Source organism: Paenibacillus sp. FSL H7-0716 (assembly GCF_038002705.1).
Classification (GTDB): domain Bacteria; phylum Bacillota; class Bacilli; order Paenibacillales; family Paenibacillaceae; genus Paenibacillus_AQ; species Paenibacillus_AQ odorifer.
Genome location: NZ_JBBODA010000034.1, coordinates 1 through 57,671 on the forward strand (window position 1 = coordinate 1; position 57,671 = coordinate 57,671).

At 45.6% G+C, this 57,671-nt stretch carries 58 protein-coding genes, 1 pseudogene and 1 riboswitch (1 of these 60 running past the window's edge); of the genes and pseudogenes, 2 read left to right on the plus strand and 57 right to left on the minus strand.

The window, feature by feature from the left end; all coding sequences use genetic code 11:
- Window positions 1-130 precede the first annotated feature (130 nt).
- The 36 genes and pseudogenes from lysS to pth form a co-directional block, all read right to left on the minus strand.
- A complete protein-coding gene (gene lysS, locus MHH60_RS27475; RefSeq protein WP_038573979.1) occupies window positions 131-1,648 on the minus strand; it encodes a lysine--tRNA ligase in 1,518 nt (505 codons plus the stop codon).
- Between the two features lie 248 nt (window positions 1,649-1,896).
- Complete coding sequence (gene greA / locus MHH60_RS27480; protein ID WP_036678719.1) at window positions 1,897-2,376, minus strand: transcription elongation factor GreA; 480 nt, start codon at window positions 2,374-2,376, stop codon at window positions 1,897-1,899.
- A gap of 201 nt (window positions 2,377-2,577) precedes the next feature.
- Window positions 2,578-3,594: a tRNA dihydrouridine synthase DusB gene (dusB, locus tag MHH60_RS27485; RefSeq protein ID WP_076130084.1), complete on the minus strand. Its 1,017-nt coding sequence runs from the start codon at window positions 3,592-3,594 to the stop codon at window positions 2,578-2,580.
- A gap of 33 nt (window positions 3,595-3,627) precedes the next feature.
- Window positions 3,628-3,837, minus strand: a complete 210-nt coding sequence (locus MHH60_RS27490) for a helix-turn-helix domain-containing protein (protein ID WP_076099929.1) — start codon at window positions 3,835-3,837, stop codon at window positions 3,628-3,630.
- Window positions 3,789-4,340, minus strand: a complete 552-nt coding sequence (gene folK / locus MHH60_RS27495) for a 2-amino-4-hydroxy-6-hydroxymethyldihydropteridine diphosphokinase (protein ID WP_036678725.1) — start codon at window positions 4,338-4,340, stop codon at window positions 3,789-3,791. Before folK ends, MHH60_RS27490 begins: the two co-directional genes overlap by 49 nt.
- A gap of 11 nt (window positions 4,341-4,351) precedes the next feature.
- On the minus strand, window positions 4,352-4,714 hold the full coding sequence (gene folB, locus MHH60_RS27500) for a dihydroneopterin aldolase (protein ID WP_076138480.1): 363 nt from the start codon (window positions 4,712-4,714) through the stop codon (window positions 4,352-4,354).
- A 30-nt stretch (window positions 4,715-4,744) separates the two neighbouring features.
- Complete coding sequence (gene folP, locus MHH60_RS27505; RefSeq protein WP_076138481.1) at window positions 4,745-5,602, minus strand: dihydropteroate synthase; 858 nt, start codon at window positions 5,600-5,602, stop codon at window positions 4,745-4,747.
- Window positions 5,599-6,480 carry an aminodeoxychorismate lyase gene (gene pabC, locus MHH60_RS27510; RefSeq protein ID WP_076138482.1) on the minus strand — a complete coding sequence of 294 codons (882 nt, stop codon included), beginning with the start codon at window positions 6,478-6,480 and terminating at the stop codon, window positions 5,599-5,601. The genes folP and pabC overlap by 4 nt, the downstream gene beginning before the upstream one ends.
- Window positions 6,477-7,058, minus strand: coding sequence for an aminodeoxychorismate/anthranilate synthase component II (gene pabA / locus MHH60_RS27515; RefSeq protein ID WP_036678733.1), 582 nt, complete (start codon window positions 7,056-7,058; stop codon window positions 6,477-6,479). Before pabA ends, pabC begins: the two co-directional genes overlap by 4 nt.
- Window positions 7,055-8,605 carry an anthranilate synthase component I family protein gene (locus MHH60_RS27520; RefSeq protein ID WP_415624290.1) on the minus strand — a complete coding sequence of 517 codons (1,551 nt, stop codon included), beginning with the start codon at window positions 8,603-8,605 and terminating at the stop codon, window positions 7,055-7,057. The genes pabA and MHH60_RS27520 overlap by 4 nt, the downstream gene beginning before the upstream one ends.
- Window positions 8,606-9,006: 401 nt before the next feature.
- The gene (gene cysK, locus MHH60_RS27525; protein WP_036678737.1) at window positions 9,007-9,945 is read right to left on the minus strand and encodes a cysteine synthase A; all 939 of its coding nucleotides are present in this window, start codon (window positions 9,943-9,945) and stop codon (window positions 9,007-9,009) included.
- Between the two features lie 141 nt (window positions 9,946-10,086).
- A complete protein-coding gene (locus MHH60_RS27530) occupies window positions 10,087-11,031 on the minus strand; it encodes a peptidylprolyl isomerase (RefSeq protein ID WP_081389179.1) in 945 nt (314 codons plus the stop codon).
- Between the two features lie 9 nt (window positions 11,032-11,040).
- Entirely contained in the window at window positions 11,041-11,925 is an 885-nt protein-coding gene (gene hslO / locus MHH60_RS27535) for an Hsp33 family molecular chaperone HslO (protein WP_036678742.1), read from the minus strand.
- 47 nt (window positions 11,926-11,972) lie between these two features.
- Entirely contained in the window at window positions 11,973-12,740 is a 768-nt protein-coding gene (locus MHH60_RS27540; RefSeq protein ID WP_036678745.1) for a type III pantothenate kinase, read from the minus strand.
- A complete protein-coding gene (gene nadC, locus MHH60_RS27545) occupies window positions 12,737-13,612 on the minus strand; it encodes a carboxylating nicotinate-nucleotide diphosphorylase (RefSeq protein WP_076138485.1) in 876 nt (291 codons plus the stop codon). Before nadC ends, MHH60_RS27540 begins: the two co-directional genes overlap by 4 nt.
- Window positions 13,602-15,218, minus strand: coding sequence for an L-aspartate oxidase (gene nadB, locus MHH60_RS27550; RefSeq protein WP_076130078.1), 1,617 nt, complete (start codon window positions 15,216-15,218; stop codon window positions 13,602-13,604). Before nadB ends, nadC begins: the two co-directional genes overlap by 11 nt.
- A 39-nt stretch (window positions 15,219-15,257) precedes the next feature.
- Window positions 15,258-16,196: a quinolinate synthase NadA gene (gene nadA / locus MHH60_RS27555; RefSeq protein ID WP_036678753.1), complete on the minus strand. Its 939-nt coding sequence runs from the start codon at window positions 16,194-16,196 to the stop codon at window positions 15,258-15,260.
- Between the two features lie 259 nt (window positions 16,197-16,455).
- Entirely contained in the window at window positions 16,456-18,510 is a 2,055-nt protein-coding gene (gene ftsH / locus MHH60_RS27560; protein ID WP_076138486.1) for an ATP-dependent zinc metalloprotease FtsH, read from the minus strand.
- 109 nt (window positions 18,511-18,619) lie between these two features.
- Window positions 18,620-19,159, minus strand: a complete 540-nt coding sequence (gene hpt, locus MHH60_RS27565; protein WP_036678757.1) for a hypoxanthine phosphoribosyltransferase — start codon at window positions 19,157-19,159, stop codon at window positions 18,620-18,622.
- Between the two features lie 46 nt (window positions 19,160-19,205).
- Entirely contained in the window at window positions 19,206-20,648 is a 1,443-nt protein-coding gene (gene tilS, locus MHH60_RS27570; protein WP_076138487.1) for a tRNA lysidine(34) synthetase TilS, read from the minus strand.
- A 34-nt stretch (window positions 20,649-20,682) separates the two neighbouring features.
- Window positions 20,683-21,621: a serine/threonine protein kinase gene (locus MHH60_RS27575; protein ID WP_076138503.1), complete on the minus strand. Its 939-nt coding sequence runs from the start codon at window positions 21,619-21,621 to the stop codon at window positions 20,683-20,685.
- Entirely contained in the window at window positions 21,611-22,357 is a 747-nt protein-coding gene (locus tag MHH60_RS27580; protein WP_038568031.1) for a VWA domain-containing protein, read from the minus strand. Before MHH60_RS27580 ends, MHH60_RS27575 begins: the two co-directional genes overlap by 11 nt.
- A gap of 535 nt (window positions 22,358-22,892) precedes the next feature.
- Window positions 22,893-25,400 carry a stage II sporulation protein E gene (spoIIE, locus tag MHH60_RS27585; RefSeq protein WP_076138488.1) on the minus strand — a complete coding sequence of 836 codons (2,508 nt, stop codon included), beginning with the start codon at window positions 25,398-25,400 and terminating at the stop codon, window positions 22,893-22,895.
- 343 nt (window positions 25,401-25,743) lie between these two features.
- On the minus strand, window positions 25,744-26,244 hold the full coding sequence (locus tag MHH60_RS27590) for a S1 domain-containing RNA-binding protein (protein ID WP_036678766.1): 501 nt from the start codon (window positions 26,242-26,244) through the stop codon (window positions 25,744-25,746).
- Between the two features lie 124 nt (window positions 26,245-26,368).
- Entirely contained in the window at window positions 26,369-26,704 is a 336-nt protein-coding gene (locus MHH60_RS27595; RefSeq protein ID WP_076130075.1) for an FtsB family cell division protein, read from the minus strand.
- Between the two features lie 24 nt (window positions 26,705-26,728).
- Entirely contained in the window at window positions 26,729-27,292 is a 564-nt protein-coding gene (yabQ, locus tag MHH60_RS27600) for a spore cortex biosynthesis protein YabQ (RefSeq protein ID WP_076138489.1), read from the minus strand.
- The gene (yabP, locus tag MHH60_RS27605) at window positions 27,289-27,573 is read right to left on the minus strand and encodes a sporulation protein YabP (RefSeq protein WP_036678773.1); all 285 of its coding nucleotides are present in this window, start codon (window positions 27,571-27,573) and stop codon (window positions 27,289-27,291) included. Before yabP ends, yabQ begins: the two co-directional genes overlap by 4 nt.
- 158 nt (window positions 27,574-27,731) lie before the next feature.
- Entirely contained in the window at window positions 27,732-28,010 is a 279-nt protein-coding gene (locus MHH60_RS27610) for an RNA-binding S4 domain-containing protein (protein WP_076130073.1), read from the minus strand.
- A complete protein-coding gene (locus tag MHH60_RS27615; protein ID WP_036678778.1) occupies window positions 28,010-28,282 on the minus strand; it encodes an HU family DNA-binding protein in 273 nt (90 codons plus the stop codon). Before MHH60_RS27615 ends, MHH60_RS27610 begins: the two co-directional genes overlap by 1 nt.
- A gap of 289 nt (window positions 28,283-28,571) precedes the next feature.
- Window positions 28,572-30,071 (minus strand): nucleoside triphosphate pyrophosphohydrolase, encoded by a 1,500-nt coding sequence (mazG, locus tag MHH60_RS27620; protein WP_076138490.1) that lies wholly within the window; start codon window positions 30,069-30,071, stop codon window positions 28,572-28,574.
- A 27-nt stretch (window positions 30,072-30,098) separates the two neighbouring features.
- A pseudogene (locus MHH60_RS27625) lies at window positions 30,099-31,844 on the minus strand (putative polysaccharide biosynthesis protein).
- A gap of 148 nt (window positions 31,845-31,992) precedes the next feature.
- Window positions 31,993-32,535, minus strand: a complete 543-nt coding sequence (gene spoVT, locus MHH60_RS27630) for a stage V sporulation protein T (protein ID WP_036678783.1) — start codon at window positions 32,533-32,535, stop codon at window positions 31,993-31,995.
- A gap of 255 nt (window positions 32,536-32,790) precedes the next feature.
- Entirely contained in the window at window positions 32,791-33,843 is a 1,053-nt protein-coding gene (locus MHH60_RS27635) for a peptidylprolyl isomerase (RefSeq protein WP_076138492.1), read from the minus strand.
- Window positions 33,830-37,354 carry a transcription-repair coupling factor gene (gene mfd, locus MHH60_RS27640; RefSeq protein WP_076138493.1) on the minus strand — a complete coding sequence of 1,175 codons (3,525 nt, stop codon included), beginning with the start codon at window positions 37,352-37,354 and terminating at the stop codon, window positions 33,830-33,832. Before mfd ends, MHH60_RS27635 begins: the two co-directional genes overlap by 14 nt.
- A 131-nt stretch (window positions 37,355-37,485) precedes the next feature.
- Complete coding sequence (locus MHH60_RS27645; protein WP_076138494.1) at window positions 37,486-37,716, minus strand: anti-sigma-F factor Fin family protein; 231 nt, start codon at window positions 37,714-37,716, stop codon at window positions 37,486-37,488.
- An 84-nt stretch (window positions 37,717-37,800) separates the two neighbouring features.
- Complete coding sequence (gene pth / locus MHH60_RS27650) at window positions 37,801-38,361, minus strand: aminoacyl-tRNA hydrolase (protein WP_076138504.1); 561 nt, start codon at window positions 38,359-38,361, stop codon at window positions 37,801-37,803.
- 125 nt (window positions 38,362-38,486) lie between these two features.
- On the opposite strand from pth, the gene MHH60_RS27655 reads away from it, so the two are divergent.
- Complete coding sequence (locus tag MHH60_RS27655; RefSeq protein WP_036678792.1) at window positions 38,487-38,687, plus strand: hypothetical protein; 201 nt, start codon at window positions 38,487-38,489, stop codon at window positions 38,685-38,687.
- An 88-nt stretch (window positions 38,688-38,775) separates the two neighbouring features.
- Here the strand turns inward: MHH60_RS27655 and MHH60_RS27660 are convergent, their stop codons facing one another.
- The 13 genes from MHH60_RS27660 to MHH60_RS27720 all read right to left on the minus strand — a co-directional run bounded on the left by MHH60_RS27660 (window position 38,776) and on the right by MHH60_RS27720 (window position 51,419).
- Complete coding sequence (locus MHH60_RS27660; protein WP_036678796.1) at window positions 38,776-39,729, minus strand: ribose-phosphate diphosphokinase; 954 nt, start codon at window positions 39,727-39,729, stop codon at window positions 38,776-38,778.
- Between the two features lie 87 nt (window positions 39,730-39,816).
- Entirely contained in the window at window positions 39,817-41,217 is a 1,401-nt protein-coding gene (glmU, locus tag MHH60_RS27665) for a bifunctional UDP-N-acetylglucosamine diphosphorylase/glucosamine-1-phosphate N-acetyltransferase GlmU (RefSeq protein ID WP_076138495.1), read from the minus strand.
- 272 nt (window positions 41,218-41,489) lie between these two features.
- A complete protein-coding gene (spoVG, locus tag MHH60_RS27670) occupies window positions 41,490-41,777 on the minus strand; it encodes a septation regulator SpoVG (protein WP_020425826.1) in 288 nt (95 codons plus the stop codon).
- A 209-nt stretch (window positions 41,778-41,986) separates the two neighbouring features.
- Window positions 41,987-42,814 carry a pur operon repressor gene (gene purR / locus MHH60_RS27675; protein WP_076138496.1) on the minus strand — a complete coding sequence of 276 codons (828 nt, stop codon included), beginning with the start codon at window positions 42,812-42,814 and terminating at the stop codon, window positions 41,987-41,989.
- 75 nt (window positions 42,815-42,889) lie between these two features.
- Window positions 42,890-43,744, minus strand: a complete 855-nt coding sequence (ispE, locus tag MHH60_RS27680; RefSeq protein ID WP_076138497.1) for a 4-(cytidine 5'-diphospho)-2-C-methyl-D-erythritol kinase — start codon at window positions 43,742-43,744, stop codon at window positions 42,890-42,892.
- A 140-nt stretch (window positions 43,745-43,884) separates the two neighbouring features.
- Complete coding sequence (locus tag MHH60_RS27685) at window positions 43,885-44,061, minus strand: small, acid-soluble spore protein, alpha/beta type (RefSeq protein ID WP_036678812.1); 177 nt, start codon at window positions 44,059-44,061, stop codon at window positions 43,885-43,887.
- A gap of 143 nt (window positions 44,062-44,204) precedes the next feature.
- A complete protein-coding gene (gene veg / locus MHH60_RS27690) occupies window positions 44,205-44,480 on the minus strand; it encodes a biofilm formation stimulator Veg (protein ID WP_019914493.1) in 276 nt (91 codons plus the stop codon).
- 276 nt (window positions 44,481-44,756) lie between these two features.
- The gene (gene yabG, locus MHH60_RS27695) at window positions 44,757-45,659 is read right to left on the minus strand and encodes a sporulation peptidase YabG (protein WP_036678813.1); all 903 of its coding nucleotides are present in this window, start codon (window positions 45,657-45,659) and stop codon (window positions 44,757-44,759) included.
- Between the two features lie 165 nt (window positions 45,660-45,824).
- Complete coding sequence (rsmA, locus tag MHH60_RS27700; protein WP_076138498.1) at window positions 45,825-46,709, minus strand: 16S rRNA (adenine(1518)-N(6)/adenine(1519)-N(6))-dimethyltransferase RsmA; 885 nt, start codon at window positions 46,707-46,709, stop codon at window positions 45,825-45,827.
- Window positions 46,706-47,257: a ribonuclease M5 gene (rnmV, locus tag MHH60_RS27705; RefSeq protein WP_036678817.1), complete on the minus strand. Its 552-nt coding sequence runs from the start codon at window positions 47,255-47,257 to the stop codon at window positions 46,706-46,708. Before rnmV ends, rsmA begins: the two co-directional genes overlap by 4 nt.
- Before the next feature lie 176 nt (window positions 47,258-47,433).
- Window positions 47,434-48,600 carry a 3D domain-containing protein gene (locus MHH60_RS27710; RefSeq protein ID WP_076105834.1) on the minus strand — a complete coding sequence of 389 codons (1,167 nt, stop codon included), beginning with the start codon at window positions 48,598-48,600 and terminating at the stop codon, window positions 47,434-47,436.
- Window positions 48,601-48,885: 285 nt separating this feature from the next.
- Window positions 48,886-49,115, minus strand: a riboswitch (cyclic di-AMP (ydaO/yuaA leader).
- A gap of 198 nt (window positions 49,116-49,313) precedes the next feature.
- Window positions 49,314-50,084, minus strand: coding sequence for a TatD family hydrolase (locus MHH60_RS27715; protein ID WP_036678823.1), 771 nt, complete (start codon window positions 50,082-50,084; stop codon window positions 49,314-49,316).
- 51 nt (window positions 50,085-50,135) lie between these two features.
- On the minus strand, window positions 50,136-51,419 hold the full coding sequence (locus tag MHH60_RS27720) for an HD domain-containing protein (RefSeq protein WP_076138499.1): 1,284 nt from the start codon (window positions 51,417-51,419) through the stop codon (window positions 50,136-50,138).
- 295 nt (window positions 51,420-51,714) lie between these two features.
- Here MHH60_RS27720 and MHH60_RS27725 point away from each other — a divergent pair, with 295 nt between their 5' ends.
- Window positions 51,715-51,969 (plus strand): AbrB/MazE/SpoVT family DNA-binding domain-containing protein, encoded by a 255-nt coding sequence (locus MHH60_RS27725; protein WP_036678829.1) that lies wholly within the window; start codon window positions 51,715-51,717, stop codon window positions 51,967-51,969.
- 405 nt (window positions 51,970-52,374) lie between these two features.
- Here MHH60_RS27725 and rsmI read toward each other — a convergent pair whose 3' ends face one another.
- From rsmI to tmk, 8 genes are all read right to left on the minus strand, one after another.
- The gene (gene rsmI / locus MHH60_RS27730) at window positions 52,375-53,286 is read right to left on the minus strand and encodes a 16S rRNA (cytidine(1402)-2'-O)-methyltransferase (RefSeq protein WP_076138500.1); all 912 of its coding nucleotides are present in this window, start codon (window positions 53,284-53,286) and stop codon (window positions 52,375-52,377) included.
- On the minus strand, window positions 53,283-54,056 hold the full coding sequence (locus MHH60_RS27735) for a tRNA1(Val) (adenine(37)-N6)-methyltransferase (protein ID WP_076138501.1): 774 nt from the start codon (window positions 54,054-54,056) through the stop codon (window positions 53,283-53,285). Before MHH60_RS27735 ends, rsmI begins: the two co-directional genes overlap by 4 nt.
- A gap of 109 nt (window positions 54,057-54,165) precedes the next feature.
- Window positions 54,166-54,531, minus strand: coding sequence for a DNA replication initiation control protein YabA (gene yabA, locus MHH60_RS27740; RefSeq protein WP_036678835.1), 366 nt, complete (start codon window positions 54,529-54,531; stop codon window positions 54,166-54,168).
- A gap of 30 nt (window positions 54,532-54,561) precedes the next feature.
- On the minus strand, window positions 54,562-55,362 hold the full coding sequence (locus MHH60_RS27745; protein ID WP_036678838.1) for a PSP1 domain-containing protein: 801 nt from the start codon (window positions 55,360-55,362) through the stop codon (window positions 54,562-54,564).
- Between the two features lie 139 nt (window positions 55,363-55,501).
- Entirely contained in the window at window positions 55,502-56,476 is a 975-nt protein-coding gene (holB, locus tag MHH60_RS27750; RefSeq protein ID WP_076099912.1) for a DNA polymerase III subunit delta', read from the minus strand.
- Between the two features lie 17 nt (window positions 56,477-56,493).
- On the minus strand, window positions 56,494-56,937 hold the full coding sequence (locus MHH60_RS27755) for a YaaR family protein (RefSeq protein WP_036678842.1): 444 nt from the start codon (window positions 56,935-56,937) through the stop codon (window positions 56,494-56,496).
- Window positions 56,938-56,989: 52 nt separating this feature from the next.
- Window positions 56,990-57,319, minus strand: coding sequence for a cyclic-di-AMP receptor (locus tag MHH60_RS27760; RefSeq protein ID WP_036678844.1), 330 nt, complete (start codon window positions 57,317-57,319; stop codon window positions 56,990-56,992).
- Window positions 57,320-57,445: 126 nt separating this feature from the next.
- Window positions 57,446-57,671, minus strand: partial view of a dTMP kinase gene (gene tmk, locus MHH60_RS27765; protein WP_036678846.1) — the 3' portion only. 416 nt of this gene lie beyond the right edge of the window; only the last 226 of its 642 coding nucleotides appear in the window; its start codon lies off the right edge, out of view; the stop codon is at window positions 57,446-57,448.

Genomic DNA, 57,671 nt, shown 5'->3' on the forward strand with positions numbered 1-57,671 from the left:
AGTTTTTTTGAAACTAATATTAAATCTCTACATTCTATAGGAGCAATGAAGTAAAAGCACTGCTTCTAATCAACAGTAGCTGAGAGAACTGCCCTTAGACAGCTCCCTTAAGCCCTGTGTTGTATAGATACTATTCAGTACGGTTACGCATATGTGGAAACAGCAATACATCGCGAATTGATGCAGAATTGGTAAGCAGCATGATCAAACGGTCTACACCGATTCCCAGTCCGCCAGTAGGCGGCATACCATATTCCAGGGCGCGGATGAAATCATCATCCATCTCATGAGCTTCGTCATTACCTTGCTCTTTCTCCTGGATCTGTGCCTCAAAGCGTTGACGTTGGTCAATCGGATCATTCAATTCACTAAATGCATTAGCGTGCTCACGACCTACAATAAACAGCTCAAAACGATCGGTAAAGCGTGGATCCTCATCGTTTTTCTTCGCAAGTGGTGAAATTTCAACAGGGTGTCCCATTACAAAGGTTGGCTGAATTAGCGTTTCCTCTACAAATTGCTCGAAGAAAGCGTTAAGGATATGACCGAACGTCATATGTTTCTCAACAGGCACACGATGTTCTTTTGCCAAAGCTTGTGCTTCGTCATCTGTCATGTGAACGCTGAAATCAACACCGGTTACTTCTTTAACAGCATCAACCATAGTTACACGACGCCATCCTGGAGACAGATTTACCTCTTTGCCTTGGTAATCCAGCAGTTGTGTACCTAATACCTCTTGGGCAATATGTGCAATCATATTCTCCGTGAGATTCATGATGTCCTTGTAGTCAGCATAAGCTTCGTACAACTCAATCATAGTGAACTCTGGATTATGACGGGTCGACATTCCCTCGTTACGGTAAACACGGCCGATTTCGTACACTTTTTCCAAACCGCCAACAATAAGGCGTTTCAAGTGAAGCTCGATAGCAATCCGCATATACAGCTGCATTTCAAGTGTGTTGTGGTAAGTAATAAACGGACGCGCAGCTGCTCCGCCGGCGATCGTATGAAGTGTAGGTGTTTCAACTTCAAGATAACCAAGTGAATCCAAATAGCGACGCATCGATTGAATAATTCTTGAACGGGCAATAAAGGTCTGTTGAACTTCCGGATTAATAATCAAATCAACATAGCGCTGGCGATAACGCAGTTCTACATCTTTAAGACCATGATATTTCTCAGGAAGTGGCAGCAGGGATTTGGACAAGACTTCGAGATTATGCACTTTGATGGAGGTCTCGCCTGTTTTGGTTTTGAATACTGTTCCACGAACGCCGATAATATCTCCCAGATCGAGAACATTAAACGCCGCGTATTGAGTTTCAGGAATGCTGTCTTGACGAACATAAAGCTGAATTCTTCCGCTAAGGTCCTGGATATGCGCAAAGCTGGCTTTTCCCATAACGCGTTTTGCCATAATACGTCCAGCAATGCTCACTTCAACAGAAAGCTCGTCCAATTCCTCTTTGGAAAGTCCATCATACTTAGCTACGATATCGCCAGCGTTAGCTGTGCGCTCGTATTTTTTGCCGAAAGGATCAATACCAAGTCCTCTTAGCTCGTCCAGTTTGGCACGGCGGATCTGCAAAAGCTCACTAAGTTCGTTCTCTGCATTGTCCACATTGTTCATTTCCTCGGTCATGCGATTCATCCCCTTATAACTCAGTAATATCATATACACAAGAAGAAACGGCTCCGTCTCCATAGTTAGAGGACAGTCCCGTTCCAGCTCAAAATATAAGCAGTTTGTTTTACCTATCGTTTCTGGATGATTTGAAAAAAGCTTCCCTAAGGAAGCTTTCCCAAACATGTTCCCTTATCTACCTATGTACAGTGAAATGACTAATACATATGGCAGCACATCTATTTACAGACATTAAGGTCTGTATATTACTTCATTCTGATATCGAGAATTTTATATTGAATAACTCCTGCAGGTGTAGAAACATCAACAACCGTACCTATTTTTTTCCCGATAATAGCTTTGCCTACCGGACTTTCGTTGGAAATCTTGTTATTCAGTGGATCAGACTCTGCTGTACCTACGATCGTATACTCCATAGTGTCCCCATATTCCAAATCCTCGACACTTACAGTAACACCAATACTTACTACGTCAGTAACGATCTCGTCGCTATTGATGATACGCGCGTTGCGAAGCATCTTCTCCAAAGTGAGAACGCGTCCTTCGATAAAAGCTTGCTCATTCTTCGCGTCTTCATACTCCGAGTTCTCACTGATATCTCCGTAGCCAATCGCTACCTTAATCCGTTCAGCAACCTCACGGCGTTTTACGGATTTGAGGGTCTCCAGCTCATCTTCCAGACGTTTTAGCCCGTCCGGCGTAAGGATGACTTCTTTATCGCTCATCTCAACCGATTCTCCTGTCGTATACAATTATTGAAAACACCATACTATATGCTAATCTAGAAGGATAAGAACCCTCCCTGCTGCATTGCTCTTACTGTAACGGCGATTTTATACTGTGAAATTATATTGGAACCGCTACAAAATGTCAATGACACCACATATAAAGTCAGATGTGTTCAAATATCAGCAGAAAAAAGGCGATTATACAGCAGAAGAAGACATCTCAATGCCCTTGCTCTCTTCTTCATGCTTTAATTGAACGACAAAATCATTCAATATCCTCACCATTCCATCGCGTTTTGTTTCTGTCATGAGAACATCCTTCACTCTAGCGGCAGCCTTCAAGCCTTTTAAGTACCAAGCCATATGCTTACGCATCTCACGAACAGCTACAGCTTCTCCCTTAAGAGCTACCAGACGATCCATATGAAGAATAGCAACCTTAATCTTCTCATCCAACCCAGGTTCAGGCATAAGCTCGCCGGTGCTCAAATATTGAATGGTACGATACAACATCCAAGGATTACCGAGTGCTCCACGCCCGATCATTACACCATCGCAGCCAGTCTGATCCAACATAGCCCGAGCATCTTCTGGTGTATTAACATCCCCGTTGCCGATAACGGGAATGGAAACTGCTTCTTTTGCCATCTTGATATAGTTCCAGTCCGCATGGCCTGTGTAAAGCTGCTCCCGGGTACGACCGTGTACGCTGACAGCCTTACCGCCGGCACGTTCAACCGCACGCGCATTATCTTCGACAAAAATATGCTCGCTATCCCAGCCAATCCGCATTTTCACGGTTACCGGTTTATCGACAACATCGACAACCGCAGAGACCATTTCATAGATTTTGTCGGGATTCAAAAGCCAGCGGGCTCCCGCATCACATTTAGTCACTTTTGGGACTGGGCATCCCATATTGATATCGATAATATCAGCATTGGTTTCTTTATCAACGACTTTAGCTGCTTGCACCAGTGATGCTCTATCCCCGCCAAAAATCTGCAAACTAAGCGGTTTCTCCCGTTCATCTACAAACAACATTTCGCGAGTACGTGTATTTCCGTGAATAATGGCCTTATCGCTTACCATTTCCGCACAGACCAGACCTGTACCAAATTCCTTAGCGATCAGACGAAAAGCCGGATTGCACACGCCAGCCATAGGTGCCAGAACAACCTGATTTTTCATCTCAATATCGCCAATCTTCAGCATTCGTATCACTTCCCGCCTTCTAATTCTTGGTAATTATGAGTTGGGATCCACAAGCTCTTCTGTTGTAACCCCTAGAACATTCGCAATTTTATCTAAAATTTGATCTTCTAACCGTCTGTTACCCCTCTCGACTGCACCAAGCACAGCCAAGGAAATTCCGGCAAGATCCGCAAGATCCTGTTGAGTATACCCTTTTAGCTTACGGAATGCCCTGACCCTCCGTCCCAAACGCTTGTTGTCCACAACCGAATTCCTTCCTTCCCGTCTATGTCTTGAAGCGCTGCTGTGATCAGCTTGCGAAGTCCGGAAGATTGTTCATTCTGTGGAACGATGTCACTGAGCGGAAACAATACAAAAGCACGCTCTAACATGCGTGGATGCGGTAACGTTAAATGTGGTGTATCAAGCACCTGACCCTCAACCCACAACAAATCCAAATCTACCGTTCTCGGACCATAGCGGATATCCCGGATACGACCCAACTGCGTTTCAATCCCCAACATCACTTCCAGCAAGGACTCGGGCGCAAGTGTGGTTCGCAAAGCTGCTGCCATATTGAGAAACTGCGGCTGATCTAAATAACCTACTGGCTCTGTCTCGTAAACTTTGGAGCAGCGGACCACCGATATTTCATCATGAGCGTCCAGTCTGTTCAAAGCCTCTGACAGTGTGCCCTCGCGGTCACCCAAATTAGCCCCTAAAGCAATATAAGCCTCTGATTCTTCAGAGGTGGAATGTATATTCATGGACCTTGTTCTCACTTTCTAGTTCTGCGCAGCTCTACAGTCACTCCCTGAAAATGAATGTCGAAAGGCGGATGAGGTTTAGTTACCTTAACCGTTACTGCATTGATAACAGTATAAGTGTCCAGTACGGAGGATGCAATATATTCTGCCAAAGCTTCAATCAACTTAAAAGACTTTATTTCGACAATGTTTTTGACTAATTCATGAACTTCAGCATAATTCACAGTTTGATTCAAATCATCATTCAAGCCCGCGCCCTGCAAATCAAGCTCAAGCTCTAAATCAATGTAAAAACGTTGCCCCAGCTTACGTTCTTCCTCAAATACACCGTGGTATCCGTAATATTCCATGCGATGCATTGTCATTTTATCCATGATTAATCCGCCCTTTTTCGTAAAATATAGCTATTCACGCACCACTGGAGGTGCAGCATACAACATCGCATCACACATCTTAACCGTTCGTTTAATCAGAGATACATCATGTACACGTACGATCTGGCAACCCTGAGCAATACCAAAGGCTACTGTAGCTGCAGTGCCTTCCACAACATCATCAGACGGCAAATCAAGTACCGTGCGGATGAATTTTTTGCGGGATGTCGCCAGTAACAACGGATAGCCTAACTCAGTCAACCCGTCTAAAAGCATCATTGCCTGCAGGTTTTCATTATAATCCTTAGCAAAGCCGATACCTGGATCCAATATGATATTGGCCGGCTTAACACCTGCGGCTAACGCAAGATCAATACTTTCTTTAAGATCAGCCGACATATCCGCGCTCAGATTCGTATAATTACGGTCCTGCCGGTTATGCATCAAAATAATAGGACAGTCAGCAGCAGCGGCCACTGCCGCCATTTCCGGATCAGCCTTACAACCCCATATGTCATTAATGATATGGGCACCCGCAGCTATAGCTTGGCGGGCTACTTCAGCTTTATAGGTATCGATGGATAACGGAAGATGAGGTGCCGCCTTATGAATACTCTCGATCACAGGCAATACACGGGCTAACTCCTCTTCAAGTCCCACCGGTTGATGACCAGGACGAGTAGATTCACCGCCGATATCAATAATATCAGCACCCTCTGCAGCCATACGCAGCGCATGCTCAACGGCTTTGTCCGGATGATCCCAAAGTCCTCCATCTGAAAAAGAATCAGGGGTAACATTAAGGATGCCCATAATCAATGTTTGATTTCCTAACTCCAAGTCTGTATTTCCACAACGGTATGTCCGCTTAAAGAGGACTGGTCTCATTTCGCAATCGCCGTCCTATCTCTATATGATGAAATCAAGCCAGCAGTAATTGTTCCACACTGGCCAGTACCTATAGTAAATCTTGCATCTCCGTGCCACATCCCGGTAACAGGAACGATTTCTTGTACGGAATTGGTAAGAAACACTTCATCAGCAGCTTTCAACTGCTCCCAGTGATATGTTCCTTCTTCAACACTAAGGCCTGCACTAAGAGCCAGCTCCAGCACCATTTCCCGGGTAATTCCCGGAAGAATGCCTGTTGTGAGATCTGGGGTATAGAGCCTGTTGTTTTTTATAAAAAAGATGTTGCTGACAATGCCCTCCGCAATAAATTCTTCTGCCGTCAGCATTAGTCCTTCAGCACCATTTGCCGCAGAAGCATACCCTCTAAGCTCACGCTTAGCCAGAATGTTATTCATATAATGCAGCGACTTGAATCGCACCGTTCCCTCAGGAGTATTACGCCGCAAGGACAACAGCTGCAGCTCTTTGCCTTCACTGTAGAGTTTATCTGGTACTTTCGGCAGCGCTTTGATGTACAACAAATGATTGGGCTTTTGATAATCATCAGCAGGTAATCCGAGAATATCCTCACCGGCTGTTACGGTATAGCGTATATAAGCTTCTTTTAATTCATTTTTGTCCATAACGCGCTTAATCCAGTCAAGCAGATGTGCCGCTTCTGCCTCAAATGGAATGCCCAGTTCCTTGCACCCCTCTGCCATACGCTTCAAATGACGCTCCAGCAAAAAGGGAACTCCCTCATAGGTCCGGAAGGTTTCGAACAAGCCAATACCGTACAAAAAGCCGTGATCCAAGGCAGAAACCACGGCTTCTCGGGCGTCAATGACACCATTGTTAAATCCTATATATTTCATGCCGTTTCTCCGGCTCTCCGTTTCAAGAAATTACGCAGCATCGTATGACCATGATCCGTAATAATAGATTCCGGGTGGAACTGTACACCTTCAATAGGGTATTCTTTATGGCGCAATGCCATAATCTCCCCTTCTTCAGTCTCAGCCGTAATCTCCAAGCAATCTGGGAGACTCTCCCGCTCTACAATCAGTGAATGATATCGAGTAGCTGTAAATGGAGACTCCAGACCTTCAAAAACTGAGGTCCCGTTATGGTAAATAGGCGATGTCTTCCCATGCATCAAACGCTCAGCACGGATGACATTGCCACCAAATGCTTGTCCAATCGCTTGATGTCCAAGGCATACGCCGAAGATCGGTATGATTCCCTTGAAATGATGCAATAATTCCAGACTAATTCCCGCTTCATTTGGCGTACATGGGCCTGGTGAAATTAGAATATGGTCAGGTGCCAGCTTTTCAATCTCTTCGATGGTAATTTCATCATTGCGGTGCACTTTAACCTCTTCCCCAAGCTCACCTAAATACTGTACGAGGTTATACGTAAAGGAATCATAATTATCGATGACCAAGATCACAGTGCTACTCCCCCTTCGGCTCCGCTGGTAGCAGGCAATTCCTGCTGCAGTTCACTACAGAGTACTGCCTTCACTACCGCTTTGGCTTTATTATGGCATTCACGGTATTCACGGTAGGGATCAGAATCGATCACTATGCCGGCACCTGTCTGAATATATCCGACCCCGTCTTTTACGGCCAGCGTTCTTATAATAATATTTAATTCCATATTGCCGTTATAGTCAATAAAACCCATCGATCCTGTATAGGGCCCACGTCGAACCGGCTCCAATTCTTCAATAATCTCCATTGTCCTTACCTTGGGAGCCCCTGTAATAGTCCCCCCGGGGAATAAAGCTGCGATAACCGCATACGCGTCTTTATCCGGCGCAATCTGGCCCTCTACCTGCGAAACGAGATGCATCACATGAGAGTAGCGCTCCACCGTCATCAGCTCCGGCACGCTGACGGAACCGTATGCAGCGACACGTCCGATGTCGTTGCGTTCCAGATCGACAAGCATGATATGCTCGGCGATCTCTTTTTCGCTCCCGCGAAGCTCCGCCTCCATGGCAGCATCCTCCGCGGGAGTGAGTCCCCGGCGCCGGGTACCGGCGATTGGCCGGGCGCTCACTTTGTCCCCGTGCAGCTTGACGAGCAGCTCTGGTGAGGCGCTGGACAGCGCGAAGCCGGGCGACCGCAGGAGCCCCATGTACGGGGACGGGTTGAGCTTGCGCAGCCACTCGTAAACATCCTCCGGCGAGGACTTCAGCTGCGCCTCCTGGCGCAGCGAGAGGTTCACTTGGAAGACATCGCCTTGGCGGATGTATTCCTGAACGTCCAGCACTGCCTGCTGAAACTTCTCAGGCGAGAAAGCCGAAGCCATGCCCGGCCACTCTCCTGATGAAACTGTAAGGGCCTCAATACTGCCCACAGCCTCATCATCCAATCCTGCAGCTGAAGATATCAGCTGCCACTGCTCTACCATTTGTCCAGCCTGTTCTATACTGCCAAGATAAAGATTTTGCAGATCCTCCATCCCACAGTCTGCTGGAACTGGTACGTGAACAGCACAATACAGCACATGCTCTTCGTGATCATAAATCCATATCTCGTCAAACCTCATAAAAAGATAATCAGGAAAACCAGGATCATCTTGGGCAAGAGACGGCAATCGTTCCAAAGAACGAACCACATCAAAACCAAGGAATCCAATACATCCACCAGTGAAAGGAGGAACATCTTCATCCTTTAACTTAGGCGACGTAAAATTCGACATCCATTGCTGCAGTAGCTCCAGTGGTTGTCCATGCAGTGTTGTTGCCTCAGGTATCCTCTCCTCGTCCACTGATGCTGATTCCAAAGATTCAGTAGGGAAGATAAATACTTCGGCATTATTCTCCTTGCCCTTCAATATCGAAACAGGATTCAAGCCCAAGTACGTATAACGGCCACCCTTACCACTTTCTAAAACTACAGAATACTGGGAAGCTAACTCCCAGGCTTTCTCCCAGGACGCGGGTAATTCGTTGGTGCACCGGGGGGATTTTATAATCAAGGGAAACATGCTCCAGTCTTCAGCAGCCCATTGTTCCCACTCGTTCCAGGTTGTTATGATTTCCAAAGCCATCCTCCTAAAAGTTTTGTCTAGCATCATCTTACAGTTTAATCTTCGGGACAAAACTCGCTTCGTAAGCATATGCTTAGTTTTGTCCAATCATCAGTAGTATATTGCCTGTCAGTATACTTTACTTAAGGCATTATTGAAAAGCCCTCAGCGATAGGAAATTATTATGATTTTTGCGTTTTCTGCAAAAACCAGAGCTTTTTCCAACAATAATAAAATCACCACGTCTAGCCTACCATATATCCACAGTACCTAATGCCTTTTAAATCAACGAAAAGAGTCTCCATCACCACCAAAAAAGTGGTATGAAGACTCTTATAGATTTACGTTATTGCAAACAATTACGCTTCGAAATTGTAAAGTGGTGTGCTCAGGTAACGTTCGCCGTTACTTGGGATAATGACTACTACTTTTTTGCCAGGGCCTAAATCTTTGGCTACTTTAAGTGCGGCAAATACAGCAGCACCTGAAGAAATACCAGACAAGACGCCTTCTTCTTTAGCTACACGACGTGCAGTTTCGAAAGCTTCATCATTCTCAACGTGGATGATTTCATCATAGATATCTTGGTTCAAAATCTCAGGGATGAAGTTAGCTCCGATACCCTGGATTTTGTGAGGGCCTGGTTTGCCTCCAGCCAAGATTGGGGAAGCAGCAGGCTCCACAGCATAGATCTTAATATCAGGATATTGGCTTTTCAGCACTTCACCCGCACCAGTGATCGTTCCGCCTGTTCCGATACCTGCAATAAAAGCATCCAAAGGACCGCCGATGGATTCAATAGCGTCAATAATTTCAGGTCCAGTAGTCTCACGGTGAATCTTCACGTTCGCTTTATTCTTGAATTGCTCGGATGGGAAATAGCTTGGGTTCTCTTTCAGAATTTCGTCTGCTTTCTTAACCGCACCATTCATACCTTCCGATCCTGGGGTCAGCACCAATTCCGCTCCATATGCGCGAAGGAGATTACGGCGCTCCAAGCTCATTGTTTCCGGCATTACGATAACTGCTTTATAACCTTTAGCAGCAGCTACAAGTGCCAGGCCGATACCAGTGTTACCACTAGTAGCTTCTACAATCGTACCTCCCGGTTTCAGTAGACCTTCACGCTCAGCTTCTTCCACAATGCTGATTGCAATCCGGTCTTTCACGCTTGACCCCGGGTTCTGATATTCCAATTTCAAATAAATATCTGCGGAGCCTTCCTGTGCCAGACGATTCAAACGAACGAGCGGAGTACCTCCGATCAATTCTGTTACGTTGTTAACGACTTTAGCCATGAGCAAAAACCTCCTTAGAATGATAAATGCGATATAAGAACGTAAATTATGACTTTATGCTTCTGTGTATGGAGTTTAAATTGTTGACCACCGTCAGTTATTTCCGACTAAAACGGTAGGGTTTACGTTAATATCATATTATCAATCTTGCAGGCTGTTGTCAATATTTATTGATACCTCATATTTATTGCGTAAATCGCTTTCCACCTGCTGCAAGGGAGGGGCTTGCTCCAAAGCCAGCTCTTGACGTACAAGCGCCCGAATTTCTTTCTGATCCGGCATTTCTGGAGAGTGAATACTCTCCAAGCGGATAATGGCGAAGTCTTCCCCTGTCTCGATCGGACCGGCTATATCACCCACATCCAATCCAGCGGCAGTCTTTAACATTCCCTCTGGCCAAAAAGGGTTGTCTTCCTCTACTTTACCTAAGCTGCCTCCGTGCTGCCGACTCTCATCATCAATAGACACTTCTCTAGCCAAATCAGCAAAATTCTCACCCTGTTCCAAGCGATCCATTACCTGCTGACCTTCCTCATAGGATGAAACCTTGATCATAGAGAGCTGCATTTCCTTTTTTGGAATGAAGCGCTCGGCATTTTGATCTAAATAAGCATCTATATCAGCATCACTGATTGTAATGCCTTCCGTGGCTATCGCTTGTAAGGACAGACGATAAGCTGTCTCTGCGAACACTTCCTGACGAGATAATCCGAGCTGAGATTGCATTTGAGCATAATATTGCGCTTCTGATTCGTACCCAACTATAGTGCGTGCCAGTTCCTGCTTAACCTCATCGTCTGTCACGGTAATTCCTAAAGCCTTAGCTTCCATGTTCACGACAATATGGTTAAGCATACTGATTAACACTTCTTCTCCATGCTTTTTTTTGAGCTCATCCATCCACTGCTGATCCGTTATCGGTTGTCCGCCTGCAGTCGCTACATCCGGTGATTCATTGTCTGTTGTATCTCCTTTAAGAAGGGCCATGGCGCGCAAACTCCAGAATAATAGACCCCCGAGCATTAAAGTTGCAACAGCTAGAATAATAACCGTATTGCGAAGTGCGCGTTCCTGTCTCGTCATCATCCCAATGCCCTACGAATTCGCTTGTTCTAAAATGACCTGTAAATCGTCCTTATTGAAAACATAAGCCTCATTGCAAAAATGGCATACGACTTCAGCCTGTTCATCCTCTGCAATTAATCTCTCCAGTTCATCCCGCCCTAAGCTAACCAATGTCTGCTCTACCCGCTCACGCGAACACTGACAAGCAAAGTTAATGTCCAGTTCATCCATAACCACTGCATCCGGCAACAGGTATCGCAGCATTTCTTCTGGCTCCAGCCCCTGATCGAGAAGTGCTGTTACAGAGGGCATCGCCCCTACAGCTTTTTCAATCTCTGTGATCTCCGCATCAGTCAGACCAGGAAGAAGCTGAACAATAAACCCTCCAGCCACAATTACCGACTCATCGGTATCTACCAACACACCTAGGCCAACCGCAGCTGGAGTTTGCTCAGAAACCGCAAAATAATAAGTAAAATCATCACCAAGCTCCCCGGAAATAATAGGAATACTACCGCGGTATGGCTCTTTCATGCCTAAATCTTTTATAACATCAATGAACCCTTCAGTTCCAACCGCTCCAGCTACATCCAATTTCCCCATGCTATTGCTCGGTAAATGAATGTGCGGATTATGCACATAACCACGCACTTCTCCCAATGCATTGGATTCTGCAACGATTTGTCCGATTGGTCCATTCCCTTTAACCATAATACTCAGCTTCTCACTACCCTTGAGCATAGCGCCCATCATGGCTGCAGCGGTAACTGTACGTCCCATTGCGGCTGTAGCCGTTGGATACGTATCGTGTCTGCGTCTCAGTTCTTCAACCAATTCAGTTGTGCGGACAGCAAACGCTCTCACCTTACCATTAAGAGCCGTGCCGCGGATTAGTCGATCCTTCTTTTTTTCCATTGGGTGCATAGCCCTCCTATCTCTTCGCCTTTTAGGCTTCTTTATCTTTATTGGTTACGATCGTAAATAATTCTTAATCCTTCTAGCGTTAACATAGGATTTACTTCATCGATACAGTCTGTTTCACCCGCAATTAGCGAGGCGAGGCCTCCGGTCGAAATAACCTTCAGTTCGGGAGCGTTCATCTCGACTTTAATTCGTTTAACAATACCCTCGACCTGACCCGCATAGCCAAAAATAATCCCGGCCTGCATCGCGTGCACCGTATTACGTCCGATGACCTTTTTAGGCTTCTCCAATTCAATTCGCGGCAGCTTAGATGCCCGCTGGTATAATGCCTCCGTTGAAATGCCTAGACCGGGCACAATTGCGCCACCAAGATAATTAGCACCTGCATCAATGCAATCAAAAGTCGTAGCCGTACCAAAATCAACAACGACAAGTGGACATTTATATTGTTCAATCGCAGCAACTGCATTAACAATCCGGTCTGCGCCAATTTCACGCGGATTCTCATAACGTAAGTTAAGCCCCGTCTTAATCCCTGGTCCAACAATCAATGGGTCTTTCCCTATATATTTAATACACATATCCTCAATAGTCTTAACCAGTGGCGGAACAACCGAAGATATAATTACACCTTCAACGTCTTTGACAGATATACCTGACATGTGAAAAAGATTGTGTATCATTACTCCATATTCATCCACGGTCGATTGGCGCGCAGTACTCAGCCGAAAATGATGCAGCAATTCGCGTTTTCTATATACACCAAGAACAATATTGGTATTACCGATATCGACAGCAAGCATCATGACAAAGGCCCTTCCTTCTTGGCATTAAGGTCTAGACTGATATCCAGACTGGAGAAGGAGTACGTAAGGCGCCCGACAGAAATCACATCCACGCCCGTTTCGGCAATCCCGCGTACGGTTTCTAACGATACATTTCCAGAAGCCTCTGTCTTAACATGCGGAGCTTTGGATTTAATCCTAGCCACGGCTTGCTTCATCATATCGTTAGACATGTTATCGAGCATTATAATATCAGCACCTGCTGCCAGCGCCTCTTCGACTTGCTCTAAATTCTCGGTCTCCACTTCGATGCTCATCGTATGCGGGATGTTCTTCCGGGCACGACCTACAGCCTGCCGAATACCACCCGCGCCTTTGATATGATTATCCTTGATCATAACTGCATCATATAAACCAAAACGGTGATTAAAGCCTCCACCAATACGAACAGCATATTTCTCCAGCATCCGGTGACCTGGTGTTGTCTTACGTGTGTCCACTAGACGAGTTGGTAATCCCTCCAACACCTGCACGAAAGAAGCTGTTCGTGATGCCACACCTGAAAGACGCTGCATCAAGTTAAGCGCAAGCCGCTCACCTGTTAGAATCGCATGGGTGCTGCCCTCAACCTCAATAATTACAGTTCCCTTGGTTACAGCTTGGCCTTCTTCGACAAGGGCTGTAAAACTAAGCGCCGGATCCACAATTTCAAAAACCAGCTCTGCAATTGGAATGCCACAAATTATCCCGTCTTCCTTGGCATGAATAATCCCTTTGGACTCATGGCCCACTGGAATCGTCATCTGCGTGGTTACATCTCCGGAACCAACATCTTCCCGCAACCAGGCCTTGATAGATTGTACTAGTTCTTCATTGTAACCATTAAACATCATCGCTTAATTCCTCCACTATTCCCAGTTCGCGAATTTGAAGCAGGTGCTTACGCCACTGATCATCATCCCGCTGCGGATAATCCTCACGGTAATGCGCCCCACGGCTCTCCTCCCGTGCCAGAGCAGACTCTGTCACAAGCAAACAGCAGGTCAGCATATTAGCAAATTCATATTCCTCACGTTTGGACAAAGCTGATCCAAAGATGGGCAGCTGTCGTTTTAATTCATCTAGTCCTTTAAGTAACATCTCTTCGTTACGACGCAGTCCGGCATATCGAACCATTACCTTCTGTAGCTTCAAACGACGTTCCACAATAGCTTGAGTTGGCGAATCTACACGGCCCTCGTTACTGTTAACCGATAAAACATCACGGTCCAGCGGAGAAAGCTCATGAATCCGATCAATAATACGCTGTCCAAATACAATGGCCTCAGATAAAGAATTACTAGCTAAACGGTTAGCGCCATGCAGACCTGTGGAGGAAACCTCTCCGCAAGCAAACAGACGCGGGATGGTGCTCTCTCCATTCAGATCGGTCTTAATCCCCCCCATCATATAATGCGCAGCAGGAGCCACTGGAATCCAATCACTTGTAATATCCAGTCCATAGCCCATACATGTCTCATATATTGTGGGAAACCGATGCTTCACCATCTCTGGAGATTCATGTGTAATATCCAAATAAACGAACGTTGATTTAGTATGTTCCATTTCACTTACAATGGCTCGTGCTACAATATCCCGCGGGGCTAGCTCAAGCAGGTCATGATAACGTTCCATGAACCGCTCTCCATTAATATTGCGCAAGACTGCTCCTTCCCCACGCACAGCTTCGGAGATTAAAAATCTAGGAGCTCCTGGGTAACTAAGTGCTGTAGGATGAAATTGAATAAATTCCATATCTCGTATATGAGCCCCAGCACGATAGGCGATCGCTACACCATCTCCTGTAGCTACCTCTGGGTTGGTAGTGTATCGATATAATTGTCCGGCTCCACCAGAGCACAAAATGGTCGCATCCCCTTGCAGGAACAATCGTCCACCACCGGGCCGCTGCAATAATGCGCCTACACATTCTCCACCTTCAGTGATGAGATCGATAACATAATGATCATCCCAGACCTCGATATTCTCATGCTCCGCTACCTGTTCAGCCAATGCACGAACAATCTCATAACCGGTAGCATCCCCATTAGCATGCAAGATACGGCGGTGGCTGTGCGCTCCTTCCTGAGTTAAAGCCAGTACCCCATCTTCCTTATCAAACAAAGTTCCTAAGCGAATTAACTCATGAACGCCTTCCGGCCCTTCATTAACAAGTGCATCGACAGCTGTTGAAGAGCAAAGACCTGCTCCGGCCATTAAGGTATCCTGCCGGTGGTATGCAGGGGAATCATCCTCAGCTATAACAGCTGCGATCCCTCCCTGTGCATAGCGAGTATTACTTTCCATCACTGATTTCTTTGTGATCATTATGACACGCCGATCTTCACTGGCTTTAATAGCCGTGAATAGTCCGGCAATCCCTGAACCAATAACAATACAATCTGTCTTTACCGTAGGAATATCCCGAAGATCAAAATCAACCAAATATTGTGGAATCATGACCGCTTTTCACCTGTTTCAACGAAAGAGTAGCGCATGCTACCGGACTTGTAGCATGCGCTCTAGGGATGTTCTGGCTTTGTCGGCGACAGCAGGCGGTACATAGATTTGTGGCTTCATCGTCTCCAGGCATTTCACCAGTTTTTTTAGATTATTAACTTTCATATTAGGACAAACAAGAAATTTGGTAGCAAAATGGAATTCTTTATCTGGACTATCCTTACGAAGCTGATATCCGGTACCATCTTCCGTTCCAACGATAAATTGCTTACGATCCGATTTCCGGCAATACTCCAGAATTGATGTAGTGCTGCCTACATAGTCACCCATGGCCACTACTTCAGGACGGCACTCTGGATGAACTACAAATTCCGCATCTGGATATTTTGCTCTCATTTCTACTACATCTTTGACGGTCAACATGTCGTGAGTGTTGCAATAGCCTTCCCAAATAATCAGCTTCTTGCCCGTCTGATCTTGTACATATTGACCAAGATTCTTATCTGGGACCCAAATAATCTCTTCGGCGTCAAGGGATTCGATTACTTTCACAGCATTAGCAGAGGTACAACAAATATCGGTTTCTGCTTTAATCTCGGCGGACGAGTTAATATAAGTGACTACTTTAGCATTTGGATGTTGAGCTTTTAGCTTACGCAAACCGTCTACATTGACCATATCTGCCATTGGACAGCCTGCACGTTCATCAGGAATAAGGACGGTTTTGTTCGGGGCTAGAATTTTTGCACTTTCCCCCATGAAATGAACACCACAGAATACAATAACTTCCGCATCTGTCTCTGCAGCCTTCTGAGCGAGTAAAAAAGAGTCGCCCCGGAAATCGGCAACCTCCTGAATTTCATCACGTTGATAATAATGAGCTAAAATGATTGCGTTTCGTTCCTTTTTAAGCTGTTCAAGACGTATACGAAGTTCTCGATTCTGTTCCTGCTTGCGCTCAAGCGCCAGAGCTTCCACCGATTGTTCTCCCCCTTAAATCCTCGCGGCTTTTCGCCGACATGATGTTATCAAATGGCATGCGCCATCATGGTGAAAAAATGAACATGCTGATATAAATAGTAAGTAATATTAATCACTAATGTACACAACGTTCCAGCCCCTGTCAATGTAACTGGACAGGCTTTAAGGCATAGAATCCCTTAAAAATTAAAATAAAAAATCCGGAGAACAGTTACGTTCTCCGGATAAATTTACATCATATGAATGGTGAACCCAATTAGGTAAGGCTAGTGCCCCCACCTTTATTGTCATCGTCAGAACCGTCATTACCCTCAGTATCAGGGTTATTCGGGATATCCTTTGACAGGTCAGGAAGTGTGGACTGTTCATCCTCAGGCTTGCCTTGAATACGAACTCGCACATCACCGATATTGTCAATGACAGGCTCGCCAACTTCATGGGCAACACCTTCGCCAACTTCTGGTTTACCATCCTCGGAAAGGAATCCTTGTTCAATCAGTTGTGTAATCTGATCAAGCTCAAGTGTTTCTTTCTCAAGTAATGTATTGGCAATCAAGTGCATTTCTTTGGAGTGTTTGATCAACAGATCTTTACAACGTTCGTAACTCGAAGTAATAAAGTTCTGCATTTCCTGATCAATCTCATAAGCAATGGAGTCACTGTAATTCTGTTCATGCCCAATATCACGACCCAAGAATACTTGACCTTGAGAAGATCCGAACTGCATAGGTCCAAGCTTATCGCTCATACCGTACTCCATAATCATGGCACGCACGATGCGCGTAGCCTGTTGGAAGTCACTGTATGCACCCGTACCGATCTCACCAATAAACAATTCTTCGGCAACACGTCCACCAAGTAATCCAGTAACCTTATCCAAAAGCTCCTGCTTGGTAACGATCATCCGATCTTCCTTCGGAAGCATAATAACATATCCGCCTGCACGTCCGCGTGGGATAATAGTAACTTTATGCACCATATCGGCGTGCTCAAGGAAGTAACCAGCAATAGTATGGCCTGCTTCATGATAAGCTACAATACGTTTCTCGCGGTCACTGATCACACGACTGCGTTTCTCAGTACCTACGATAACACGGTCAATAGCTTCATCCACTTCAATCATGGAAATATCTTTACGGTTACGACGTGCAGCTAGCAAAGCTGCCTCATTCAGCAGATTCTCCAGATCAGCACCTGTGAATCCGGTTGTGCGTTTAGCAACAACATCCAGTCTTACATCTTTCGTAAGCGGTTTGTTACGAGCGTGAACCTTAAGTACAGCTTCACGGCCTTTCACATCAGGACGGTCAACCGTAATTTGACGGTCAAAACGTCCTGGACGAAGCAATGCCGGATCAAGTATATCAGCGCGGTTAGTCGCCGCTACAATAATAATGCCTTCGTTACCACCGAATCCATCCATCTCAACCAGCAATTGGTTAAGCGTCTGTTCACGCTCGTCATGTCCGCCACCAAGACCGGCGCCACGCTGACGACCTACAGCATCAATTTCATCAATGAAGATAATACATGGAGCATTCTTCTTAGCATTCTCGAACAAATCACGTACCCGAGAAGCACCGACACCCACGAACATTTCCACAAAGTCAGAACCGGAAATACTAAAGAAAGGAACGCCAGCTTCACCTGCTACCGCACGGGCAAGCAATGTTTTACCTGTTCCCGGAGGACCTACAAGCAATACGCCCTTAGGAATACGTGCGCCGACAGCTGCAAATTTGCGTGGATCTTTCAGGAACTCAACGACTTCGACAAGCTCTTGCTTCTCTTCGTCCGCCCCTGCAACATCCTCAAAGCTGATTTTCTTCTTCTCTTCATTATATAACCGAGCTTTGCTCTTGCCGAAATTCATGACTTTACCGCCGCCACCTTGCGCCTGGTTAAACAGGAAGAAGAACAAGATGAACATAATTACCAGTGGGATAATTGAAGAAAGGAATGTCAGCCAAATGCTGGTACCTTCCATTTTCTTCTGAGTTAATTCAATCCCATTAACATCACTGGCTTGAATCAGTTCATTGATAGCGGCATCTGTAGGAGGAATATATGTGGAGAAGCTTTTCGATTTAGTATCGGCAGGCAGCTCTCTATACTCGCCTGTGACCAGAAAGGCATTACCCTCAAACTGAACCGTCAAATCCTTCACATTGTTGTTCTTGATCTCCTGCCGTAACTCGTCGTATCTAGGGAAATCGGCGGCTTCATTTCCATTGCTCACAAACTGGACAATACCCACCACGACTAAAAATAAAATCAAATAAAAACCAGAATTCCGGATGAACCGATTCATCCCCTACCTCCTCTCACAACACTCAAGTTATTGTACCATAGCCTCTTGGGACACCTCAAATAAAGGAAGTTGTGGGTATCCGATCCGTATGATCGAGGCAGTCCTTAGTTCAATTGGAATAAATCTCAGGTTTCAGTACTCCAACATATGGGAGGTTCCGATACCGCTCGGCATAATCCAATCCGTAGCCTACTACAAATTCGTCAGGTAACACGAAGCCTGTGTAGCTGGCTTCAAGATTAACAGTGCGGCCTGATGGTTTATCAAACAAGGTAACCACAGAGATAGTAGCAGCATTCCGGTTGCGGAGCAACTCAATTAAATAGCTGAGTGTAAGACCACTGTCAATAATATCTTCAACGATCAAGATATCGCGGCCTTCTACCGATACATCCAAATCCTTAATAATTTTGACTACTCCAGAGGACTTGGTGGATGCTCCATAGCTGGACACTGCCATGAAATCCATCTCAACAGGTACTGTAATGGCTTTAACCAAATCTGCCATAAATATAAACGCACCTTTTAGTACACAAATTACTAAAGGGGTACGACCTGCGTATTCTTCGCTCAGTGTTCGACCGAGCTCCTTAATTTTCTGCTGAAGTTCCTCTTCGGTGATCAATACTTCTTGAATATCGTTTTGCAACTTGCGAAACCTCCTAAGTTATACTATGAAAGACTTACTTCGACCATTACGTTTCTTCGCGGTCATCCAGCTCTGCCAGAGACAATAGAAGTACGGAGGTCGTGTGCCGCCCTACTGCGGCATGCATCGAGCGTCTTACGCCCGGAATCCAGACGATATTGCCCAAACCATCACAAACGAGGGGAATCAATGACCGTTCGGAAGCAGGTATTTTATCATCAATATAAATATCTTTTACCTTTTTGCTTCCGTTTAATCCCATGATCCTTATGGTATCTCCAGGCAATCGGGATCGTATCGTCAGTGGAAAGACCAGTTCATCACGGTCAAACCAAGCCGACATCTTCCCATAATCCTCCCCCTGTACAAAAAAGTTTTCTCTCTCCAGTACCGCCATCGACATCACCTTACCTATTTCCTCCAATTTAAGCTCAGAGTCCGGTAAAAACAGACGATATGTATAGCTTGCCTGTGGCGTCGTGGGCTTGGACGAGAACAAGATACTATCATATTGCCGCACACAAGTCAGGCCTCCACCCAAATCCAAGCTCCAGGTGGTGGGATAGCTCTGCAGCGTTCCCCGACGTACAGTTTCGATCTTGGGGAAATCAAGGGCAGATAAATCCGCCGACAGATAATTTAATATTAGTTTAATCAAACGCCGTTGTAAAGCGGAGGGTATGGCAGCAAATGAAGCTCTGTTAAAGGTGTATTTCCCATCCCCTTCCGAAACTAGCTCTTCAAAGCATTTTGCCGCAGACGTCTCCATATACTCATCTTCAGCTCCCGCAATTTCCGCAAGCTGTACGAGCGATTGCCTCACTCTGCCATTATACTTTTCCAGAAAAGGAAGAACTTCCAAACGAATGGCATTCCGCTTGTATTTCGTCAGCAGATTGGTGGCATCCTCAGCATAAGTGAAACCTTCATTTTGGCATAACCCTAAAAGTGCTGTTTTGTTAATACGTAGGAATGGGCGAATGAGTTCCACCTTTTTTTCTGTTCTTTTCCACTTGATACCCGACAGTCCAGATAAGCCACTTCCGCGTAATAGACGCATAATTACAGTTTCTGCCTGATCATCAGCATGATGAGCCAGAGCAACAGAACGCGCTCCATATCGGTGTGCCGTATCAATCAGAAATTCGTACCGCTTCTCACGTGCAGTACCCTCAGGACCAAGTCCACTCTCTTTAGCCAAGGAGGGAATATCGAATTCCGCAAACTCAAAGGGCAGTCCCAGTTCTTCAGCCATACCACGTACGAGCTCTGCCTCTTCCTTCGACTCCGGCCTAAATCCATGATTCACATGAGCACATATTAAGGTAAGCGGTATAAATTTTAAAGATATTTCATGTAAAACATGCAAAAGAGCCACAGAATCCGGGCCGCCGGAAACTGCGACTACAATGGTGTCATGGGGCGCCCACAGCTCATGCTCGGCTGCTGACTCCAATACAGACTCCACCAGTCCATTCATTTGCTCCATATGCGCCCCCCTCTCTCCAACTATATGTATGAGTTCAAAAACGGAATACCCAATAAATCGTAAAGGCGAGCAAAAACAAGGACAGTGCGAATGCATTTTTTAACCACCGGGGGGTGTCCATACTATCCGGGCGCTTTCTGCGCGAGTTATATATATGGTTTCGCCAGACCTCAGTAGCATCCGTAGAGCCTGAGAACCCCCCTTTTAACGCCATACAAATCCAGGAGGATAGTTTCTTATTGGGTAAATTTCTAGCCAGCTTAAATAATTCGTCCACACTTCTCGTCTGCGGCAGCTGTAAAGCTGCCTTTTTGAGCCCTTCTTCATTGAGCAAACGAAGACACAGCACAGCAAATGCGAAAAGATCGTAACCCTCATCGCTGATTCGACTGCCCGCATTCCAGAAACCACGATCATGCCATTCGGTAAACTGCTTCACACTACGACCAATAGGGCTTGTGCCCCCAAAGTCGATCAGTTCCACTTCACCGTATTTCGATACCATGACGTTCTCGGGCTTCAAATCACCGAACACAAATCCACATTCATGCAGTGTGCGCAGCTTTTCAAGCAGACCAAGACCTACCAGGCCTAACCAATCGGGACCGTTTTTCGATAAAAAATGATGCAGCGGTTTGCCTTCAACATACCTCATCACATAGAAGGGGATATTATCCCCATTCGCAAAATCATCCGCTTCCAAAAAATAAGAAGACAATGGATTCTCACGACGAGCCCGATGTTCATTCCGCTTTCGTCGCGATTGCAGCGAGGTCAGTACATTGATCTCCGATTGAAGTTCAAGTGTATCGTATCCGATTTTTAGCGCGTACCTTTCCCGTCTGCCTTCTCTTTGCACAAGATATACGGTTCCGTTCGCGCCCCTTCCCAGCATCCGCTCAACGACATAACGGTTACCCCGCCATTTGCCGTTAATTAAGGTACCAGTAGGATAGGACGGATTAGACGACATACCCACCAATCATCCCTTCTCTTTCGTCGTGGTCATCGCTTAGTCGGCGTCCACGATGTTCATCCAGTGTATCATAACGATAATGTTCAAGCACCTTGAAAATAGCTGGGCCAGTCGGTGTTGCACCTCTCATGTGTAATTTAGAGAATAGCGTACGAATACCTGACATGTCATGCGTCCAATCTAGATCAAGCTTGGCATCTTCACTGCTGTTATTTCCGGGAAAATGAAACACAGCGATCTCACTCTTGCCTTCCCGTGCTTCTAAACTGAGTGCCAAATCGCGGATTGCATCTTCCACAGCACCCAGTTTAGGCTTCATACTGGCACTGGCATCGATAAGAAGTGCAATGCGCAGCGGCGTTGTTTCTGTCAGTTCATCTACAACTGTAACAACCTGTGAACGTTGAACAGGAGGCAGCTGATCCAGTGAGCCGTCGCCTAGTATCTTTTTTACCTCTTTATTAACCGCCTGCTGGATCGTCTGAACCACGGTCTTGCGTGTCATCATCTGAATCGTCTGCGCCAGTTGTGGTGTTCCGACTATTCGGCTAAGGCCTCCCCCGGCCTTGGCAATGTCAGCAATCTCCCGGCTGCCGATTTCACCGATCGTACCATAATCAACTACACCGACCACATTTACGGTGATTCCCTCCTGCAGGGCATGCGCCGCTGCCAACACCGGACTTTCTCCTACATTCGAACAACCGTCAGTAATGAGCATAATTTGCTTCATAACCCTCAACTCCCCCTTTGTTTGAACCTCTGTTTCTAGCATATCCAGAAATGAGAGATTTCAAACGGTCGATGTTAAGTGGGGAGTCTAGATCAAAACAGAGGGGGTTAGTGAATAGGGGAACTGCGAGAAATGTTTGGGCTTTCGATCGCTTTTGTCCTCAGATTCCTTGATTAGAACCGCCTCTCGCAGTTGGAATCCGAGGACAAAGGCGAACGCTCCGCTTCTACAGCTCCAAACTTTCTCTCCGTTCCATACCTTCACTAGTAAACAGTTTAGATCTACAGATTCCGTCCCAAGTCAGCCGACCATTGAAACGAAAATAGTAGAGGCTGGCGAGTTACACGTCACGGACTCGCCTCGACTGCCTCCAGTAGCACGACGCCTTACGCGTGCTACAAACTCACAAGCAACACAACACTTCACGCGTACCCTCAAGCAGCACGATATCTTGCACGTGCCTTAAACTATACAAGCAGTACGACGCTTCGCGCGTACCCAACATTAAAACCTACTAAACCTAAACCTAAAATAACTAACTTACCGTACGGGGACGCTCCATACGACCGATGCCCGGCATATGCAGGCTGGACCATTCCGGATGGAAGTGATCAAGACGGCTGACGACAATAGTCATGTCATCAAGGATCTCATTGCCCTGATAACGGATCACTTTCTCCAACAGGCTGTCCGCTAAATCCTGAGGATCATCACCCTCAAGCTCTTGGATCATCCGTTTCATCCATATCTCCTTATTAACGGCATATCCAGGCGCATCATAAATACCATCGGTCATCATAATTAAAATATCGCCGGGGCGAAGCTGCATACTGATTAAGTCCACATCAATATCTTTAATGATTCCTATCGGCAGATTGCTAGAGGTTATTGGAATGACCTCACTCCCCCTCCGGATGAAGCTTGGTGCAGAAGCAATCTTCATAAATGTTGTCTGCGCAGAATATTGATCGATTAAAGCCATGTCGACAGTAGCATAGAATTCATCAGGGGAGCGTAATAAAAGAATTGAGTTGACCGACTTTACAGCCAGCTTCTCATCCATTCCGGATTGCAGCAGCTTTTCTAACATACCGAGTGCGGCACTGCTCTCCATCCTTGCCCGTTCACCATTTCCCATACCATCACTAATGGATACTGCAAAGGTGCCATTTCCAAGCTCTACGGTGCTGAAGCTATCGCCAGACAGCATATCTCCACCTTTAGAAACAACTGCCACACCCGTGTTTACCTCAAAGGCTTTGGCTGAACCAAAGGTAACCATCGAGAGTCCTTCCCGGGGATGAACCGCCGTCTCACTCATGACAGCAATATTCTCATCCAGAATGTCGGAGAGGAGTGGGGCAATCATTTTACGGCATTCATCAAAACCGCGATTATAAGCGTGCACTACTTCTATTTCTACGCGTCCTGGGTCCAGACTTAAAATTTCAATGCCATGAATAGACAGTCCCAATTTCTCAAGAGCCTCGCGAATTTGCGCTTCCTGCCGATACATGGCCTGTCCCTCACGCTTAATTTCCTTGGCCAAGTCTTCCATAACCTGTGACACGCCTGACAACTGTTCAGCAACAAATTGGCGACTATCGTATATTTGTCTTTTCCACCGCATATCATGTTGGTAGAGATCATATTGTCCCTTCATGACCTCAAGCACTTCACCGGTTTTGCCACAAATACGGCTCCATTCTGGTGGCAGCTGAGCAGCCGTAATCTCAGGGCATTCCTCAACAGTTGTCATCATATCTGTCATGTATCTATATGTCTGATAGAATTTTGCATCCCAGCAGTGGGTACGGCGAATGCAGCCAGCGCAGGCTCCTTCTGTTACCGTATTCATAAAATCTTCCATTTCACGATCCGATTTACCCACTTCTCCGGCACGTGGAATCTGTCCAAAGCTACTGGAGAGCTGTTGGAATACCTGTGAGAATTGAGTGACCCGTTCTGCAGTCAGATCCCTGACCCTGCGGGCATATTCATGTTGAGATCGGCTATGATCTGACGTGCCCGGTACATATTTTGCAATCGCTGATATCATCGTCTTAGGCGTTATTAGAAACAGCACTACTGCTGCGCATGTCTCCCATGTTGAGGCCATCATATCACCCGGACCCGTAAAATAGACGGAAAGGATCGTTGATCCCAGCAGCATGCCGATAGATACCGCACCCTTTCGTCCGCCCTGCATCATTCCCGCTAGCATTCCCGAAAAAGCAAGCAGGCTCATCTGATAGATAGCACCGATATCAGCCAGACTGAGGATCAACCCCGTCACCACCCCAACAGCTGCACCGAGCGGAGCACCTCCTGCCATAGCAAACAACAGAATTAAATAACGAGACAATATATGCTCTAATGACAAACCATTAAGAGTCCAGCCCACAAGGCCTGTCATTACGGAGGCTAACAGAATAATAAGGCATAAAACCTCCTCGTTCCTCAGCGATCTGCTCTTTTGCTTGTAAGTTAGTAGAGGAAGTGCCTGAATGAACACAAGCGTAAGTACAAACCCGAGCAAAGCATCTAAAGTAGTCATCATAAAGGGGTACCAGGAAAGAGACGGTCCGAGAACAATCTTGAACAGGCCAACCATAAACGAGGATACGAATACCATAAGAGGTGCATAGGACAAATCTATTCGTTCGAAACTCTCAAGCCCTCTGTAAACAAGAAAAAAGATAATCAGTTCAGCCGTAGTAACCAAGGCACCCGGAAACGGAGTGAAGAGACTTCCAGCTATAATAGCACCTGCTACAGGTAACATAGAGTCTCGACGCATAAACACAATGACGGCAAAATATGCGACAGCAAAAGGGGACAGCTCGTCCAAAATCATAGCTCTACCTAGCAGAAACCCCATAAAGCTTAACAGAAGCATCCACTTCTTCGCTGTAATAAGCTGAATATAACGCTGCTTCTGACCCCAAGCTATAATACGCGTGCCTAAGGCTTGTCTCTGCTTCTTATCTTCGCTTCCCACTCTTGTCCACTCTGGCAAATTCACCACATTGCTTTTACTCATTTCCCTACACCACCCGTTTAAGAATTTATGGTTCTCATTATATAGCGGGTCATTTGAGAAAGTTTGTCAGAAATGGAGGGTTAGTCATAAGAAATTTCCGACAAAAAAGCCTTTGTTCATTATTCCTAAAAAAATAGTTCGATCCCTTGCGGCGCAGTAGGTTGCTTCTCCTTAAGCTTATTTCCAGTGCAGTTTTAGGCGCAAGCCTGGCGGTCATTCGCCAGCGATTGCCCTAGAGTTATGTGAGAATGACATGGATGCTGTCGGCAAGTTTATATGACACGACAAAAAAACCGCAAGGGCGAGATGCCCTTGCGGTTATTTATGATGTACAGGTATTGGATTATACGCGTTTGGCTCCACGGCCTCCGCGCTTTCCTTCTGTGTTCTTCTTAATCGAAGATATCCGTTCTTCGCTGTCTTTCAGGAATCGCGACATTTTATCCTCGAATGAAGGTTTACCGGCTGCAGGCTTAAATGGACGCCCACCCCGTTCACGATTGAATCCACCGCCGCCTCCACCACTGCCGCCACCGCCGCCGAAACGGTCTCCGCCGCTAGGACGTTCTGGTCTTGGAGCTCTAGGCGGACGTACTTCCGATGCTGGCTTGTCAACAGCCTGCTTAATGGAAAGTCCGATCTTGCCGTCCTTATCGACGTTGATCACCTTGACGGTTACTACATCACTAATCTTCAGATGATCGTTAACATCCTTGACGTAATTATCGGCGATTTCCGAGATGTGAACGAGACCTGTGACACCTCCTGACAGATCCACAAATGCTCCGAAATGCGTGATGCCTGTCACTTTGCCTTCTAACTTGGTGCCCACTTCAATTGCCATAGAATAAAATGATCCTCCCTTAAAAATATACAGACGAATATTAAGGTCATCCTGTCTGCGGTGATTTGATTATACAGTAAAGAGCAAAGCAAGGCAACAGAGTAAAAGCCTCTTTTAGCCGGTATTATTGCTCTGATTGCTCTGTTCGAATAGGAGTTTCCCCTTGAGGATAGATATTGTACCATTTACGCGCTAATTGGCCAATATACTCATCATCATTAAGTCTGGACACTTCATATTTCAGTTGATTCAAAGATGCCGTGACGCTCTCACTAGTCTTTTGTTTCTTGGCGAGTTGCTCGCCCTTGTCCGTAATTGCCGCACTTTGATTGAAGTAAGTATAACCCGCCCAGCCAAAAAATACTGCCACAAAGAGAATCCACATGACTCTTCTTCTCTTCGCGCCTGCGGCCGAATTTTTGCTAGGATTACTTTTCTCTTCCGCAGTGAATCTGTTCATGCAGCGTACCCCCTAATTCAAAGGTCAGCGTTTCCGCCATTTGGTAATCCATCCAGAAATCTTCACGATCCAGGCGCTATGCTTAAGCCGAGATAACCATGGAGAAATCCACCTTACTGGTAATACCCAAATTGGCTTCGTTAGACGCAGCAGAAGCTTAAGGATGAATAATAGAATACGACCTAGCAGCACTAGCACCCCTATAATAAGGCGCCAAAGCCAGCGAAGAGGTTTACCTATTAGAATCTCCACAAGTCTCCATAGCAATCTGCACATATACTGAACCGATTGAATTAACATTAACACAAAACGCCGCACCGTAACACTGAAGATCAAAAAATAGATCCATATTCCTAGAAATAAACCTAAAAAGACATAAAATCGCAATTGCCCCTGATTTCCGGCATAGAGCATTCTAAAAACAAACAAGGCAGCACAAAGCCAATACAGCAGGTCAAGCATGGCATTCAGCCATTTGGGAAAATTGAACTTGAGCGACAGCACCCGGTAGCTGTCATAGGCCAGTCCCATTGTCACCCCGGCCAATATCATGTAGAACAGCGTCAGCCACTGAACTGCAGGATTCATTTAAATAGCTTACCGAGTAGACCTTTATTTTTGCCCTGCGATCCGGGATCTAGATAAATCAGGGAATGTACATTGCCCTCCAAGGACAACAGTCCATTCTCCAGACTTAAATTTTTGATATGTAAATGATTCCCGCGAATGGTGAGATGGCCGAGTTCTGTACGAAGCAAAAATTCCTCGCTATCAAAGCTCTCCACATTTTGCACGCCCGTCAACTCTAGCTGTTTACGACTGCGCATGTGCAGATCATGCTGTTTATTTACCTTTCCTGGCTCGATCATAGCATGTACCCCTCCTTCTTACCTCTAATCTATGGCAGTAGAAGAAGTTATAGAACATTCCAATCCACTAAAATAAGAGAGATAAAAAAGAAAAAAGAAGGCACAACTCTACAATATGTAAAGTTGTGCCTTCTTTTTTACTATTAACTATGTTACTCCTACCAGTCCAACCCGGTGCTTTTGGCCACAGGCTCTTCCCGAAGTAGAGTATACATACCAGCGGCTTCGTCCTTGCGTGTCGTTTCGACTAGCTTTTCGACTTTGACCGTTACAAGCTTTTGTCCAAATTGCACAGTAATCTCGTCACCGATCTTAACTGCACTACTTGGTTTAGATTCCCGCCCGTTAATCAGCACCCGGCCTTGTTCGGACACATCCTTGGCCACTGTACGGCGCTTGATTAATCGGGACACTTTCAGGAATTTGTCAAGACGCATTAGTTAACGGCTTCTTTAAGCTTGTTACCAGCTTTGAATGCCGGTACAGTTGATTCTGGAATTTCAATCGTTGTGCCCGTTTGCGGGTTGCGACCAGTACGTCCTGCACGTTTACGAGTTTCGAATGTACCGAAACCGATCAGTTGAACTTTATCGCCTTTTGCCAAAGCTTCTGTGATCTCACCCAAGAATCCGTTCAATACTGCTTCTACATCTTTTTTTGCCAATCCGTTTTTCTCGGAAATGTTGTTTACCAAATCTGTCTTGTTCATAATTTAAAGTTCCTCCTAGGATACGAAAAAATAAATGAAACGAGATTCACCGCCATATTATGGGGCAAGCCGTCATTTCGTCTTTATGATATTCTTGATGTCATCTTAAAATCCTGCCACGAATCGTCGTTTTTTAAAAAAAGAAACAGTTATTTCTCAGAAATCGTCGCAGAATCTATTCTATAGCACTATTAAACTACTCGCCATAATCTAAATCAGAGATGAATGCTACTTTCACAGCATTGCCTCATCTTAAGGTCCGTATACCGTACATAGTCTGAGAAAATTACTATACTTTTCGTTCCTCAGTCTTTGCCTCCTGCCACAACTCTTCCATCTCTTCCAAGCTGCTATCTTCTACACTCATACCCTTGGCTCGCAGACTTTGCTCGATATACTGAAACCGACGCACAAATTTGCGGTTGGTCCGGGTTAAAGCTTCTTCCGGATCTGCGCCAATAAATCGGGCAACATTGGTAACAGCAAATAATAGATCGCCCAGCTCCAGGATTTGATCCTCGGCGGCTGCATCAGTATCGATGGCTTCTTGCAGCTCTTCTATTTCTTCACGAACCTTAGCTAAGCAATCCGTAGCGTTGTCCCAATCAAAGCCTACCTTGGATGCTTTTTTCTGAAGCTTGTACGCCTTCATAAGAGCAGGCAAATCACGCGGAACCCCACTGAGGACGGATAATTCCTCTGGCTTCACGCCTTTACGCCGCTTCTCCTCTGCCTTCATGCCCTCCCAATTGATCAGAGCTTCTTCAGCGTCATTCGCATTCTTGTCACCAAATACATGGGGATGGCGGAAGATAAGCTTATCATTCAGTCCTTCTATGACGTCAAATACGTTAAACGTGCCCAGTTCCTCTTCCATTTGGGAGTGCAGCATGATCTGCAGCAAAAGATCGCCCAGCTCCTCTTTCATATGGTCTGGGTCATCCTCATCAATCGTCTCAAGCACTTCGTAGGTTTCTTCGATTAGATTTTTACGCAAAGATTCATGAGTCTGCTCCCGATCCCACGGACAGCCGTCCGGACTGCGCAAAATATCGACAATCTCATGCAAACGAGCGAAAGTACGATTTCTTAGCTTCTCCTCACGATTGGCAGGTACATAGACCAGAGACAAATTACCATAACCCTCAAGCCGGTCCAATTCGTACAGAGGAACAGTCACAATGCTTTCTTCGTTCTCCACGCCAAGGGCATGACCCACCACCACTTCATATTCGGGTGGATACAGCTCCATCAGACATAACTTTGTCTCCGAAGCTGTAAAGCTGTCATAAACCTGGCCAATCAGAGTATGCAATTCAGGCTGAAGCTGAGCGCTGCGAATGCCTGAAGCATCTAATAACTGGAAGCCTTCAATAGGGTCGAACCCCAGTCGCACAAACGCCTCATCCAGAAAACTCTCCCCGCCTAATATTTGCAGTTCTATTCCTTCTTCCGGGCAACGCTGACGCAGCTGTGAAACAGCTGACTCTGCAACCATGGGGTGCCCCGGAACCGCATAGACAATATCTGTGCCGTCTGCGGAGGAGCGAGCCTCTTCAATCAATTTTGAAGTAATTGCAGCATAGACCTCAGGAAACGAAGCTAATGTTTCATACAGTCCATCAAAGGATTGCGTAGCGATTTCAAGCTCGGTGAGAGCAGCCATAACTGGATGCTCTTGGGTACGAACGTAGACAACGGATGCTGCCTTCAGTTTTTTTATAATTCCTAGTGTCAGCCGATCGGGATTACCTGACCCGAGACCAACAACTGTTAATGTTGCACTCATATCTGTTCCTCCTTTTAAGCGAGTTAATTATGGAAATAAACGCAGCTTCTTGAACTTGTCCGCCAGAGACGGGCCGATGCCCGGAAGCTGGCGAAGCTCGCTTTCGCTGAGCAGCCGCAGCACCACCGCACCTACGGCAAACACAACGCAGCCTGCGAGTACCCCGAGCAGGCTCTGCGCCAAGCTGGCGGTGCGTCCGCCGCCGATGCCAGCGGCCGTAGCCGCGGCGCCAGTGCCCCAGCTGGCAGCTGCGGCGGCAACGCGATACCCATGCCGCCGAGTACCGCTTCGGCGGCCAGGCCGTGCCTACCGCCGCCAGACTCATGGCGGCGATCACCAGCGCCGGCTTCGCCAGGACGGCGCCAGGGGCAGGGCGCAGGGCGACAAGTCGCGCCAGCAGCGCCACATTCAGGCCAGCGCTGCTGCGAACGAATGCGCGGCCACGCCAGCAATGGCCGCGCCGGTAATACCCTGCTGCGGAACCAGCAGCAGGTTCAGGGCCGCCTTGAGCAGCGCGGCGGCCAAAAGGTGCAGGGCCGGGGCGCGCACGTAGCCGAGGCCCTGCAGGAGCGCAGCAGAGATGATGCTGACTGTACCGCCAACAGCGGTAAAAGCCAGCCAAGTCATTGTGCTGCTGCCAGCGGTATCGCCGTAAAGAGCCATATTAATCGGCTCAGCAAGCACTGCAAGGCCCGCTGAGGCCGCTAGACCTAACAGCCAGAACCAACGCAGCGACAAGCTGCAGCGGGTCTCAATCAGCTTCATATCTCCCTTGTACTTCGCTTCCGCCAAAGCTGGAATGAACACAACAGATAGTGAGGTGGCAATCATCGTTATAATCTGCACAAGTGGCAAACCCCGATTGTACACACCAAACTGGGCCATCGCAGCTACTTCACTTCCGTCAGACGACAGCAGTCGAGGCACAGTGAATACATCTACAAGACCGATAAGAGGCATAGCCAGTGCACCTAACATTACGGGAATTCCATAAGCCAGCAGTGTACCTGCTTTAATGCCCATAAACCCTTGCTTGGAACCTAGTCCATGTCCTGCATCCAGCGCTCTTACACGCTGACTTTCGACAGCAGCAGCTACTTCAGCAGCAGCTTCCTGTTTTACCCTCCGGCGGTGACGTCTCAAGTACAGCAGCATAATTACAAGCCCTGCGGCTCCCCCTCCGGCAGAACCAAGCAGCGCGCCTGCAGCGATGCTCTCAGCTCCTGCTCCCTGCGAAGTGAGATATAAAAGAAGAACAATCATCACTGTAACCCGTACAGACTGCTCTACAATCTGTGACACGGCAGTAGGAACCATATTATGCAGCCCCTGAAAATACCCGCGTATGGCCGACATGACAGGAACAACAGCCAACCCCCAGGCGCTTGTCCGCAAGGCAGCCATTACATGTGAGTTACCTACCCATTCGGCAATGATGGGTGCACCTGCATAGGTGATGGCGCCGATAACCAAGCCGCTGATGCCTGTAATTAGCGCAGATAATAATAGAATCCGCCGGCCTTCTTCATCGCGTCTCCCAGCCGAAGCTTCGGCGACAAATTTGGAGATCGCCGCAGGCAGACCTAGCATAGCTACTGTTAACAGCATCGTATACAAGGGATACACTGTGTTGTATATACCAAATACAGCATCTCCGCCTAGATTTTGCAGCGGAATTTTTTGAAGTGTACCAATAAGCTTTGAGATAATGGCCGCGGCACTAAGGATAAATGCGCCTTGCAGCAATCGTGATGTTTGTGTATTAGATTTCATATAATACCTGCTTCTACAACTTTGATGGGATGAATTTCTATATTATAACGTATGTACGCCCACAAGTAGAAACGGTTTTGTGTAAACGACAAAACCCCGTTTGCCCTTTGTATATCTTACCAAAAGGAAAGCGGGGTCTAAATTAAGATTACTGCTCCATTTGTTTGCCCAGGAAAGCGGCAGCCGTTTCGGCCATTTTTATTTCCATTTGCGCCATCTTCGCCGAATCATCCTTGCTCACCATCACTACACAACCAATAGGATCTCCACCGGAAATGATCGGTGAGGCTACATATGAGGACACCAAATCCGGATGATCTTTAGCGATTTCATAACTGCCTTCATTGGTTTCTAACACAGTCTTACGGCTGTCCATGACTTTCTCCAGCAGCACTCCCACCTGTTTCTCCAAATAATCTTTTTTGGAGCCGCCTGCAAGGGCAATGAAGGTGTCACGATCAGCAATCATCGTGATGTGCCCAGTACCTTCGAACAATGACTCTGCGTACTCTTTTGCAAAGTCACCCAACTCACCAATCGGAGAATATTTCTTGAGGATGACTTCACCGTCCCGATCGACGAATATTTCCAGTGGGTCTCCTTCTCTAATACGAAGAGTACGTCTAATTTCTTTGGGAATAACCACGCGTCCGAGGTCATCAATACGGCGAACAATTCCAGTAGCTTTCATTTCACATGTGCCCCGCTTTCTTAAGAAGTATGGTCTTACTACTGTCCATTATGGGAAAGGATAATCCCAGTGATTTATCGTAATATCTGACCATAGTATTCATCTCTTCCCAGATCCTTATACATAAGCTGACATGTATTAATATCTGCATCAAGATAAAGGTAGTTCTACAACCGTTTCTGCGAAATAAAAAGCCATCTTCACATTAAGTGAAGATGGCTTTTCTAAGGTAAGCTTGTCCATATTTACCGATGTTTATTCAGCTGCATCTGTAGCACTTGGAGATGCACTTGGGGATGCGCTTGGAGCTGTAGTGGCTTCTGTTCCGCTATTTGTTCCGGTTTCATCTGCGGCAGCAGAGCTTTTTGGCAGATTGATGTTCTCAATAATGCCTTCCAGATCCTTTTCCATGAACGTTTCGAGGTTCTTGGATACGATTGAGCTCTTAATGCCTTCTTTTTGCTCATCCGTTAACTGGTCAAAAGTCTTGTCTGTACGGGACTCCACCTTGATGATGTGGTAACCGTAAGAAGTTTCTACAGGATCACTGACGGTATTTAGAGGCAAGGTCTGAGCAGCCTTCTTAAACTCCTCCACATATGTGCCTACAGCTTTATCTTTATATTCTCCGCCTGCCTCTTTAGAGCCAGTATCGTCAGAATATTCCTTAGCGATGGCTGCGAAATCAGCCCCGCCATCCAGCTTCGCCTTAACTTCTTTCGCTATTTTAAGCGCTTCTTCGCTGGTACGCTCTTTGTTGTCTGCATCTGTCAGACCAATTAGCACATGACGTAGTGTGGCAACCGTAAAGTCGCCTTTGGTCGCTTCGAATTCTTTGACAACTTGATCATCAGTCACTTTAAGCAGCATATCCTGATAAACTGTCAGCACACGCTCCATATAAGTACGGATATCTTTCTCAGTGACGTCAGCGTCTTTCAGTGTCTTCTTATAGGTATCGCCCAATTGTTCCTTAATGCTTGCAATTTGAGTATCGGCTTCTTTCTCCGCTTGCTTTTTCGCTTCATCCGTTGCTTGGGAAGCCAAATATTCAAAGCCCACTTCTTGCTTCAGAATGGACTCCTTAAACGCATCAATCTCTAAATATTGCGCTTGTTGTGGAGAAAGAAATTTCATGATTTTTTGATCCATTGCGAATTCCTTTTGTGTAATCGTTCCACCTTTATAAGTGGCTACGGCTTGATTATCATCAGCACTATTTCCACATGCTGCTAGCATAGAAAAGGAAACTGCCGCTGCCAATGAAACGAGCAGCACTTTCCATGATTTTGTTTTATTTAACGACATTGTGTAGTTCTCCCTTCGATTTAAAAGACTGTTTAGCTTCCTTAAGAAACTGTTCAAGCAAGTCAAGCAGCTGTTTATCACTTAAATCTTTCGATTTGACCCGGATACTGGCTTTCGCATCCCTATCAAATTGTACACGTCTTTCGAAGCTATTTCCAACTTTGGCGAGTTTCGCTGTGTCTAAAGCGCCGAGACTTCCCTCATAGAAATTCAAGGTAACATCATCTCCGCGTCTAATCATGGAATCAATGCCATACATTTTTCCATACACTTTCAGACGAGCGACCGATAGTAGATTTACCACGGCTTCAGGTAACTCACCGAACCGATCCAAGAGCTCATCTTCAAGCTCGGAAGCATCATCGAAGGAGGTTACTGCCGCCACTTTTTTATAAATTTCAATTTTCTGGATACTGTCGTAAATATACTCTGACGGCAGATACGCGTCAATCGACAAATCAATGACTGTATTGCCTTCTTTAAGGGACGTATCTTCCTCCCCGAGCACAGTAACCTTACGCTTACGTATTTCCTCCGCTAACATTTGTGAGTACAGATCAAATCCCACGGATGCGATAAAGCCATGCTGCTCTGCACCCAGCAAGTTACCAGCCCCGCGAATAGACAGATCTCGCATCGCTATTTTGAAACCAGAGCCCAGCTCCGTAAATTCCTTAATAGACTGCAGACGTTTCTCTGCAACCTCTGTCAGAACCTTGTCCCGTTGATACGTGAAATAAGCGTAAGCGATCCGATTGGACCGGCCTACACGTCCACGCAGCTGATAGAGCTGAGACAAGCCCATTTTATCCGCATCATGCACAATAAGTGTATTAACGTTCGGAATATCTACGCCCGTCTCAATAATACTTGTGCTGACGAGCACATCGTATTCTCCGTCAAGGAAATCGAGAATGGTCTTCTCCAGCTCAGATTCCGACATTTGACCATGTCCGATGCCAACTCTAGCCTCAGGAACAAGCATAGAGATTTGAGCGGCCATTTCTTGAATGCCCTGCACACGATTATAGAGATAATAGACTTGACCACCGCGAGCTAATTCCCGCTCTACAGCTTCCCGTGTAAGAGTCTGGCTATGCTCTACCACATACGTCTGCACAGGGAATCTGTTCTCTGGTGGGGTCTCAATGACAGACAGATCCCGCACTCCGAGCATCGACATATGTAGCGTACGGGGTATTGGAGTTGCAGTCAGTGTAAGAACGTCTACATTTGTTTTCAGCTTTTTCAGCTTTTCTTTATGAGTCACGCCGAAACGCTGTTCTTCATCCACAATTAATAACCCCAGATCCTTGAATACAAGGTCCTGAGATAACAGACGATGTGTACCGATAACTACGTCGACAGTTCCTGCCCTAACGCCTTTAATCGTCTCGTTCTGCTCTTTACGGCTGCGAAAACGACTTAAGACCTGAATATTAAGCGGGTAATTAGCGAAACGTTCCCGGAAGGTCTCATAATGCTGCTGAGCCAAAATTGTTGTCGGTACTAGCACCGCCACCTGTTTACCTTCAATCGCTGATTTAAAAGCCGCCCGAATAGCCACTTCAGTCTTACCATACCCAACATCACCGCAAAGCAATCGGTCCATTGGCCGGTTTTGTTCCATATCCTTCTTAATCTCTTCGATAGCCCGAAGCTGATCTCGGGTCTCCTCGTAAGGGAACATTTCTTCAAATTCATGCTGTTCCTGTGTGTCCTTTTCAAAGCCATACCCTGCGGCACTTTGGCGCTCAGCATATAGTTTTATCAAATCATCAGCAATATTCTGAACGGAGGAACGAACCTTATTGGTCACTCGTGTCCATTCATTGCCGCCTAGCTTATATACTTTCGGCTCTTTATCTTCGGAACCGACATATTTCTGAATTAGATCAATCTGCTCAATCGGAACTGAGAGCTTATCGCCGCCAGCATACAAAATATGCATGTAGTCACGATGAATACCGCTGACCTCAAGCGTGCCAATTCCCATATATTTGCCGATACCATGGTTCTGATGGACGACATAATCACCGATTTTCAGCTCTGTGTAACTCTTGATCCGTTCTGCATTATCTATTCCTTTGGAGATCTTCCGTGCCTTCCGCTGCTTCTGAGAGAACATTTCTCCCTCCGTTATAACAGCTAGATGAATAGAGGGCAGCTCAAAACCAGAACCCAGATTTCCTTGTATAATCATCGGCTCGTTAATGCCGTAATCATAAAGAACTCTGCGCACTCGTTCAATCCGTTCCTCACTGCTCGCAAGCATCATTACCTTAACACCGGACTTCTGCCAACGCTCCATTTCCGATTTCAACACATTCATCTGTCCATGGAAATCCTGCATTCCACGACTGATAAATCCAAGAATGTTCTGAGGCTGAATATGCGGAACCTGACGTAAAAAGATTGACATAAACAGACTTTGGAACGGGCGCTGATACATAACAACATCCGTATCCACAGAGAGATCTAGATCCGGCAATGATTTGCCGTTTTGCAGCAAATGCAGGTTCCATTCCGATTCATCCCGTTCAAGCTGTCTCGCCGTTTCGAGCAGTCTTGTAGGCTCATCTAGAATAAGAATGGTATCCTGGGCCATGTAATCAAATAAATGAGAGCGTTCAGGATATAAAAGACTGATATATTTATAGATCTCCGGGAAATAAGTACCTTCCCGCAGCATTTCCAGCTCACGGCCAATTTCTTCCCGCAGCCTGAGCTTCGCCTGGCGATCCGCCATCTTCTCCAACTGTCGCTCCATCATAGCTGAGGCTTCAGCAGAAGCAGATTCCTGGCGCAATCTACTAGCTATAATCTCTTTAGCCGGTGTAATCTTCACACTACGTACCTTATCAATAGAACGCTGATCCACTGGATCAAAAGTTCTTATGGAATCAACCTCATCGTCAAATAACTCAACCCGATAAGCCAAAGGAGATGTCATTGGATAAAAATCAATTATTCCACCCCGTACGCTTAGTTCACCACGATTTTCAACCCGCTCTACTCTTTCATAGCCCATTTCAATCATGGACATCAAAAATTCATCCAGAGCAAGCGTTCCATCTTGGGAAACGGTGACTTGAGCCTCTGCCATAACCTCTGGGGCTGGCAGCAATCTACGCACTCCTGAGTAAGGAACTACAACAATACCACGGAAGCCCTGAGCACATTTGGTCAGCACATCTATACGCTGAGCCAGTGTCTCTGGGCTTGATACAGCCGCTTCTGCAGCCACTAGTTCATTGGCAGGATAAAGCAGAACCCGGTCAGGAGAAAGCGCTTCCTGCAAATCATCGGCCATCTTCTGGGCCGAAAACATATTATGAGTCACTACAAGTAAGGGACGAGTTGTCTCTTCATGTAATGCTGCAAGCATAATCTGTCTAGCAGAACCTGTAAGCCCCGAAATGAGCTGCTCTTTCATACCTGCAGCAACACCATGGGTGATAGACTGGAAATCGGGATCCTTGGAAAAAGCTTCTATAAGACCTTGTAACAACAGGCGCACCTCTCTTACTAAACAGGCTAACGGTGGTATAGCCACCGTCACCTATTATGATTGGAATCGAAAAGAAGCCTCAGCTGTAACGCCAAGGCTTGCGGATGACGATAGAGACAGGCGCTTCCACCTTACTGAAGCGGACTTGTCAGCAGGCTAAGCTCCGGATTGTTCTCTAAAGCCTCCTTGCAATAGTCGCAAGTAACCTTTACCGTGATTTCACCTTCTGAATTATACGCTATTATATCTCTGCGCTCCGCAGGGGTCAAGGAATGAAGGCCCAACTGCATTTCTGTAACATCAGTTCTATTAATACTGCCTAGAGATGTCTTACAGTGCCTACAAACATAGTTTATTGCCATCTATATGCCTCCTGAAGGTACTATATACCTTCAGTATGTCCGGGCAGCTTCATCTTTAGCCTTAAAAACGACAGGGTTTACAGATTAACCATTGAACTTAGCCATCGTCTGCTCGAATGAATGCTGTAAGCTGTATTCCAGTGCATCACAAGTATTAAGGATCATTTGCTTAAGCGGATCGCTTTCCTTCTTAGGAAAAGTAGAAAGTACATAATCGACAATAGCAAAACCTGGCTCAGGACGAGAAATACCCATTCGTACCCGATTGAAATTCTGTGTTCCTACATGCTGTATGATGGATTTAATTCCATTATGTCCACCAGCACTTCCTTGATAGCGCAAGCGGATTTTTCCGATTTCTGTATCCAAATCATCATAAACGACGATCATATCTTCAAGTTGAACTTTGTAATAATCCATATAAGCGCGAACGGCTTCACCGGACAAGTTCATAAAGGTCATGGGCTTAATCAATACGGTTTTGACGCCACCAATGATCCCTTCACCGATGACGGATTTACATTTGCTCTGGTTGAAGGCAATTCCGTTCTGGGCAGCAAGCTCATCCAAAGCCATAAAACCAACATTATGCCTTGTTTTCGCATACTGTGTTCCGGGATTTCCCAATCCGACAATCCATTTCATTATCGAACCTTTCCTTTCCATCCGGGCTCTCCGGCAAGAGGACTCCGTTTTTGGTACAATAGATCTAATCTACATATCTCTGTGCAACCAGAGCGAAATTATACTCCGAAGACAGGTGATAACCTATGCCGCACAAAGGCGAATTATTGACACATCAACGCCATTTTCAGTACCACATCCAATATGCTGTGCCCGTGGAAATATACAAGGGCGACGTGCATATTGATATCGGTGTATTAACAGCGGTAGACGAAGCTTTCGTGGAGCTACAAGGGACACTCTATAACCGCAGTTTATTCACCTTTGTCTCCCGCCCCGGATACTAAATCGAGTAGTTCTACCTGTAGCACGCCGATAAGGGTTACATCTCCGAGAACGGAGGTGTAACCCTTTTGTACTATTCATTCGTTATATTTATTCAATCTCGAACAATTTACTAATCGACAACTCTTCATGAACGCGGATAATTGCCTCACCCATAAGTGGAGCCACGGACAACACCTTGAGCTTAGAGGTTGGATTCGCGCTGCGAATTGGAATGGTATCCGTCACGATAATTTCTTTGATTGGAGAGTTCTCCAGACGCTCGTGTGCAGGACCAGACAATACTGGGTGTGTACAGCATGCGTATACTTCCTTCACGCCGCCTTCCATCAAAGCATTAGCACCAAGTACGATAGTTCCAGCGGTATCGATGATATCATCGATCAGGATGGCTGTTTTGCCTTCGATATTACCGATGATGTTCATAACTTCGCTGACATTAGGTTCTGGACGACGCTTGTCTATAATAGCCAGTGGAGCGTTCAGGAAATCAGCGAGCTTTCTTGCACGTACTACACCGCCATGGTCCGGCGATACGACAACTGGGTTCTCAATTTGCTTGGAACGGAAATACTGAGCCAGAATCGGTACACCAAGCAAGTGATCCACTGGAATATCGAAGAATCCTTGAATCTGCATGGCATGAAGATCCATCGTGATTACACGGTGAGCGCCAGCCTTTTCAATTAGATTCGCTACCAGCTTAGCGGTAATGGGGTCACGGGAACGGGCTTTACGATCTTGACGGGCATATCCGTAGTAAGGGATAACCACGTTGATGCTTTTTGCGGAGGCACGTTTAAGCGCATCTACCATAACCAAAAGCTCCATCAGGTTATCATTTACAGGGCCACAAGTGGATTGAACAATATAAACATGGCATCCCCGAACGCTTTCTGACAGCTTGACCTGAATTTCTCCATCGCTGAAACTTGTGGTGTGTGATTCACCCATCGGAATTCCGATGTAATCAGCAATTTGACTAGCTAGCTTAGGATTGGAGTTACAGGTGAAAATCTTTAACTTGGAATCACAATAAGTCATAAAATATAAACCCTCCGTGACGGAATTTAGCTTTCCAAAGGCGCCGGCGCGGAAATATAAGTCCGTCCGGCGCTTCTTAGCAACGCTTTACGATGGACTCGAGTGGTCTTTCTTCGCTTTTGCACGGGAACGGATCTTCTCTGCATATCCCGGTTTGTTCTCTTGTCTTACTCTAGCTACAGCCAGATCGTTCTCGGAAACGGAACGTGTAATTGTCGAACCTGCTACAACAAAAGCCCCTTTGCCCACAGTAACTGGAGCAATAAGGTTAACATTACTGCCAATAAAGGCATCGTCTGCGATTGTTGTCTTGAATTTATTATACCCGTCGTAGTTAACGGTAATCGCACCGCACCCGACGTTTACATTCTTACCTACAGATGCGTCGCCGACATAACTAAGATGTGACACTTTTGAACCGTCACCAATCGTAGCATTCTTGATCTCGACGAAATCTCCAACCTTAACTTCTTCTCCAAGCACAGAGCCTGGACGCAAATAGGCAAAAGGCCCAACGGTTGTCCGTGCGCCGACTTGAGCTTGATTCAATACGGACTGCTTAATCGTTGCATCATCCATAATCTGACAGTCTTCGATTTCACTAGCGGGTCCGATCACACAATTGTCCCCGATTACAGTCTTCCCTTTCAGGATGGTTCCTGGATAAAGCGTAGTATCTGATCCGATAACTACATCTGCCCCGATATAAGTGGAGGCTGGATCAATGATGGTCACACCGCCTAGCATGTGTTTACGATTAATACGTTGACGCATAAAGGCTTCCGCTTCGGACAAAGCTAAACGATCATTAACGCCGATAGACTCAGCTGCGTCATGGGTCTGATATCCTAGTACGGTATCCCCTTGTGAACGAAGAATCCCAATCACATCAGTCAAATAATACTCCTGCTGGTTATTACTGTTCGTTACCTTCTCGAGTGCAGCAAATAATTTAGCATTATCAAAACAATAAGTGCCTGTATTGATTTCTTGAACCGCATCTTCTTCAGTAGTGCAATCCTTCTGCTCTACAATCTTCAGAACGCCGCCATCTTCACCACGAATAATTCTTCCGTAGCCTGTAGGCTTTTCCATAACAGCTGTCAATACGGTTGCAGCCGCATTACGCTGTTCATGAAGCGCCATGAGTCCTTCTAGAGTTTCTGTGGTTACAAGTGGTGTGTCTCCACAAATAACTATAGTTGTTCCTTCTTCACCAGCAAGTAAATCCTTTGCTTGTTTGACAGCATGGCCAGTGCCGAGCTGAGTTTCCTGCAGCACGTATTCTGCGCCTTCACCTACATAGGCCTTAACTTTCTCTGCGCCATGCCCAACGACAACAACGGTGCGCTGGCATCCGGTCGCTTTTACTGTATCAAGCACGTGCCCTACCATCGGCTTACCGCAAACGGGGTGCAGCACCTTATATAATTTAGATTTCATTCGCTTGCCTTGACCTGCGGCAAGTACTACAGCCATTCTTTTCAAGAATGCCAACCTCCTACTCTTGAACTCACTACTGAATATATCTCATTCCGGGCAAAAAGAAAAGAGAACCATGAAGTCATGGTTCTCTTTTCTATAAACCCCAAGTTAGAAAAGCATTTATCGCTGCCTTTCGAAGATGTCGTCAAATCCTTCACCAGCAATAGCTTTTCTTGCAAGATCAGGCTGCTAATTCATGAAGTGTATGTCGGTGTGATCTTATCAAAAACGGCGGATCCTACGCCACCCAAAAGGTAGCAGTCTTCCGAGGAAGCCTAAGCTCCCTCTTCAATAACTTCTTCTTCTTCCGTAGCGGCGCGATCGTACTCGGCCAGAACCGCGGATTGAATCTTTTCGCGTGTTCCCGAAGAGATCGGGTGCGCGATATCGCGGAATTCGCCGTCCGGTGTACGCTTGCTGGGCATTGCAACAAACATCCCATTATTGCCATCGATGACGCGAATGTCATGAACAACAAACTCGTTATCGATGGTAATGGATGCGATTGCTTTCATTCTCCCCTCAGAGTTAACGCGGCGGAGTCTGACATCCGTAATTTGCATGTGTGTGTTCACCACCTTTTTCCATCAGAGACTTGGTGTATAATTCCACACAGCAAAGCGAATTCCTTCTTTTTCATTCCATAAAATACCTAAAAAAGAAATATATTTTTTGGGATATGTTGTTTTCGACATACATCGAGTAGTTTTCTTAATATTCCTTACGTTTTCGACAATTTCCACGCTTTTTGAAAATGTAAAAGAATGGCTAATCAAGAGGAAAAGTAGTTGCCCGGATGCGCCGAAATTCTCCGCTCTTTGGAGTCTACTTCACTTAGTTTTACCAAGGACACGTAATCGTGCAAAAGACGCTCTTCCGTCTCTACAGCGCCTGATTCCACTAAAACGCCTACCCCAGCAACCTCGGCATTAAATTCACCGAGCAGATCCACCATACCACGTACAGTCCCTCCCGCCTTCATGAAGTCATCTACGATAAGTACTCGCGATTTCTCCTTGAGTGCCCGTCTGGAGAGAGACATTGTGTGTATGCTTTTATGAGATCCTGATACGTAGTTAATACTTACTGCTGATCCCTCTGTAACCTGATGGTCACGTCGCACAAGCACTACCGGCAAGCCTAGCTGTGCTGCTGTTGCATAGGCTAGTGGAATGCCTTTCGTTTCAACGGTCATCACCACATCGATTTCCGATCCGTAAAACGCCGTTGCGATGATCTTACCCGCCTGTTCCATCAAAGACGGCAACCCAAGTAGATCCGACATATACAAATAACCGCCAGGCAATATCCGGTCAGTCTGCTCTAGCTGCACACATAAGCGCTGCACAAAGGTAAGCGCCATATCTTTAGGCATAACTGGGATATAACGTACTCCACCCGCTGCACCAGCTAAAGTCTGCAGCTCTCCGATGCCTTCACCTTCAAATACTTCTTTTATGATTGCCAAATCTTCACTGATGGAGGACTTAGCCGCTCCATAGCGATCGGAAAATATAGACAGCGGCAGTAGTTCATGCGGCCGCTCAAGTAAAAACTGAGTCATGTCTACCAAACGTTGGCTTCTTTTTAATTTCTTCACGGAATGCTCCTCGCCAAAACCGAATATTTTAGAAAAATATATCACTTTTGTACGGGTTTACACAAGAGAAGCAGACTAATTCAGTGATCTCACTGCGTAGACTTCCTTGCAGAACCCTCGCAGTCCGTTGTAAATCCTTGCTACTTTAGACTGCTTGGACACTAATCCGAATACGGTAGGTCCGCTGCCTGACATCAGTACGCCATCTGCTCCAAGCTTTATCATCGCTTCCTTGAGCTGCTGAACCTCTGGATGCAGCTTTAGGGTAACATCTTCAAGCACGTTGCCTAGATGGTTGCACACGCCCCCAAAGTCTCCAGCTTCTATCGCTTGCTGCATCTTTCGAGCAGAAGGATGAACCGCTATATTATTGCTCCGAACGCGTCCATACACTTCTGCAGTCGATACGTTGATCGGTGGTTTCGCCAACACAACCCAGCATTGTGGCGGGTTATTGATTGGCGTCAGCTTTTCGCCTCGTCCTGTAGCCAAGGCTGTGCCCCCTGTGACGCAGAAAGGTACATCTGAACCTAGCTCAGCGCCAAGCTCCTGTAGCTCCTGCGCAGGAATACCCAGACGCCACAGACGGTTTAGACCGCGTAGCGTAGCTGCGGCATCACTGCTGCCGCCAGCCAGGCCAGCCGCAACCGGAATTCTTTTATCCAGATGGATATGTACCCCACTCTTCACGTTATAACGGTCTTTAATAAGCCTTGCCGCCTGGAAAGCTAAATTTTTCTCGTCCAGGGGAATATAACCAGCCTGACTTGATATTATAATAGTATCCCTTGGCAGCTCAGACAGCTCTAAGCGATCTGCTAAATCTACCATGGTCATAATCATTTCCACCTCATGAAAACCGTCAGCACGTTTGTGCAGCACATCCAGCATCAAATTAATTTTAGCTGGTGCCTTTTCATACATTTTCAAGGCGTTCACCCACCTTCAGCTTTTCCCGTAAAAACAACTTAACATATTATATGAGAAACTTCTAATGAAGTCCAATAATAAAAGGGTGTCGCCATTTAGACGCACCCTTTTTCAGTAATATTCACTTTATAGCCTAAAGTTTAAGATTTCCGCGCGGCCTGTTCGGCAAGCTGTATCGCTTTTTTCACCATGTTGCCAGCGTCTTGAGTTGTAATACCACCCCAGCCCTCACGTTCTACGGTTTCATAAAAACCCAGCTCCTTGGCTAACTCTGTCTTCAGTTCCTCCGACATCATGCCTCGTTTTCTGCGGCTCATTACGGAATTCCTCCCTTTTGAAAATAAATGATTAACCCGTTGCCCAATTAGTATGCTTGCTTAGAACACGGATCATGCACCAAATATTTGTCCCAAAAAACGCAAACAAAAAACAGCCTCCAAGGGAGACTGTTCGTGAAACATTAAGCTTTAATATACATAATCCGCATCTGCCCATCGTCTTCACAAACTGTGATTTCCACAGATTCAGTAAGTATATCGGCATAGCTATAGGAGACTCGCTTAAAAGTTTGCTGCTCCTGATCCAGTTTGACAATAAATACAGAAGGGTACGTTTCTTCCAGGACACCTGTGCGTTCAACGGTTTTACGACGACCTCCGTTTGCACGCAATGTGATCTTATGACCGACGTGAGCTTCAAGACTGCGTTTGATTTCCAACAGCGCGTTATTAGCCATTACCTGACGACCACCTCTTTTCTTGTCCATTATACAACTTTTTCAGGACAATGTCAAAGCAAATAAATAATTAATTATAGTTGATGCATATTTCGTTGTCAACGGAATTTTTTTGCGAAAAATCAGCGCCGGACTAATATCCTTGTTATCTGTAATATAGGCATTACAAAGAAAAAAAGAAAGGGTTAAGCTCAGCGCTCACCCTTTCTTTCGGATATTCTATTCAGCCCATTCAAATTACCTATATTCCTGACACCATAGACCTATCTCTGTCGCTTAAATGGCTGATGGTGTCACTTTTAGCGCCGACAGATTCTGCAGTCGCGGCATTCCGATGCGGAAGCTGCCACGGGTCTCAACACCACCAATACCCTGATTGCCGCTGATGGTATTATTCAGAACATCGCTAAGATTTACAGTATCCCTGATGGAAGTAAAGGATGATTTTGCGGCTACATACACGGGATCCAGAGCATGGATCAAAATTCGGCCAGGTGAACTGGCAAAATTAGCCCCAGCTCCAAGTAATGCCTCGAAATGAGATTGGCAAGCACCGGCAACAATAGTCAACGCATCAAAATTCCGCTCATACTCCCTAGCTACCCTAATAGCAGCTATAAAGTTTTGCGAATTTTTATAGCTATTCAGACTATACAGATCGTAAGTATGCTGTTGCTTCAGTACCCCATCATGACCAGTGATCACTACAATGTCTGGGCGTACACGGGGCAACAGCCGGTATAACGTATCAGCCATTGCAGATTCATGAACATGATGCCCTTCAGCGGGAATCCGCAGCTGCTCGTATAAACTAAGGCTCTTATTCAAATATGCCGGATCGCCATCCAGATGCAGTACTTTACCCGGCACTTCAAAATAAGGAGCTTCCTTGGACGGTGGAGCCCATGTCCCCTCTGTTAGGGTTCCCCCGCTCCGCTGACTTTGCTCCTGACGATCCTTCCGCAGCTGTGTCAGTGATTCCTTCGCTTTGATCTGTGCTTGCTGTCCCCGTTCCGTTATTCGGGTAGGAGGCACTTGAACCAGGTCATCCAGAGGAGAATCCGCCAACAGGCGGAAATCTGTGCCTTTAATGACGGCTCTATCCTGCACAATATTATCTACACGAAATGTTAAATCACCGCCATAAGATTTGCGAACGACCAAGTCTCCTAAATTCATTACAACCACCACCTCTACCCCATCGTATGGGCAAAGGCCTCAGTTGGTTCATAACTCGCCATATTTTTAAAATATAAGAATGTATAATGCTCCACCACAATAACATCCTTATATTTCTACGAGAAACGGTTGTCGTCCTTTAAGACAACAACCGTTTCTTATTGCTTATTCAATTCCAGCGGCTAGCAAAACACTGCTTAAGCGGGCGTATTCTTCAAGACTGAGTGTTTCTCCGCGACGGGTCGGTTCAATACCCGCTTCTGCGAGTAAAGCCTCCAGCTGCTCACGTCCCTGTTCAGGGAAGTAACGAGCCTTCAGATTGTTAGCAATCGTCTTGCGGCGCTGTGTGAAAGAAGCGTGAACCACTTCAAAGAAATGCTTCTCACTCTCCACCTTTACCGGAGGATGCTCTCTAACCTTCAGACGGATAACAGCAGACTCCACATTAGGTTGAGGGATGAATACGGTACGTGGCACGATACAGACGAGCTCAGGCTCGCTGTAGTACTGCACGGCAATGCTAAGACTTCCGTATTCCTTTCCACCTGGAGATGCAGCCATACGCTCCGCAACCTCCTTCTGAATCATTACAACGATGTTATCAAGGGGAAGCTTCTCTTCGAGCAGCTTCATCAGAATCGGAGTAGTCACATAATAAGGCAGGTTAGCAACCACACTGACCTTGTTCACAGTGGTGAAATCTTCCTTGAACATTTCCTGCAAGTTCACATTGAGGACATCATCGTTACGAACCTTAACATGGGGATAGGGGGAAAGTACGTCTTTTAATATTGGAATCAGTCTACGGTCAATCTCTACGGCAGTTACAGCACCCGCTGTTAGTGCCAGACGCTCCGTCAGCGCTCCAATTCCCGGCCCGATCTCCAGCGCCCCAGAATCGCTATCTAGTCCAGCAGCGTCTACAATCTTGTCCAAAATATTTTGATCAATCAAAAAATTCTGTCCCAGGCTTTTCTTGAACTTGAATCCATAACGTTGAATAATCTCTTTGGTCCGTTTTGGAGTCGAAATTTCCTCTCTACCACTCATGAAGTAATGCCTCCCTGATCAATTTGGGCGAGAGCCCCGGCAAATTCCTCCCGCGTAATCCCAAACATCGCCAGCCGCTTGTACAGCTGTTTGCCGTTACAATATCCGATTCCAAGCAAATTACCAAGCGCCATACGTCTTTCAGCAGCCCGAGGGTGTACAAGCATTCCAGCGGCCATAAGATCATCAATACCAATCAAAGCAGGTGCTCCTTCAAAAGAGGTATGTACATTACGCAGCGCATGACGAATCGCCTCTGGCGATGCATTCTCTACACCGATATCCCCTTTTCGAGTTGCGTCCTTCTCTGGAATAAAAGCATGCTTACAGCCCGGCACCTTCGCTGAAACGATTTTACGAATTCGCTCCCCAGCATGGTCCGGGTCCGTAAGAATAATAACCCCTCTACGTTCCATAGCAAGCGCGATCTTAGCAATTACAGTCCGGTTTACAGCAGAGCCGCCTGTCTCAATGGTATCCGCTTCTACAGCACGCTTAATGGCTACGGTATCGCTTTTGCCTTCAACGACGATTAATTCCTTAATCATATTTCTTGACTCCTTCCAAAAAAAGCAAAAAGAAGAGGATTCGCTCCTCTTCTTTTGGTTAAAGAATGTATAAGTGATGAGCGGTTGCTCTGCGATCAACGAAATGATCATCCAGCGTTCCTTAACGGTTATCATCACTATAGCTTATCAAAGGATTTTTTGCAAAAGCTTCAGTTCTAGTTAAGCTCTGGTTTCACAGGTCCAATCACATAAACGGTACGTGATTTACGGCCGAAATTACGAGCATGGCTCAGGGAATCATAATAGACATCCACTTTATTGCCTTTAATGGCACCGCCAGTATCCTCTGCACGGCGGAATCCAAGCCCATCGATATAAACCCACCAGCCAATAGGAATTACATTCGGATCTACTGCAATTGTACGACCTTCCGTTACGCGTGTTCCGGAGGCAGTTTTAGTACCTATCCCTGGCTCTTCTGACGAATAAGCTGTCATGGAGACGTTCTTAATCATCTTCTTGTACTCAAAATCTACGCCAGCCTTGCTTGTGACGTTCTTAGTCTTAGCGCTAACTTTAGTCGTTTTGGAGGTAGTGCTTGATTTGGAAGTTGTTGTAGCTTTAGCAACTACAGTAGGCTTAGGAAGTGCTTTAGTACCAACGGCAATGATCTTATCTTTTGTTACCGTTTGTACTTCCTTGCCGATCATGCGCATAGAGGCCAGTTCTCCGTCTTGATAGATCTTTTCAATATGCTGAACCATGACGCCTGGTTTGCCTGCCTGTGCCACTCTAACTGTTCCCACAGTAAGGGAGGGATCTGCTGTCTTAATAACACGGAAAGGTAAGTTAGTTGTTCGCTGTACCGTTTGCTTGTTGATACGAACGATCTTAATCTCCATGTCAGCAGAGATGGTGGTGTCTAACGAAGGAAAAATCTTATCATAGCCTTCTAGGTTGATACCCAGTTTGTCAATCGCTTGACCGATAGTGTCTTCGGTCGTATATAACGTTTTTGTTGCTCCGTCCGCAGTAAGGCTAAATTTCTGCGCACGATTGATAACGACACGGTCACCGTCTTTTATTTCATCACTCAGACCTAAAGATAATTCATCATGCGGCTGCAGCGAAATTTGCTCTTTCTCCAACACATCACCTAGAAGTGCTTCTCGCGTTTCAAGTGTCTGTGTTTGCCCGTCTATTACTAAAACTAATTGTTTGTTACTTTGACCGTGTACGTACAGCAGAATTAACAGCGCGATTGCGATTGAAATCACACCTGCAAGTAAAAGTACGCGAGTATTTACTTGCTCCCACCGTAATGCGAAAGACCTGCTGGATGACTGCGAATCATGGGATACCTCTGGTTGGAATAAGCCCATTCTCTCCATCCTCCTTACATAGCCTCGTCGTCAATTTGTATATCATGAGGACTGAATTTCTTTGACGAAGCTATTTGAGATTGTCACAGGATACGCACGTATTAACTTAGCGTCTCCTGCTCATGGATCGCCTGCTCGGCACAGCTACTCCCACACCTGTTATATAACAGTATGCGGGCAACATTCAGTTTATTCAAAAATAAAGAAGCCTAAAAAGAGTTCTCTTGAGGACTCTTTCGTGGCTTCTCCGATGTCAGAATACGCGGGAATGTTTGTGCACGAGGTTGCCTCTCTTACTTGCGCTTACGGGGTTAGCTGTCGGGTTCGGACGAAAGAGAGACGCCCTATTTCAGGTCACCCGCTCACGGCGGTTGCCCTTAAATTCACCCCAAAGACCACGTGAAGAAATCAAATATTGTTCTGCGGCAATTCCTAGTCGTATTCAAGATACAGGCATGCGGCAGTCCAATATTGGTTCCCCCGTTCTCCATACGGAGACTCAGCGAGACGATCCATGAATCAATGGCTGTCACAATAACAACAGCTCACATCACTGAAAAGATGATATCCTGTTTTGATGCATGTTGTAAAGGACGATTCAACCACGTTTACGCAAATATATGGTTAAAATATTGTAATAATCAGCCGTTTTTATATTAAAAAAGTTTAATATATCGGCTATTCTCTATTTTTCACCCATTTTACTCCTGTTTTCAGACAATCCCAAATCGTTCCAGTGCGTTCGCATACGTAATTTTAGCCAATTCTTCCCATGTTAACCCTTTAATTTCAGCCGCAGCCTCTGCTACTAACTTCACATGAGCACTCTCATTTCGCTTGCCTCGGAAGGGGTGTGGAGTCAAATATGGAGCGTCTGTTTCGATCAATAATCGGTCCAATGGCGTCTGTGCAAGCACCTCTTTAGGCACTCTGGCATTTTTGAACGTGATCGGTCCTCCAAATGACAAATGAAATCCAAGGTCTAGGCACATTTTTGCTGTTTCCCAGCTGCCTGAGAACGAATGCATTACGCCACCAATTTCATTTGCTTTTTCCTCCCGTAAAATCCGTACGACATCTTCATGAGCATCACGGTCATGTATACAGATTGGCATTTTTAGTTCACGGGCTAGTCCAATTTGTTTGCGGAAGACCTCCTGCTGTACATCCTTGGGAGAGGTATCCCAATAATAATCCAACCCAATCTCTCCGATGGCCACCACTTTCTCATGGCTGCAAAGAGAGGCGATCCAATCGAGGTCGCCCTCTTTCATATCAATCGCATCCTGTGGATGCCAGCCCACCGCTGCATAAATATAATCATAAGATTCAGCCAGCTTCATCGTTGAAGGGATCGTTTCCCGGTTAAATCCAATATTGATCATCTTGCTGACTCCGGCCTCTACTGCACGAGCTATAACTTCCTCGCGATCCTCGTCGAATTGAGGCGCATCTAGATGTGTATGTGTGTCGAACAGATACATTTTAAAGCTCACTCCTTGTTGTTTTTATCAATAGTTCCATAAATATTTGTATTATTTTGCAAAAATCTCTGCTACAGAAGAGGGCAAGCGTGTAAGGGCTTTTTTCAGCTTATCCTGCGGAAAATATAGGTGATATCTGCCACGATGAATTCCGCTTATTGAGCGCACAATATCCGATACCTCTGAAATTTCCCGCAATTGCTCATTCCGATCAAGCAGTAAAATTTGATTATTGTCGAAGGCTGCTCCTGGACGGAACACATCATAAGGCAAATCTGTCGGATAATCAATCTCTAAGTCATATTCTGGGTTAAGTCCCGCTCCCGCAAAACTGCTGCGGATTTCCGCAATCATATCTGTATCCAAATTCTCGATCTCTACATATTTATACAGTTTACGATGAATAAAACGGGTACACAAGTCGCTTAATAACTCATCTTCTTCAAGTGTCCATTGCATAAAAGCAGTCTGTACCAGTGCCTCATCAAGCATTAAATATTGCTTCACTGTTACTTCTCCTCGAAAGAGATCTTCCAGCGGAGCGATCATAAAGCGAAATTTGTACCCCTCTTGGAACAATTCTTTAGCTCTACGGAAGATTTGACGCAAAATAATTTCAGAGCTGCGCGTCACCGGATGAAAATATACCTGCCAGTACATTTGATAACGCGACATTAAATAATCTTCAATGGCATGCATACCTGATTCTTTTACTACAATCCGCCCATTATAAGGACGAAGCATTCTCAAAATCCGATCAATGTCGATGGTTCCATAGTTTACACCTGTATAGTACGCATCACGCAGTAAATAATCCATACGATCAGCATCCAGTGGACTGGAAACCAAATTGACAACAATTTCATGCTCATAAGTCTTAGAGATAACTGAAGCTACTTTACGAGGAAAATCTTCCTCCACATCACGCAATATTTCGGTAATCTCCGTGTCCTCCAAAATAATCCGGCAGGTCCAATCCTCATGGTTCATTTCAAAAGCTTCTTCTATAGAATGTGAAAATGGGCCATGCCCTAAATCATGCAGCAAAGCCGCACACAAAGTAAGCAAACTTTCTTCCGGAATCCAATCCTTATACCCGCTGCGCTCAAATTGCGAAATGATTCTGCGTGTAATTTCATATACTCCTAAAGAATGAGAAAAACGACTATGCTCTGCACCATGAAAAGTGAGATATGAGGTACCTAACTGGCGAATCCGGCGTAAACGCTGAAATTCTTTTGTATTAATTAGTCGCCAAATAATCGTATCCTGTACGTGAATATAATTATGAACGGGATCCTTGAAAACTTTTTCTTCCGTGAGCGGCTGCTTCATGAGATCAACTCCTTCTAATAATTTAATATGATTTTAACTAATATCAGTATATAATAAGTAATTATGTCGTACTTTGTCGAAAAGTATCATTTTTGGTCTTGGTAAATCGACAAAATGCTTTCAGGGTAATTCTTAATTTTTATAGGGACATTCAAAGTTCTTATGGAAATTTTCTTATTCAGCCTATGAAAAAAGGTTGACTGATTTGGGAATCGTTGGTATTATAAGTATCATAAAACAGTGAACAATGTCGAATAATGACGTTTTTGGAACATTGAGAGGAGTAACGATTGTTATGATGAAATCAACAGGAATTGTAAGAAAAGTAGACGAACTTGGACGGGTTGTTATTCCTATTGAATTACGCCGTACACTTGGCATTGGCGAAAAGGACGCACTGGAAATTTACGTTGATGGCGAACGGATTATGCTTAAAAAGTATGAGCCTGCCTGCATTTTCTGTGGCAACGCTGAGAACGTAACTTACTTTAAAGGAAAAATAGTTTGTCATGAATGCATATCTTCCATCCCTACCCCTGTGACAAACTAAATTAAATAGTATATAATAGAACTAATCAAATTGTTAATTCTAACCTTTTCATATCTCCTTGACCTCCCGTGACCGCGGGAGGTATTTTTTATGTCTGGGTTTGCACTCCCTAAGGGCAATGTGCTTCAAGACGGAACTAGTAATACTTAGTTGTATTTCTTACAGTTATTTTAAATGCTTTTTACCATTAAACGAATTAATTGTATTTTGTACACTTATATTTCCTATATCTCCGTGAAATCAATCCTTTCCACCTTTATAACTGTATGAAGTACAACTAAACGAACAAATACATAAAAAAATTCAAAAATAACTGTACAAAGTACATTTAACCCACAGATAAATCACTCAAGCTCGAATCGGCTCTGAGAATCCTTAGTTATTCTAGGAATTCGTCTATAACACTTACTCTTCTGCTCTATCAAGCAACGCATTATAAATATCCCGTTTGGCTACACCCCGGTCTGATGCCGCTTTTTTCATAGCCTCTTTCCGTGGTACATCCTGTGCTTCGTAATGAGCTACATGATCTTCAATGCTTAACTGACGCCACCACGCCGATTCTGCGATTTCTGCATCTTCCTTGCTCTCCCCTTCTACGACAATAACATATTCGCCTAGCGGAGGATGTTCAGCAAGCCAAAGCGTACATTCCTCAATTGAACCGCGTAGAAACTCCTCATATCTTTTCGTTAATTCACGTGCCAACACAATCTGGCGATTACCGAATGCTTCTTGAAGATGAGCAAGTGTCTTAACTACGCGATGGGGAGATTCGTAGAACAACAAAGTGCCTTGAGCCGAACGAAGTGGACTTAATACTGCTCGGATGTCCTTACGCTCTCGGGGAAGAAAGCCGATAAAGGTGAACGTATTCGTAGATAGACCAGAAGCAATCAAAGCTGACAACGCTGCGTTAGCTCCAGGGATAGGAATCACCGGAATTCCATGACTTATAGCAAGGGCTACAAGATCCTCTCCAGGGTCAGAAATCGCTGGTAAACCGGCATCGCTGACGAGTGCCAAATTTTTTCCTTCTATTATATAGCGTACAAGCTCAGGTCCACTGGCAGCCTTATTATGCTCATGATAACTAAACAACATCGAAGGTGAAATCTCAAAGTGGCTGAGTAATTTTCGGGTCTGTCTCGTATCTTCCGCGGCAATAATATCACATTCCTGTAATGTGCGGACTGCACGATAGGTCATATCCTCCAGATTACCGATAGGTGTAGCCACCAGAAAAAGCGACCCTGTTGTCTCCTGAGTACTGGTATTAGTCTTGTTTTGAAAACTGCTTTGGCATGATATCGTCATGATTTACCCTCTTTAGCACCATAGTAGATGTCCATAATCTCTGGACAGTATTGATTGTCCTCATTATATACGATGAGCGGTGGTTGTAAACGAACCTCAGGCTTTCCATCACGTGCGGCTTCGATTAATACCATATTTGCCTCCAGATGGGCACGTGGATGTACAAACCGAATAATCTTTGGCTCGAGTCTATATTGTCTCATAAGACTGATAATATCAACCAACCGTTGTGGTTTATGAACCATACTTACCTTTCCGCCCGTCCGAACTAATCGCACACAAGCCTGAATGACCTCCTCCAGTGTACAGCCTATCTCATGACGAGCCATAGCTTGATGGTTGTTCAGCTTCAGATCACTGCCATTAAGCGGCATATAAGGGGGGTTCACCGTTATTGCATCATACACCCCATGTCCTGCGGTAGTATATAACTCGCGCAAATCACCTTCATGAATTACAACCTGATCCTGAAGGCCATTGAGAGCCACGCTACGACGAGCCATATCAGCTAAACGAGGTTGTATTTCAATACCTTCAATAGAAGCTTTTGTCCGAGTAGTCATTAAAATCGGTATTACACCATTTCCCGTACAAAGATCTAGAACTCTTCCGCGTGGCGGAACACTGGCGAAACGAGCAAGCAATACAGCATCCATAGAAAAGCTAAATACTTCATCACTTTGAATAATGCGCAGGTCATGTGTTAGTAAATCATCCACCCGCTCCGTCGGTAACAAGGGGACAGGTATATCATTAAAAGAATTCGTCATGTAATAATCTCCTAAAGGTTTTGTTGAGAAAAACTTACTTCAAATGCATATGTCTATTAGCTAAAATTCAAAAAAAACCGTAGGATTAATCTCCTACGGCTGGATATCCTCATTTATTAAGAAAAGAAAGACAGAACAGACAGTCACCTTCCGTGCGTAAATGTCCAAAATAAACATTACAGATGTGAAAGCCTTCGTGGTAAAGTCGAGCCAAGTTGTCATAACCTTCCCCGACAACCTCTTCTGTTCCCTCTCCGGTAGCTAAAAGAGCTTCCGCCTCCGCAGAATCTACGGTAGGATCCAAAGGTGCATCCCGCTTTAAAATTTTGCGAAGCTGTTCATTCTCCAGAGTTAACCTCTGGTTAGCCTCCATCAGTTCTTTTACCGTCTGTTTCCATTCTCCAAGATTGGCACGCATCGTTTCCATCTGCGCTTCCATATCCTGCATGTGTGCAAATATATTTTTCTTCTCCAAGTTTCCACCCCGAAAGTAACCTTATATGGTTTACTTGACGACAACATCATCCATTGGAAGTTCCTTAACTTTGCCCACTTCAAACAACTGTACATGAACCGTACGGTTTCCGGCATTGATTCCTACTACTTTGCCATCCCCCAATGAGGTCACGACAATCTTGCCGACCGCTGGCATTTCTTCCTTTACACTCTCATAATTGTCATGCTCAAATTTTAAACAACACATCAGACGTCCACAAAGTCCGGAAATCTTCGTCGGATTAAGTGAAAGGTTCTGATCCTTGGCCATTTTTATGGATACGGGTTCAAAATCTCCTAACCAAGAGGAGCAGCAAAGCACTCGTCCACAAGGTCCAAGTCCACCTAGCATCTTAGCTTCATCACGTACCCCAATTTGCCGAAGCTCAATGCGGGTCCGAAAAATACTTGCCAGATCCTTAACCAATTCTCTAAAGTCAACGCGTCCTTCGGCCGTAAAGTAAAATATAATCTTATTACGGTCAAAAGTAAACTCTACATCTACGAGCTTCATTTTGAGACCGTGGTCGCGTATTTTATTTAAACAGGTGGTAAAAGCCTCCTTAGCGGCACTTTTGTTCTCCTCAACAACGCGTGCGTCGGTTTCTCCGGCAATACGCATCACTTTTTTGAGGGGTAGTACAACATCGGACTCCTCCACCTCTTTTTTGCCTACGACAACCTTACCGTATTCCACCCCACGTGCTGTCTCAACAATAACACATTGATCTCGTTCAATCGGAAAATCAAGTGGATCAAAATAATATATTTTACCCGCTTTTTTAAAACGGACACCTACTACGCTGTACAAAAATTAACCCCCTTGTTTGCCGGTAAAAGGAACCTATGGGCATGTCCGCTCCCTGATGATCCATGCTTGTCCTTCCTCGTCTGTTAAAACGATACTTCCAGGTAAAGCGACATCCGGAGGATATATCATTGCTAATCCTTTAACTTTCCAGTCGGATTAAGAACTGCTCCAGACACAACTGGGCATTGGCATTGGAACGCAGCTTCTTAGTACTCTCCGCAGCATATCCCATATAAGCAACCCATTGTTCCGCACTGCGACCACGGGCATGCCTGGAAATAAAGTCTAACTGATCTATAAAAACGATACTTTCGTGCTTGCGGTACAGGAAGTAGAGCATATCTTTAAACCATAGATGGAACATGCTGAAAAGGATATCCAAATGTTCAGCGAGCCCAGTCTTGAACAGCTTCTGCCCGGCAGTTGCTACCGTGGAGCTGCCCTTGCTTAAGGACTCCTTAGCTAATTGTAACACTAGATTTCTCATTTCTGCAAACCAATTCTGTTCCAAAAGTTCCCTGCAACCATCAAGTCCTGAACTAAGTGATACTGCACATCGAGCTAAGGGGATTGGCACACCCTCACTTGCTAGCGCTTGAAGCATAATATCCGGATTTAACGGACTAAATGGGATCCGCTGAGTCCGTGACTGAATCGTCGGCAATAAAGAACGACTATTATCAGATATTAGGATTCCTACTGCCGGAGCTGGCGGTTCTTCCAGAAACTTCAACAAACTATTGGCAGCTTGTACCGTCATTTTGTCTGCCCCATCTATAATATAAACCTTTGGATTCACACCCTCAGATCGATAGGAAAAGACACGCTGCAGCTCACGGATCTGATCTATTTTTATGCTTGCACCGTCGGGCTGCAGCAATGACAAATCAGGATGGTTTCCATGCTCAACCTTTCGGCACTCTAGACATTCCCCACAGGCGTCATCCTTGCTTTCAGTGCAAAAAATTGCTTGCGCAAACATCAGCGCCGTCTTCATTTGTCCACTGCCTGCTGGTCCTGTAAATAAATAAGCATGGCTCACAGCGTCCTTGCGCAAGGCATTTTGGAGTAGCCGTTTAGCATGCTCCTGGCCTACTATATCATGAAAAGGCATAATTTCCTCCCAAAACTTTAAAAAGAAAGGTTGATTAACAACCCGCGAATTTCTCCAACACGTCCCAACAGATCTATTCGGCCCTGCTCACTATTCAGCAGATCGTCTGCCATAGATAGCAAAGCCGCATCAATTTCCTCAAGCAGCTTGTAACGCTTGCCCCGCCCACGTCTATCCCATCCACGTGTCTCTTTCAGTATAACGCCTCTACGAGCGGTTTCTTCCAGAAACCTTTTGATCATCATCCGGTAAATGGTGAGTTCACGAATGGTCATAGACTTAGATAAACGGTCGCCTTGTGACTGTATTTCTTTGATCTGGCGGTTTAGTTCATCTTTGGTTTTCTGTTCACCTTGCTGCTGAAAAACGTCAGAGAACGATTTCTGCTGAACAGGCTTATTAGCCCCTTCTGCATTTGGAAGCTCACTCTTTAAGGGCCTATATCCCGGATTGATCTTCAAAGGTTATCTACCGCCCCTTTTTTTGTAAATGACTTGCTCATTTATATTATACTTAATAATGTTCGAAACGATCTACAGGAAGCACGAATACAGTAGCGCCACCGACCTGTACTTCAACAGGGAGCGGTAAATAGGAATCCGTCGTGCCACTCATCGGAGTTACTGGAGTGACTAGTTGTTCACGCACTTTACAGCTGTTACGGATAACGTTCAATACAGCTTCGATCTGACTGTCTTCTACCCCAATCATAAATGTCGTATTTCCCGCCCGAAGAAATCCACCTGTACTTGCGAGTTTGGTAGCACGGAAATTGGCTTTTACTAGCTCACTGGATAACCGGTTACTGTCTTTATCCTGGATAATTGCAATGATCAACTTCATCTTCGCATTCCCTCCCAAAAAAGTTTTATGGAGTATTACTACTTAATGTGTTCTTAGTAGTAACCTCACTTCATAAGCAAACGCTTAGTTATATGCCACTTCTCTTATTATATTAGACAAAACACCCTAAAAACCCTTTAATACTCTCTCTTCAAGAGTTCTCACGATATCTTGTTCTACCAGATGAATAGGGCGGTTTGCATCAAGAACTACTATTCTCTCCGGATTCGCCTTAATTAATAAATGATAACCTTCACGAACCTTCTGATGAAAGGCAAGACTCTCCATATCCAGACGATTGACTTCGCGATCTTGATTGGCCGCAATCCGTGATAATCCAATCTCAGGGTCT

What these genes read in the sequence shown, in the direction of transcription:
- lysS (WP_038573979.1), bottom strand. Translation starts at nt 1,648, where the DNA reads ATGACCGAGGAAATGAACAATGTGGACAATGCAGAGAACGAACTTAGT.
- greA (WP_036678719.1), bottom strand. Translation starts at nt 2,376, where the DNA reads ATGAGCGATAAAGAAGTCATCCTTACGCCGGACGGGCTAAAACGTCTG.
- dusB (WP_076130084.1), bottom strand. Translation starts at nt 3,594, where the DNA reads ATGCTGAAGATTGGCGATATTGAGATGAAAAATCAGGTTGTTCTGGCA.
- folK (WP_036678725.1), bottom strand. Translation starts at nt 4,340, where the DNA reads ATGAATATACATTCCACCTCTGAAGAATCAGAGGCTTATATTGCTTTA.
- folB (WP_076138480.1), bottom strand. Translation starts at nt 4,714, where the DNA reads ATGGATAAAATGACAATGCATCGCATGGAATATTACGGATACCACGGT.
- folP (WP_076138481.1), bottom strand. Translation starts at nt 5,602, where the DNA reads ATGAGACCAGTCCTCTTTAAGCGGACATACCGTTGTGGAAATACAGAC.
- pabC (WP_076138482.1), bottom strand. Translation starts at nt 6,480, where the DNA reads ATGAAATATATAGGATTTAACAATGGTGTCATTGACGCCCGAGAAGCC.
- MHH60_RS27520 (WP_415624290.1), bottom strand. Translation starts at nt 8,605, where the DNA reads ATGTTTCCCTTGATTATAAAATCCCCCCGGTGCACCAACGAATTACCC.
- cysK (WP_036678737.1), bottom strand. Translation starts at nt 9,945, where the DNA reads ATGGCTAAAGTCGTTAACAACGTAACAGAATTGATCGGAGGTACTCCG.
- MHH60_RS27530 (WP_081389179.1), bottom strand. Translation starts at nt 11,031, where the DNA reads ATGATGACGAGACAGGAACGCGCACTTCGCAATACGGTTATTATTCTA.
- hslO (WP_036678742.1), bottom strand. Translation starts at nt 11,925, where the DNA reads ATGGAAAAAAAGAAGGATCGACTAATCCGCGGCACGGCTCTTAATGGT.
- MHH60_RS27540 (WP_036678745.1), bottom strand. Translation starts at nt 12,740, where the DNA reads ATGATGCTTGCTGTCGATATCGGTAATACCAATATTGTTCTTGGTGTA.
- nadC (WP_076138485.1), bottom strand. Translation starts at nt 13,612, where the DNA reads ATGATGTTTAATGGTTACAATGAAGAACTAGTACAATCTATCAAGGCC.
- nadB (WP_076130078.1), bottom strand. Translation starts at nt 15,218, where the DNA reads ATGATTCCACAATATTTGGTTGATTTTGATCTTCGGGATATTCCTACG.
- ftsH (WP_076138486.1), bottom strand. Translation starts at nt 18,510, where the DNA reads ATGAATCGGTTCATCCGGAATTCTGGTTTTTATTTGATTTTATTTTTA.
- tilS (WP_076138487.1), bottom strand. Translation starts at nt 20,648, where the DNA reads ATGGAGCAAATGAATGGACTGGTGGAGTCTGTATTGGAGTCAGCAGCC.
- MHH60_RS27575 (WP_076138503.1), bottom strand. Translation starts at nt 21,621, where the DNA reads ATGTCGTCTAATCCGTCCTATCCTACTGGTACCTTAATTAACGGCAAA.
- MHH60_RS27580 (WP_038568031.1), bottom strand. Translation starts at nt 22,357, where the DNA reads ATGAAGCAAATTATGCTCATTACTGACGGTTGTTCGAATGTAGGAGAA.
- spoIIE (WP_076138488.1), bottom strand. Translation starts at nt 25,400, where the DNA reads ATGAGTAAAAGCAATGTGGTGAATTTGCCAGAGTGGACAAGAGTGGGA.
- MHH60_RS27590 (WP_036678766.1), bottom strand. Translation starts at nt 26,244, where the DNA reads ATGGCAATTGAAGTGGGCACCAAGTTAGAAGGCAAAGTGACAGGCATC.
- MHH60_RS27595 (WP_076130075.1), bottom strand. Translation starts at nt 26,704, where the DNA reads ATGAACAGATTCACTGCGGAAGAGAAAAGTAATCCTAGCAAAAATTCG.
- yabQ (WP_076138489.1), bottom strand. Translation starts at nt 27,292, where the DNA reads ATGAATCCTGCAGTTCAGTGGCTGACGCTGTTCTACATGATATTGGCC.
- yabP (WP_036678773.1), bottom strand. Translation starts at nt 27,573, where the DNA reads ATGATCGAGCCAGGAAAGGTAAATAAACAGCATGATCTGCACATGCGC.
- MHH60_RS27610 (WP_076130073.1), bottom strand. Translation starts at nt 28,010, where the DNA reads ATGCGTCTTGACAAATTCCTGAAAGTGTCCCGATTAATCAAGCGCCGT.
- MHH60_RS27615 (WP_036678778.1), bottom strand. Translation starts at nt 28,282, where the DNA reads ATGAACAAGACAGATTTGGTAAACAACATTTCCGAGAAAAACGGATTG.
- mazG (WP_076138490.1), bottom strand. Translation starts at nt 30,071, where the DNA reads ATGAGTGCAACATTAACAGTTGTTGGTCTCGGGTCAGGTAATCCCGAT.
- spoVT (WP_036678783.1), bottom strand. Translation starts at nt 32,535, where the DNA reads ATGAAAGCTACTGGAATTGTTCGCCGTATTGATGACCTCGGACGCGTG.
- MHH60_RS27635 (WP_076138492.1), bottom strand. Translation starts at nt 33,843, where the DNA reads ATGTCGTTAAATAAAACAAAATCATGGAAAGTGCTGCTCGTTTCATTG.
- MHH60_RS27645 (WP_076138494.1), bottom strand. Translation starts at nt 37,716, where the DNA reads ATGGCAATAAACTATGTTTGTAGGCACTGTAAGACATCTCTAGGCAGT.
- pth (WP_076138504.1), bottom strand. Translation starts at nt 38,361, where the DNA reads ATGAAATGGATTGTCGGATTGGGAAATCCCGGAACACAGTATGCGAAA.
- MHH60_RS27655 (WP_036678792.1), top strand. Translation starts at nt 38,487, where the DNA reads ATGCCGCACAAAGGCGAATTATTGACACATCAACGCCATTTTCAGTAC.
- MHH60_RS27660 (WP_036678796.1), bottom strand. Translation starts at nt 39,729, where the DNA reads ATGACTTATTGTGATTCCAAGTTAAAGATTTTCACCTGTAACTCCAAT.
- spoVG (WP_020425826.1), bottom strand. Translation starts at nt 41,777, where the DNA reads ATGCAAATTACGGATGTCAGACTCCGCCGCGTTAACTCTGAGGGGAGA.
- MHH60_RS27685 (WP_036678812.1), bottom strand. Translation starts at nt 44,061, where the DNA reads ATGAGCCGCAGAAAACGAGGCATGATGTCGGAGGAACTGAAGACAGAG.
- veg (WP_019914493.1), bottom strand. Translation starts at nt 44,480, where the DNA reads ATGGCTAATAACGCGCTGTTGGAAATCAAACGCAGTCTTGAAGCTCAC.
- yabG (WP_036678813.1), bottom strand. Translation starts at nt 45,659, where the DNA reads ATGAATTTAGGAGACTTGGTCGTTCGCAAATCTTATGGCGGTGATTTA.
- rsmA (WP_076138498.1), bottom strand. Translation starts at nt 46,709, where the DNA reads ATGAGTGGTAGAGAGGAAATTTCGACTCCAAAACGGACCAAAGAGATT.
- rnmV (WP_036678817.1), bottom strand. Translation starts at nt 47,257, where the DNA reads ATGATTAAGGAATTAATCGTCGTTGAAGGCAAAAGCGATACCGTAGCC.
- MHH60_RS27710 (WP_076105834.1), bottom strand. Translation starts at nt 48,600, where the DNA reads ATGGGCTTATTCCAACCAGAGGTATCCCATGATTCGCAGTCATCCAGC.
- MHH60_RS27715 (WP_036678823.1), bottom strand. Translation starts at nt 50,084, where the DNA reads ATGTATCTGTTCGACACACATACACATCTAGATGCGCCTCAATTCGAC.
- MHH60_RS27720 (WP_076138499.1), bottom strand. Translation starts at nt 51,419, where the DNA reads ATGAAGCAGCCGCTCACGGAAGAAAAAGTTTTCAAGGATCCCGTTCAT.
- MHH60_RS27725 (WP_036678829.1), top strand. Translation starts at nt 51,715, where the DNA reads ATGATGAAATCAACAGGAATTGTAAGAAAAGTAGACGAACTTGGACGG.
- rsmI (WP_076138500.1), bottom strand. Translation starts at nt 53,286, where the DNA reads ATGACGATATCATGCCAAAGCAGTTTTCAAAACAAGACTAATACCAGT.
- MHH60_RS27735 (WP_076138501.1), bottom strand. Translation starts at nt 54,056, where the DNA reads ATGACGAATTCTTTTAATGATATACCTGTCCCCTTGTTACCGACGGAG.
- holB (WP_076099912.1), bottom strand. Translation starts at nt 56,476, where the DNA reads ATGCCTTTTCATGATATAGTAGGCCAGGAGCATGCTAAACGGCTACTC.
- MHH60_RS27760 (WP_036678844.1), bottom strand. Translation starts at nt 57,319, where the DNA reads ATGAAGTTGATCATTGCAATTATCCAGGATAAAGACAGTAACCGGTTA.